The sequence below is a fragment of the Cellulomonas sp. ICMP 17802 genome (genome assembly GCF_041295535.1).
In the GTDB taxonomy this organism is placed as follows: Bacteria; Actinomycetota; Actinomycetes; order Actinomycetales; family Cellulomonadaceae; genus Cellulomonas.
The window spans coordinates 1-56,123 of the sequence record NZ_JBGFQZ010000009.1; the positions used below are offsets into that span (position 1 = coordinate 1).

Here is a 56,123-nt window from a genome sequence, read left to right on the forward strand (position 1 = left end):
GCGGCGGGCGGGACGCCCGGCGCACCCGTCACGAGCACCGGCGCGACGGGCGGCTCGGCCGCGACGACCGGGCCGGCCGGCGGGTCCGGGACCACGCCCGGCTCCCCGGCGACCGGGTCGCCCATCGTGCGCGCCACGGCCGCGCTCCAGGCGGTGCTCGGCGCGGCGACCGGGGCCCGCGCGACCCTGCCGGCGCGGAGCACCAGCGTGCCGGCGGCCTTGTCGTGCCAGCCGCGCTGGGCCGGCGACGAGTCCCAGGCCCCCGAGACGACGACGATCCACTCCCCCACGAGGCACACGAGGAAGCCCACCGCGACGACCAGCTGCCGCACGAGGATCGCGAGCAGCCCGGCGGGGCGCCCGGTGCGCGACGAGACGGTCCGGATCCCGACGACCGCGTTGCCGACGGTCGCGCCGGTGGTGGCCTCCGCGACCCACTGCCCGATCCCCACCAGCAGGCCGAGCAGTCCGGGCAGGAGCAGGGCGACGCGCGTCGCGCCCGGGTCCGCCACCGACCCAGGGAGGTTGCCGGTGGCGGCGACGACCCCGTACCCGATGCCGTAGGCGACGAGCAGGACGAGGCCGTCGATCGCGAAGGCGAGCGCACGGCTGCCGATCGACGCGACGGAGCCCGGGGCCACCGGGTACGCGGTGCTCGGTGCCGCCACCGCACGGCGCGGGACGGGCCGGCTCTCGCCGGGCGGGGGCGTCGGGGCCAGCCCCACCGGTGCCGCCGCTACCGGCGTCGGCGCGCCGGACCGAACGGGCGCGAACGGCTCGGGGGCGCCGGCCACGCGCGCGCCGCAGTCGGCGCAGAACACCGCGCCCGGCTCGAGCGGCGCGCCGCACGTGCGGCAGGTCGCCCCGTGCGCTGGTGTGCTCACTGCTGACCTCCGGGACGCGGTGCGGGTTCGCGCCGCCATGGTGCCACGGGCGGATCGGCGGACGGAGGGGCGTTCACCCGATCGTCAGGCGGCCCGGTCCACCAGTGCGTCCGCGAACGAGACGAGCGCGTCCTTCACCGGCCCGGCGGGCAGCGGCTCCAGCTCGCGCACGGCCGCCTGCGCCAGCGTGACCGCGCGCCGGCGGGTCTCGTCGACGACCGCGTGCCCGCGCAGGGCGGCCACGGCGGTCGCCAGGTCGGCGTCGCCGGACAGGTCGCCGTCGAGCAGGGCGACCACGCGGCGGTCCTCGTCGGTGCCGTCCGGTCCGGCCGCGTGGGCGCGCAGCAGCAGCGCGGGCATGGTCGGCACGCGCTCACGCAGGTCGGTGCCCGGCGTCTTGCCGGTCACGTCGCCGTCCGAGGTGAGGTCGATGACGTCGTCGGCCAGCTGGAAGGCGACGCCGATCTTCTCGCCGAACCCGGTGACCGTGGCCACCACGTCGGGCGCGCAGCCGGCGAACATCGCCCCGAACCGCGCCGAGGTCGCGATGAGCGACGCGGTCTTGTCCGCGAGCACCTGCAGGTAGTGCGACACCCGGTCGTCCTCGGGCCGCGGGCCGACCGTCTCGTGCAGCTGGCCCAGGCAGAGCCGCTCGAACGTGGCCGCCTGGATGCGCACCGCGTCGGGACCCAGGCCGGCCACGGTCGCGGACGCGCGCGCGAACAGCAGGTCGCCTGTGAGGATGGCGACCGAGTTCCCCCAGACCTCGTGCGCCGCGGGGGCACCGCGGCGCAGGGGCGCGGAGTCCATGACGTCGTCGTGGTACAGCGTGGCCAGGTGCGTGAGCTCGACGACGACCGCCGCGTCGACCACCTCGCGCCGGGACCCGTCGCCCAGCTCGGCCGCCAGCAGGGTCAGCAGGGGCCGCAGGCGCTTGCCGCCCGCGTTGACCAGGTGGCGCGACGCGTCGTCGGCCAGCGGGTCCACGTTGGTCACGGCGTCCCGCAGCCGCTCCTCGACCAGCGCGAGGCGCACGGTCAACCGGTCGGCCAGGTCAGGATCGGCCAGCGGGAAGGCCGTCATCGTAGTCACGGCACGAACCTATCCCGGCGACGCGATCCCGCCGGACAGGCGGGCGGTCACGGCAGGAACGTCGCCACGTTCGAGATGAGGTCGAGGACCGGGGAGGGCGCGACGCCGAGCCCGATCGTGAGCACCGCGCAGACCGCGATCGCGACGACCGCGAAGCCCTCCGTGCCGACGACCGTCGTGCTGACCGTCGAGCGCGCCTCGGTGACCGGCACGGCCTCGACCGCGACGGCCGTGTCCCCCACCAGCGCGAAGCCCTCCGCGGTCGGCGCCAGCGCGGCCACCCCGGCGGTCTCGTCGTCGACCCCGGCGGGCTGCGTGAAGAACATCAGCACGATGATCCGCACGTAGAAGAACACCGCCACCGAGGACGCCAGCACGCCGATGAGCGCGAGCGGCCAGGCGCCGCCCTCGACCGCCGCGGAGAACACCGAGAACTTCCCCGCGAACCCGGCCGTCAGCGGGATGCCGGCGAACGACAGCAGGAAGAGGGCGAACGTCACCGCGAGGACCGGGTGGGTGCGGCCCAGGCCGGCCCACTGCGACAGGTGCGTGGCCTCCCCGAGGATCGGGCCGTCGCCGTCGGGGCCCGCGCTGCGCTCCCGGACCAGCCACACGATGCCGAACGCCCCGACGGTCGCGGCGCCGTAGACCAGCAGGTAGAAGAGCACCGCCACGATGCCGGCCTGGTTGAGCGCGATGATGCCGGTGAGGATGAACCCGGCGTGCGCGATCGAGGAGTACCCGAGCACGCGCTTCATGTCGGTCTGCACCAGGGCGGCGACCGTGCCGACGACCATCGTGAGGATCGCGACGGTCCACAGCACCACGCCGAGGTCCCACTGCAGGCCGGGCAGCACGGTGTAGACGACCCGCAGGAGCGCGCCGAACGCGGCGACCTTGGTGCAGGCGGCCATGAACCCGGTGATCGGCGTCGGGGCGCCCTGGTAGACGTCGGGCGTCCAGGTGTGGAACGGCACCGCACCGACCTTGAACAGCAGGCCGGACAGGATGAGCACCGACCCGACGAGCAGCACGCTGTCCAGTCCGCTCGGCGTCTGCGTCGCGGTGGCGATGTCGGAGTACCGCAGCGAGCCCGAGTAGCCGTAGACCAGCGCGATGCCGAAGAGCAGCAGCGCCGAGGAGAACGCGCCGAGCAGGAAGTACTTCATCGACGCCTCCTGCGAGAGCAGGCGCCGACGACGCGCCATGCCGGTGAGCAGGTAGAGCGGGAGCGAGAGCACCTCGAGCGCGACGAACAGCGTGAGCAGGTCACCGGCGGCGGGGAAGATCAGCATGCCGCCCGTGGCGAAGAGCACCAGGGGGTAGATCTCCGTCTGCTGCACGCCCTTGCGGCGCGCGAGCTCCTCGTACTCCGAGCCCGGCACGGCGGCGGCGTTGGGCGCGAACGCGTCCTCGCCGGTCTCCGTGCGGTCGGCGATGATCAGGAGCGCGAGCAGCGCCAGCAGCGCGATGGTGGCCTGCAGCACCAGCGTGGGGCCGTCGACCAGCAGCGACCCGCCCAGCACGACGGTGCCGCCGGTGGCGTCGACGCCGCTCCACAGGGCGGCGACCGCGATGATCGCGCCGAACAGCGCGGCGACCGCGAGCGAGAGCTGCACGGTCCGCCGCACGCGGGCGGGCACGAACGCCTCGACCAGCACGCCGAGCACCGCGGCGAGCAGCACGATGACGACGGGGCTCAGCGCCGCCCAGTCGACCGTGGGTGCGACGAAGTCGGTCACGGGTTGCTCCCCTCAGTTGCGGCGGTCGGCACGTCCTGCACCCCCACCTGCTCGAGCGTCACGGACGCGGGCGGCCGGACCAGGTCGAGCGCGGGACCGGGCACGAACCCGAACACGACCATCAGGCCGAGCAGCGGGGCGACCACCCACTTCTCCCGGGTGACGGCGTCCGGCATGGCGGCCAGCTCCGGGCGCACCGGGCCGGTGAAGATGCGCTGGTACGTCCAGAGCACGTAGATCGCGGCGAGCACGACGCCGAGGGTGGCGACGATCGCGGCCGCGGGATGACGGGCGAAGGTGCCGACGATCACCAGGAACTCGCTGACGAACGTCGACAGACCGGGCAGCGACAGCGCCGAGAGGCCCGCCACCAGGAACGTCCCGGCGATCACCGGCACGACCTTCTGCAGCCCGCCGAAGTCGGCGATCTGCTGCGACCCGCGCCGGGCCACGAGGAACCCGGCGATGAGGAACAGCGCGGCCGTCGAGAGGCCGTGGTTGACCATGTAGAACGACGAGCCGGCGATCGACGTGGTGGTGAACGCGAAGATGCCGAGGACGATGAACCCGAAGTGCGAGACCGACGTGTAGGCGATGAGCCGCATGAGGTCCTTCTGCCCGATGGCGAGCAGCGCCCCGTAGAGGATCGAGACCACGGCGAGCACGATGACCACGGGCGCGGCCCAGCGGGACGCGGCGGGGAACAGCGGCAGGCAGAGCGTGAGCATCCCGAACGTGCCGACCTTGTCCAGCACGCCGACCAGCAGGGTCGACGTGCCGGCCGGGGCCTGCTCGGCCGCGTCGGGCAGCCACGTGTGCACCGGGAACATGGGCGCCTTGATGGCGAACGCCAGGAAGAACGCGGAGAACATGAGCTTCTCGGTGGTCGAGCTCAGCGTGAGCCCGGTGAGGTTGTCGGTGAGGAAGCCCTGCGGGCCGCCCGGTCCCTGCAGGTACAGGGCGATCACGGCGACCAGCATGATCAGCCCGCCGGTCAGCGAGTAGAGCAGGAACTTCACGGCCGCGTACCGCCGCTGGAGCCCGCCGAACATGCCGATCATGAAGTAGACCGGGATGAGCATGGCCTCGAACAGGACGTAGAAGAAGAACACGTCCCGCGCGGAGAACACGGCCACGATGAACGCCTCGAGCAGCAGCACGAGGGCCAGGTAGCGGCGCAGCTGGTCGGTGGCGACGGTCAGGCTGCCCTGCTCGCGCCAGGCGGCGAGCACGACGAGCGGCACGATGAGCACCGACATGAGCACGAGCGAGAGCCCGACGCCGTCGACACCGACCGCGTAGGACACCCCGAAGGCGGGGATCCAGCCGTGGACCTCGGTGAGCTGGACGGCGCCGGCGTCGGCCACGTCGAAGGCGGTCAGGGCCGCGATCCCGAGCAGCAGCTCGAGCAGGGCGACGCCGAGCGCGACGGCGCGCGTGCGGCTGGCAGGGAGCACCCACAGAGCGACCGCGCCCAGGAGGGGCACGACGATGAGGGCGGTCAGCCAGGGGAAGGAGGACGACATCGGTGGGTGCACTCCTCAGTTCTGGATGACCAGGACGACGACGGCGAGGACGACGAGCCCGAGCAGCATCGACGCGGCGTAGGACCGGACGAACCCGGTCTGCAGCCGCCGCGCGAACGCGCCCAGCAGGACCGTGGACAGCCCGACGCCGGTGACGGTGCCGTCGATGACCGTGCGGTCCGCGTACACGAGCGAGCGCGTGAGCGCCTGGCCGGGCTCGACCAGCAGGACGTCGTTGACCGAGTCCTGGTAGAGGTCGACGCGCGCGGCCTGCGTGAGCGACGTGCCCACCGGCGGGATGACGGGGACCTGCGAGATCGCGTACCGGCGCCAGGCGATGACCACGCCGACGATCACGAGGCCGAGCGTGAGGACGGTCAGCACCCAGACGGGCAGCACCGGCTCCGCGTGCTCCGGGCTGCCGAGCACCGGGGAGAGCCAGTCGACGAACCGGTTGCCCATGTTGAGGAAGAAGCCGAGGCCCACCGAGCCGATGGCCAGCACGATCATGGGCCAGGTCATGAGCTTCGGGGACTCGTGCGGGTGCTGGGCGCTGCCGTCGCGCTTGGTGGACCAGCGGCGCTCGCCCTCGAACGTCATGAAGAACAGCCGCGACATGTAGAACGCGGTGATCCCGGCCGCCAGCATGGTGATGCCGCCGAACACCCAGGCCCGCCACGGCGACCCGTCGACCGGCACGAACGCCGCCTCGATGATCTTGTCCTTGCTGAAGAACCCCGAGAACGGCGGGATGCCGATGATCGCCAGCCAGCCGGCCATGAAGGTCAGCCAGGTGATCGTCATGTACCGCGCGAGCCCGCCGAAGCGGCGCATGTTCACCTGGTCGTCCATGCCGTGCATGACCGACCCCGCGCCGAGGAACATCCCGGCCTTGAAGAAGCCGTGCGTCAGCAGGTGGAAGATCGCGAACGCGTAGCCCACCGGGCCGAGCCCGGCGGCCAGGATCATGTAGCCGATCTGCGACATGGTCGACGCGGCCAGCGCCTTCTTGATGTCGTCCTTGGCGCAACCGACGATCGCCCCGAATAGCAGGGTGATCGCGCCGACGATGACCACGACCAGCTGGGCCGTGGGCGCGGCGTCGAACAGGGGTGCCGACCGGACGATGAGGTAGACGCCGGCGGTCACCATGGTCGCGGCGTGGATGAGAGCGGACACCGGCGTCGGGCCGGCCATGGCGTCGCCGAGCCAGGACTGCAGCGGGAACTGCGCCGACTTGCCGCACGCGGCCAGCAGGAGCATGAGCCCGATCGCCGTCAGAGTGCCCTGGCTCACCGAGCCGTCGACGCCGCTGAGCACGGTGCCGAAGTCCACGGCGCCGAACGTCGCGAACATCAGGCCGAGCGCGATGATCAGGCCCACGTCGCCGATGCGGTTGGCCACGAAGGCCTTCTTGGCGGCGACCGCGTACTCGGTGTTGTGGTTCCAGAACCCGATGAGCAGGTAGGACGCCAGGCCGACGCCCTCCCAGCCGACGAAGAGCAGCAGGTAGCTGTCGGCCAGCACCAGGATGAGCATCGCCGCGACGAACAGGTTGAGGTAGGCGAAGAACCGCCGCCGGTCGACGTCGTGGTCCATGTACGCCACGGCGTAGACGTGGATCAGGGTGCCGACGAACGTCACCAGCAGCACGAACGTCATCGACAGCGGGTCGAGCCGCATGCCGGCGTCGAGGTGGAACGCGCCCGCGTCGATCCAGGTGCCCAGGTGGACGTCGAGCACGCGCGCGTCGGCGGGCTTGCCCAGCATGGTCACGAAGACGATCGCGGCCACGACGAACGAGGCGGCCGAGGCGAGCACGCCGAGCCAGTGGCCCCAGCGGTCCGACCGGCGTCCCGCCAGCAGCAGCACCGCGGCGCTCAGCAGCGGCAGGCCGACCAGCAGCGGGGCGACGAGCAGGACGCCCTCGCCCACCGTCGTCGCCGCGGGGGCGACCGTGTCCGTGGGCAGGCTCGCCACGAGAGTTGTCAGGGTGTGCACGTCCCGCCCCTCAGCTCTTCAACAGGTTGATGTCGTCGACCGAGGCCGAGCGTCGGGTGCGGAAGATCGCCACGATGATCGCCAGCCCGACGACCACCTCGGCGGCGGCGACGACCATGACGAAGAACGCCATGACCTGCCCCGTGAGGTTGCCGTGGATGCGGGAGAACGTGACCAGGGTGAGGTTCGACGCGTTGAGCATGAGCTCGACGCCCATGAACACGATGATCGCGTTGCGCCGGAGCAGGACCGTGGTCGCGCCGATCGAGAAGAGGATCGCCGAGAGCACGAGGTAGTGGGTCAGGCTCACTTGCCCTCCTCCTGTCCGATGACGCCGGCCGGACCGGTGGACGGCCCGTCCTGGCCGGTGTCCGTGACCGCGGCGCCGGGCTGGGGGGCGTTGACGGACGCCCCCGCCGGAGCGGCCTCGGGCGGGGGTGTCCCCCCGCCGCGGACCACCGACGCACCGGCGAGCACGCGCTCGGTGCGGGCCGCGAACTCCTCGGCGTCGGCCTCCTGCCCGCGGATGCGCAGCACGCGCGGCACGGAGATCTCGAGCGGCTGACCGTCCGGGCCCAGGGCCGGGACGTCCATCGCGTTGTGGCGGGCGTACACGCCCGGGGCGGGCAGCGGCGTGAGGATGGCGCCGGCGGCCACGCGGGCGTCGGCCCGCTCCCTCTGCCCGACGCGCGGCGTGAGCCGCTGCCGGTGCGTGAGCACGAGCGCGCCCAGCGCCGCGGTGACCAGCAGGGCGCCGACGACCTCGAACGCGAACACGTACTGCCCGAAGATGATGTGCGCGACGCCGGTCGGGTTCTGCGACGACAGCTCGCCGGCCAGCCCGAACACCTTGCCGTAGGTCGCGCGGCCGATCACGCCGACCAGCACCACGCCGAGCCCGACGCCCGCCAGCAGCCCGATCCAGCGCTGCCCGCGGATGGTCTCCACCAGCGAGTCGGAGGAGTCGACGCCGACCAGCATGAGCACGAAGAGGAAGAGCATCATCACGGCGCCGGTGTAGACGACCACCTGCACGACCCCGAGGAACACCGCGTCCTGCGCGACGTACAGGAACGCGAGCGAGATCATCACGACGACCACCGCGAGCGCCGCGTGCACGGCCTTCTTGGCGAACAGCAGCCCGAGGGCGGCGAGCACCATGATCGGGCCGAGGGTCCAGAACAGGACCGCCTCGGCCGTCGTCGTCTTCCCCGACTCGAGCAGGGTCGTGGCCAGCGCGCTCATCGGGTGCCCTGCTTCGACGCGGCGGCGACCGTCGCGGCCATCACCGCGGCCGTGGGACCGGGCACGTTGGCCGCGTCCAGGCCCGCGCCGCCGGGCAGCGTCGGGTCGTCGGGCCGGTGCTCCGTGACCCACGCGACCTGGGCCGGCGTGGAGCCGGTGACCTCGCCGCGGTAGTAGTCGGTGTCGGTGGTGCCCTCGACCATCGGGTGGGGCGCCTGCAGCATGCCGCTGCGCAGCGGGGCCAGGAGGTCCTGCTTCTCCCAGATCATCCCGGCGCGCGTCGGGCCCGCCAGCTCGTACTCGTTGGTCATGGTCAGCGCGCGCGTCGGGCACGCCTCGATGCACAGCCCGCAGAAGATGCAGCGCAGGTAGTTGATCTGGTAGACGCTGCCGTACCGCTCCCCCGGCGACCGCTGGTTGTCGGGGGTGTTGTCCGCGCCCTCGACGTAGATCGCGTCGGCGGGGCAGGCCCAGGCGCACAGCTCGCAGCCGATGCACTTCTCCAGGCCGTCGGCGTACCGGTTGAGCTGGTGGCGCCCGTGGTAGCGCGGCTTGGCCGGCACCTTCTCGGACGGGTACTGCTCGGTGACCGTCGGCCGGAACATGTTCGAGAGCGTCACGCCGAACCCGCCCACCGGGGCGAACAGGTCGGAGAGCGCTCCGCGGGGCTCGATGAGCGACTGGTAGCCGGCGGGCTCGGGCGTGCCGACCTCGCCCGCGGGCTTGCGCGGCGCGACGGCCTTGCCCGTGGCGGGCGGCGCGGCCTTGCGGGCCGGCGCCGGCTGTCCGGCCGCGGGCTTGCGGGCGGGGCCCTTGCCCTGCGGGGCGGGCTTGCGGGGCTCAGCCACCGTGCACCTCCTGGGTGACCTGGGGGGTCGTCGACGTCTCGTCCTCGGCCTCGGCCGCGGCTTGCGCGCGTCGCTTGCGGGGCGACGGCGGGAGCACCTGGCCGGGCAGCGGCGGCACGGGGTAGCCGCCGGCGTAGGGGTCGTACACCTGCGGGCCGGGCGGGCGCCTGGGCCCGGTCGGCTGCTTCTTCTCCGGGATGAGGAAGGAGACGATCAGCCCGACCAGCACGATGCCGGCGAGCACGAACAGGATCGAGCGCAGGTCGAGGCCGGAGAACTGCCGCACGCCCTGCACGGCGCCGACGCAGACCACCCAGATGAGCGCGGCCGGGATCAGCACCTTCCAGCCGATCTTCATGAACTGGTCGTACCGGAACCGCAGCACCGAGCCGCGGATCCACACGAAGACGAACATGAAGAACCAGAGCTTGGCCAGGAACCACAGCACGGGCCACCAGCCGTGGTTGAACATGCCGTCGTTGATGGCGGAGATCGGCCAGGGGGCGCGCCAGCCGCCGAGGAACAGCGTGGTCGCCACGGCCGAGACGTTGAGCATGTTGATGTACTCGGCGAGGAAGAACCAGGCGAACTTCATCGACGAGTACTCGGTCATGTAGCCCGACACCAGCTCGCCCTCGGCCTCGGGGAGGTCGAACGGCAGGCGGTTGGTCTCCCCGACCATCGAGATCAGGTAGATGACGAACGCGGGCAGCAGCGGCAGGAACCACCACACCGCGGTCTGCGACGTCACGATCCCCGAGGTCGACATCGACCCGGCGAGGATGAACACGCTGACCAGCGACAGGCCCATCGCGAGCTCGTAGCTGATGACCTGCGCGGTGGACCGGACCGAGCCGAGCAGCGGGTACGTCGAGCCCGAGGACCAGCCGCCGAGCACGATGCCGTACACGCCCACCGAGGCGCACGCGAGGATGTAGAGGACGGCCACGGGGAAGTCGGTGAGCTGCAGCGGCGTGAGGATGCCGAACAGGTCGACCTGCGGCCCGAACGGGATGACGGCGAACACCAGCAGCGAGCAGAACACCGCGATCATGGGCGCCACGATGTAGACGAGCTTGTCGGCCGCCTTGACCGTCATGTCCTCCTTGACCAGGAGCTTCATGGCGTCGGCGAGCGACTGCAGCAGGCCGAAGGGGCCGTGCACGTTGGGGCCGGGCCGCACCTGCATGCGGGCGACCACCTTGCGCTCGAACCAGATGGCGATGAGCACGCTGGTCAGCAGGAACACGACGATGGCGACGGCCTTGATCAGCCAGATCCACCACGTGTCGTTGCTGAAGTCCGCGGTGACCGGAGGGACGGCCTCGGTGATGAGCCTCATGCGCGGGCCTCCAGGTGGTGCGGTCCGGGCGCGAGCCGGACCAGGTCGCCGGCGTCGGCGTGCAGGGCGTCGCGGATGCCGAGACCGACCGCGTTCGTCGGCACCCACACCACGTGGTCCGGCATGTCGGTGAGGACCACGGGCAGCACGATCGTGCCCGCATCGGTGGACACGCTGAGGCTCCCGCCGTCCGACACGCCGACCGCGGCGGCGGTCCCGGCCGAGATGCGGGCGACCGCGCGCTTGGCGGTGCCCGCCAGGAACGGCTCGCCCGACTGCAGGCGACCGCCGTCGAGCAGCTGGTGCCACGTGGCGAGCACGGCGGAGCCCGGCGCGACGGCGGGGGGCTCGGCGGCGGACACGGCCGGCGCGTCCACGCGCGCACCGTCCCAGCCGCCCAGCTGGTCCAGCTCGGCGTGCACGGCGGCGAGCGTCTGCAGCCCGAGCTCGACGCCCAGGGCGTCGGCCAGCCGGTCCAGCACACGGTGGTCCGCCATCGAGTGCGAGACCAGCGCCTGCGGGAACGGGCGCGGGCGCCCCTCCCACGTGACGAACGTGCCGGGCTTCTCGGTCGGCGGCGCGACGGGCAGGACCACGTCGGCACGCTCGGTCACCTCGGAGTGCCGGACCTCGAGCGAGACCAGGAACGTGACCTTGTCGAGCGCCTCGCGGGCGATCGCCGGGTCGGGCAGGTCGGCCGGCTCGAGGCCGCCGACGACGAGCCCGCCCAGCAGGCCGGCGCGCGCGGCGGCCAGGATCTCGGACGTCGACCGGCCGGGCTCGGCGGGCAGGTGCTCGACGCCCCACGCCGCGGCGAGGTCGACGCGCGCGGCGGAGTCGGCGACCGGGCGTCCGCCGGGCAGCAGCGACGGCAGCAGGCCGGCCTCGACCGCGGACCGCTCGCCCACGCGACGCGGCACCCACGCCAGGCGGGCCCCGGTGCGCTGCGCGAGCCGCACGGCCGCGGAGAACCCGCCGGGCACGCCGGCCAGGCGCTCGCCGACGAGCACCAGCGCGCCCTCGGTGCCCAGCAGCGAGGCCGCCTCCGCCAGCGCGGAGTCGGTCCCGATGCCGTCGAGGACCTCCGCCTCGGTGCCGGGTGCGGCGGGCAGCAGGGTGCCGGACAGGCGCTGGAGCCCACGGCTCTCGAGCGCGGCGACCGACAGCACCCGCGTCTTGTGGGCGATCGCCGCGTTGCGCAGGCGCAGGAACGCGATGCCCGCCTCCTCCTCGGCCTCGAGGCCGACGAGCAGCACGGCGGGAGCGCGGTCGAGGTCGGCGAACGTGACCTCGAGCGTGCGACCGGCGACGTGGTGGCCGAGGAAGGTCTCCTCCTCGGCCGAGTGCGGGCGGGCGCGGCCGTCGACGTCGTTGGTGCCCAGGGCCACGCGGGCGAACTTGCCGTACGCGTAGGCGTCCTCGAGCGTCAGGCGGCCGCCCGGCAGCACGGCGACGCCGATCGCGGTGTCGCGCGGGTCGTCGGGAGCCTGCGCGGCGCGCAGGCCGGCCGCGGCGACGTCGAGCGCCTCGACCCAGCTGGCGGGCTCGAGCTCGCCGTCCGCGTTGCGCACGAGCGGGGTGGTGATGCGGTCGGGCGCGGACTGCCAGGTGAACGCGAACCGGTCCTTGTCGGTGATCCACTCCTGGTTCACCACCGGGTCCTCGCCGGCGAGGCGGCGCAGCACGACGCCGCGGCGGTGGTCGATGCGGATGGCCGAGCCCTGCGAGTCGTGTTCGCCGATGCCGGGCGTGGAGACCAGGTCGAACGGGCGCGACCGGAACCGGTACGCCGCGCTGGTCAGGGCGCCGACCGGGCAGATCTGCACGGTGTTGCCGGAGAAGTACGAGGCGAACGGGCGGCCCGAGGTGTCCTCGGCGGCGGCACCCAGGGGCGCCTCCCCGTCGAAGCCCAGCACGGCGGTGTCGAACGTGCCGATCTGCTGGTTGGCGCCGCGCTTCTGCAGGTCGATGAAGACGTCGCCCGCGATCTCCTCGGAGAACCGCGTGCAGCGCTGGCACAGGATGCAGCGCTCCCGGTCCAGCAGGATCTGCGTCGAGACCGCGATCGGCTTGGGGAACGTGCGCTTGACGTCGACGAACCGCGTGCTGGCGCGGCCGTTGCTCATCGCCTGGTTCTGCAGGGGGCACTCGCCGCCCTTGTCGCAGACGGGGCAGTCGAGCGGGTGGTTGATGAGCAGCAGCTCCATCACGCCGTGCTGGGCCTTGTCGGCCTCGGGCGAGGTGTGCTGCGTCTTGACCTGCATGCCGGGCGTGGCCTCGAGCGTGCAGCTGGCCTGCGGCTTGGGCATCTTGGCCAGGGCGCCGTCGCGGCCCGGTGCCCAGACCTCGACCAGGCACTGGCGGCAGGCGCCCGCCGGGGCGAGCAGGGGGTGGTCGCAGAACCGGGGGATCTGGATGCCGAGCTGCTCGGCGGCGCGGATGACCAGCGTGCCCTTGGGCACCGCGGTCTCGATGCCGTCGACGGTGAAGGTCACCAGCTCGCCCTCGGGCGCGGCGGGCGCGACCGGTGCGGCCGGGACGAGGGACGTCGTCGGCCCGGAGGACAGGATCGTCATGCGTGGACCCCCGCGAGGACGTGCTTCGGCGTGTAGGCGAACAGGCTGCTCGCCTCGGGCGGGAACAGGACGTCGGCGGGGGTGTGCGTCCCCGCCTCGAACTCCTCGCGGAAGTACTGCACGGCCGAGGTGATCGGGCTGGTGGCGCCGTCGCCGAGGGCGCAGAACGCCTTGCCGAGGATGTTGTCGCACAGGTCGAGCAGCAGGTCGATGTCGGCGTGCGTGCCCTGGCCGGCCTCGATGCGCTGCAGCACCTGCGTCAGCCAGTACGTGCCCTCGCGGCACGGCGTGCACTTGCCGCAGGACTCGTGCTTGTAGAACTCGGTCCAGCGCGTGACGGCCCGGACCACCGAGGTGGTCTCGTCGAAGATCTGCAGCGCGCGCGTGCCCAGCATCGAGCCCGCCGCGCCCACCGACTCGTAGTCCAGCGGCACGTCGAGGTGCTCGGCGGTGAAGATCGGCGTCGACGAGCCGCCGGGCGTCCAGAACTTCAGCTCGTGGCCCTCGCGGATGCCGCCCGCCATCTCCAGCAGCTCGCGCAGCGTGATGCCCAGGGGCGCCTCGTACTGCCCCGGGCGGGTCACGTGGCCCGACAGGGAGAACAGCCCGTGGCCGGTCGACCTCTCGGTGCCCATCGACTTGAACCAGTCGGAGCCGCCCACGACGATGCCCGGCACCGACGCGATCGACTCGACGTTGTTGACCACGGTCGGGCGCGCGTACAGGCCGGCGACCGCGGGGAACGGGGGCTTGAGCCGCGGCTGGCCGCGCAGGCCCTCGAGCGAGTCGAGCAGCGCCGTCTCCTCGCCGCAGATGTACGCGCCCGCGCCCGCGTGCAGCGTGATCTCCAGGTCGAACCCGGAGCCCAGGATGTCCGTGCCGAGGTAGCCGGCCGCACGGGCCTCCTCGATGGCGAGCAGCAGCCGGCGGTACACGTGCACCACCTCGCCGCGCACGTAGAGGAACGCGTGGTGGCAGCCGATGGCGTAGCTGGTGATGATCATGCCCTCGATCAGGTGCTGCGGGCTGGCCATCATCAGGGGGATGTCCTTGCAGGTCCCCGGCTCGGACTCGTCCGCGTTGACCACGAGGTAGCGGGGGCCGCCGTCGGGCGCGGGCAGGAAGCCCCACTTCATGCCCGTCGGGAAGCCCGCTCCCCCGCGGCCGCGCAGGCCGGAGTCCTTGACCATGGTGACGACGTCGGCCGCCTGCATGCCGATCGCGCGGCGCAGCCCGCGGTAGCCGCCGGCCGCCTCGTACGACGCGAGCGTCCACGAGCGGTCGGCGTCCCACGTGTCCGTGAGCACCGGGGTGAGGGTCGTCGCCATCACGACTCCTTCGCGTCGTCGGTGGACTTCTTCTTCTGCTCCGCCGCCGGGGAGACGTCGGCGGGCGTCGTGGCCGGGCGCTCGGCGCTCGACTGCTCGGCGCCCACCTTCGGCGCGTGGGAGCCGCCGGGAGCAGCGGCGGCCGAGCCGTCGGGGAACTCCGGCGCCGTCCAGCCCTCGGCGCGGGCGAGCTCGAGCCCGCGCAGCGTCGGCACACCCGCGCCGACGCCCTCGTCGGCCCGACCGTCACCGAAGCCCGCGAGCACGCGGGACATCTCCTTGAACGAGCAGACGCTGCTCGCGCCGCGCGTGGGGACCACGGGCTTGCCAGCGGCGAGGTCGTCGGCGATCTGCCGGGCGCTGTCGGGCGTCTGGTTGTCGAAGAACTCCCAGTTGACCATCACCACCGGCGCGTAGTCGCAGGCCGCGTTGCACTCGACGCGCTCGAGCGTGATGACGCCGTCGTCGGTGGTCTCGTCGTGCCCGACGCCCAGGTGGTCCGAGAGCTCCTCCCAGATCGCGTCGCCGCCCATGATCGCGCAGAGCGTGTTGGTGCAGACGCCGACCGTGTAGGTGCCGTTCGGGTGCCGCTTGTACTGCGTGTAGAACGTGGCGACCGCGGACACCTCGGCGGTGGTCAGGCCCAGGTGGGCCGCGCAGAACGCGATCCCGCGGGGGCTGACGTAGCCGTCCTCGGACTGCACCAGGTGCAGCATCGGCAGCAGCGCCGAGCGCGCCTGCGGGTAGCGGGCCACGATGACGTCCGAGTCGGCCGTGAGGCGCGCGTGCGTCTCGGCGTCGTAGCTCGTCCTGTGAGTCCGACCGGTCTCGATGCTCATCGGTCCACCCCTCCCAGCACCGGGTCGAGCGACGCGACGGCGACCACGACGTCGGCCACCTGCCCGCCCTCGCACATGATCGACGTGGCCTGCAGGTTGTTGAACGAGGGGTCCCGGAAGTGCGCGCGGTACGGGCGCGTCCCGCCGTCGGACACCAGGTGCACGCCGAGCTCGCCGCGGGGGTGCTCGACGGTCTGGAACACCTGCCCGGCCGGCACGCGGAAGCCCTCGGTGACCAGCTTGAAGTGGTGGATCAGGGCCTCCATCGAGGTACCCATGATCTCGCGGATGTGGTCGAGCGAGTTGCCCATGCCGTCGGACCCGATGGCCATCTGCGCAGGCCAGGCGATCTTCTTGTCCGCGACCATGACCGGTCCGGGGCCGATCTTCTGCAGGCGGTCCAGGGTCTGCTCGACGATCCGCATCGACTGGTAGCACTCCTCGAGCCGCAGCACGAGGCGCCCCCACGAGTCGGCCGACTGCGCGACCGGGACCTCGAAGTCGTAGGTCTCGTAGCCGCAGTACGGGTTCGCCTTGCGCACGTCGTACGGCAGGCCGGCCGACCGCAGCACCGGACCGGTGATGCCCAGGGCCATGCAGCCGGACAGGCCGAGGTAGCCCACGTCCTTGAGCCGCAGGTGCAGGATCGGGTTGGCCATCATCAGGTCTTCGAGCTGCTTGAAGTAGCCGCGGATGACCACCAGCGCCTCGCGGATCGTGTCGATCGCGCCCGGCGGGATGTCCTGCGCGACGCCGCCGGGGCGGATGTACGCGTGGTTCATGCGCAGGCCGGAGATCAGCTCGAAGATCTTGAGGATCTCCTCGCGGGCCGTGAAGCCCACGGTCATGATCGTCGTCGCGCCCAGCTCGTTGCCGCCCGTGGCCAGGCAGACCAGGTGCGACGTGATCCGGTTGAGCTCCATCATCAGCACGCGGATGACCGTCGCCCGCTCGGGGACGTCGTCCGTGATGCCCAGCAGCTTCTCGACCGCGAGGCAGTACGCCGCCTCCTGGAACAGCGGGGCCACGTAGTCCATGCGCGTGCAGAAGGTCACGCCCTGGGTCCAGGTGCGGAACTCCATGTTCTTCTCGATGCCGGTGTGCAGGTAGCCGATGCCCGCGCGGGCCTCGGTCACCGTCTCGCCGTCGATCTCGAGCATGAGCCGGAGCACGCCGTGGGTCGACGGGTGCTGCGGACCCATGTTGACGACGATCCGCTCCTCGCCGAGGCGGGCGGCCTCCTCGGCGATCTCGGACCAGTCGCCGCCGGACGCCTCGAAGGACGGGACGCCCTCGGTGTCGGAGTCCACCACGTGCGCGGTGGAGCGGGGTGTCTGGGTGGTCATCGGTACGACCTCCGCTGGTCCGGGGGCGGCACGGTGGCGCCCTTGTACTCGACCGGGATGCCCCCGAGGGGGTAGTCCTTGCGCTGCGGGTGGCCCGGCCAGTCGTCGGGCATCTCGATGCGGGCCAGACCCGGGTGACCGTCGAAGATCATCCCGAAGAAGTCGAAGGTCTCGCGCTCGTGCCAGTCGTTGGCCGGGTACACCGAGACCGTCGACGGCAGGTGCGGGTCGGCGTCCGGGACCGCGACCTCGAGCCGCAGGCGGCGCGAGTGGGTCACCGAGACCAGGTGGTAGACGGCGTGCAGCTCGCGGCCGGCGTCGTGCGGGTAGTGCACGCCCGAGACGCCGAGACTCAGCTCGAACCGCAGGTCCTGGTCGTCCCGGAGCGCCTGGGCCACCTCGACGATGTGCTCCCGCGCGACGTGCAGCGTGAGCTCCTCACGGTCCACGACCACGGACTCGACGGCGGCGGCGTAGGTCGTGCCGGACTCGTCGAGCACCTCGGTGAGGATGTCGACGACCTCGTCGAACCAGCCGCCGTACGGCCGCTCGCTCGGGCCCGGCAGCGCGATCGCGGTGACCAGTCCGCCGTACCCGGAGGTGTCGCCGGAGCCGGACGCGCCGAACATGCCGCGGCGGACGTCGACCACCTCGATCTGCGGCCGCCCCTCGGCGGGGACGTTCTGCGAGCCGGCCTCGAGCGCGGCCTCGCTGGTGGGCTGCGCGGCCGTCGTCGCGTCGCCCGGCTTCGCGGCGTCGGCGGCGTCGGTCTTCTCGTCCGTCACTTGAGCAGCCCCGTCATCTGCGACGTCGGCGTCGCGGCCAGCGCGGCGGCCTCGGCGGCGGCGGCCGCGGCCTTGCGGTTGCCGCCGAGCGGCTCGTTCTCGATCTGCTCGTGCAGCGCGAGGATCGCGTTGATGAGCATCTCGGGCCGCGGCGGGCAGCCGGGCAGGTAGATGTCGACCGGGACGATGTGGTCGACGCCCTGCACGATCGCGTAGTTGTTGAACATGCCGCCCGAGCTCGCGCAGACGCCCATCGAGAGGACCCACTTGGGCTCGGACATCTGGTCGTAGACCTGGCGGACCACGGGCGCCATCTTCTGGCTCACCCGGCCGGCGACGATCATGAGGTCGGCCTGGCGCGGGGACGCGCGGAACACCTCCATGCCGAACCGCGAGATGTCGAACCGGCTGGCGCCGGCGGCCATCATCTCGATCGCGCAGCAGGCCAGGCCGAACGTGACCGGCCACAGCGACGCCTTGCGGAAGTACCCGACCAGGTCCTCGACCGTGGTCAGCAGGAACCCGGACGGTGCCTCTTCGATGCCCATCTCAACACTCCTTCGCGGACGACGAGATCAGTCCCACTCGAACCCGCCGCGCTTCCACTCGTAGACGAACGGCACCGTGATGATCACCAGGAACCCGATCATCGCGACCAGGCCGAACAGGGCCAGGTCCGCGAAGCTCACGGCCCACGGGTAGAGGAAGACCACCTCGATGTCGAAGATGATGAAGGTCATCGCGACCAGGTAGTACTTGATGGGGAAGCGGCCGCCGCCGATGGCGTGCGGGGTGGGCTCGATGCCGCACTCGTACGCCTCGAGCTTGGCGCGGTTGTACCGCTTGGGGCCGAGGATGACGCTCGAGCCCACGCCGCCGAGGGCGAGCACGGCGGCGATGCCCATGAGGAAGAGCAGCGGGACGTACGGGTTGCTCATCGCGCGTCACTCCACTTCGTTGTGGTGGCCTTGCGGCCGGCGGGGTTCATGCTGCGGGGGCGATCCGGGCCAGGCCGGCGATCACCCGGTCCACCAGGTCACCGCCCCTCGGCTCGTAGCAGTCGGACAGGAGCTTGAGAACGAACTTCATCACGAGCGGTCGCGGCAGACCGTACCGCGTGCACACCCGCATGACCTCCGGGTGCTCGATCAGCCGGACGAAGACGCGGCCCAGCGTGTAGTAGCCGCCGAGGTCGTCCTTCATGCGGCCCTGGTACGTGGCGAACGCGCGCTCGCGGCCCGCGGCCGTGCCGCGCGCGAGTCCCTGCGCGATGGCGTCGGCCGCGACCCGGCCCGCCTGGAGCCCGTACGCGATGCCCTCGCCGTTGAACGGGCTGATCATCCCGGCCGAGTCGCCCGCGAGCATGAGGCCGTTGCCGTACAGCGGACCGCGGTTGAACCCCATGGGCAGGGCCGCGCCCTTGACGGGTCCCACCTGGTTGTCGGGCGTGAACTCCCACTCGGCGGGCACGTGGCGCATCCAGGTGGCGAACAGCTTCTTGTAGTCGACCTTGGTGGGCGCCGCCGTCGAGGCCACCGAGCCGAGCCCGACGTTCGCGGTGCCGTCGCCCAGCGAGAAGATCCAGCCGTACCCGGGCATCAGGTTGTCGTCGTCGTCCCGGAGCTCGAGGTGGCTCTCCATCCACGGGTCGTCGTGGCGCGGCGTCCGGAAGTAGGTGCGCACCGCGACCCCCATGGGGCGGTCCATGCGCTTCTCCAGGCCGATCCCCGTGGCCAGCCGCGCGGACACCCCGTCGGCCGCGATGACCACCGGCGCGCGGTAGGTGACGGTCTCGCCGTCGAGCTTGGCGTGCACGCCGACCACCCGGCCCGAGCGCTCGTCGCGCACCGGTCCCGTGACGGTGGTGCGCTCCTGCAGCTTGGCGCCCGCGGCGCGCGCGTGGTCCGCGAGCGTGTGGTCGAGCGACGTGCGCGCCTTGGCCAGGCCGTACGACGGGTAGCTCGACAGCTCCGGCCACGCGAGCTCGAGGCGGTGCCCTCCGCCGATCACGCGCAGGCCCACGTTGCGGATCCAGCCGTCCTGCTCGCGGATCGGCAGCCCCATGCGCACCAGCTCGGCCACCGCCCGGGGGGTCAGGCCGTCCCCGCAGACCTTGTCGCGGGGGAACTCCGCCTTCTCGAGCAGCAGCACGTCCAGGCCCGCGGAGGCGCAGTGGAACGCGGCGGCGGACCCGGCTGGGCCCGCGCCGACGACGATGACGTCCGCGTCATCCATCGCTGCTACCACCACTCGTGACCCCACTTGTGACGACGTTCACGTACTGCTCCGGCGAGTGTAACCAGCACCCCTGGGGCTGTCTGCGAAGGCTTGGCTTACTTCTCGGGAGGGGGTGAAGAACGCGGCCTGATCTGCCGGTTGACCACCGACGAGAACCCGGGACGGGCGGGCGGTCGAGCACCGGGCAGGCCCATTCTTCACCCGTGCGGCCGTGTCCGGTCGAGCGGCCGGGAACCTGCGGCTCAGTCCTCGGCGCGGCGGGACCGGCGACGGGCCGCCAGGAGCAGGATGCCGACGCCGACCGCGGCGAACGAGGCCCCCACGGCACCGGCGACGTCGGCGCCCGTGTGGGCGAGGCCGCCGCCGGACGTCGGACGCCCGTGGGGGGTGGCGCGTGCTGCCGCACTCGTCGGAGCGGCCGCCGGCGGAGCGACGACCGGGGCGCCGACGGCCTGGACGAGGGTCACGGAGTCGAGCACGGTGGCGGCGCTGACGCTGCTGGCCACGTGCGACGACGCGGCGAACGTCACGACGAGCGGGATGCGCAGGGTGGCACCGGGGGCGAGCTCGGGGCCCTGCCAGCTGGTGCCGCCCGCGACGGCCACGCCGTCGATGGTGAGGGACAGGTCGCCCGCGAGGGTGCCCGGGACGGCACCCAGGTCGTCGGAGACCTCCAGCCCGACCCGCGCGCGGTCGCCGGACTCGTTGCGCACCCAGAGCGCCGACGAGATGACGTCCCCCGGCACCACGACGCTGGGCGACCCGAACAGTGCGCCCGGCAGCGTCGCCGCCCAGGTCACCCCGTCGGTCGAGAGCGCGAGCGGGTCGGCGGCCCGGGCAGCTGCGGCGGGCAGCACGGTCAGGACGGCGGCGAGCACACCGATCCCGGCCAGCAGGCCGCGCCGGGCGCCCCTCACCGGGACCGCCTGCTCGCCAGGACGACACCGACGGCCAGGCCGACCAGCACCACGGCGACCGCCACCGCTCCCGGCGCCACCCGGACCTCGGACCGGTCGGCGACGCGCTCGATCGCGACGGTCGGGAGCGCCACCGGGGCGGCAGCCGTCTCGACGACGACGTCCGACCCCTCCGTCTCGCCGATCCGCCGACGCCGGAGCCGGTCACGCGCGCCCGTCCCGACGAGCACGAGGCCGTAGAGGATCAGGGCCGCGGCGACCGACTTGAGCAACCACCCCGGCCGGTTGATCCCGACCCAGGTGTTCAGGTAGCCGAGGTACGGCACGTGGTACGCGACCACGCCGCGGACCTGGACCGCGCGCACGGCCGGGTCGATGGCGTTGTTGGCGTCCCCGCGCGTGAGGAACTGACGCTCGCCGTCCGAGCGGAAGCCGATGCCGACCACCCGGTGCGTGACGACCTCGGGCTGGTTCGAGTGGATCTGGTAGGTCACCACGTCGCCGATCGCGATGTCGTCGGTCGAGACCGGACGCGTCACGACGAGGGTCCCCGGCGGCATCGTCGGGTTCATGCTGCCGGTCAGCACCGTGAACGGCGTGGCGCGCATCGCCAGCGGGACGACGATCATCACGAGCGCGAGCAGGACGACGGTCGCGAGGGCCGCGCCGGACACGACGTCGAGCACGGCCCGCCGCAGGCCGAGGCGCTCGTCGGCCGGGGCCGGGGCGCTCTCGTCGGAGATCGTCGTCACGTCGTCACCCCGCTCCGCACGAGAGCTCGTAGTAGGTCCAGACGAAGAACGTCTTGCGGGTCGCCGTCACGGCGACGGCGCCGATCGGCGCCGACGTCCACGACGTCTGAGCGAAGTCCGCCACCGTCATCACCCGGATCGAATAGGTGGTGGTCGCGGAGGGCGCGAGGTCGGTGTTGAGGACGGCGGTGGTCAGGGGTGACGCTGCGTCGGCGACGTACTTGTCCTTGACCGTGCTGTCGGACCCGGTCAGCCGAACCACGTAGCGGCGGGTCGAGCCGGCCGGCATCGTCCCCGTCGCGGCGTTCCACGACACGTCGACCCGGTTGTTGTACAGGCCCCAGACGTCGTTCGTCGCCTGCGGCACGCAAGTGACCGTGCCGGTCGGCTGCGGCACGACGACGGTCGACGCCGTCACCGAGGCGAGCGTCGAGGTGACCTGCCACCAGGCCCACGCGCCGCCGGACCCCACGAGCACGAGCGCGGCGACCGTGGCGAGGACCACGGCCGTCCGGCCGCGCCACCGGGCAGCGCGAGCACCCGACCGGACGAGCACGGGGCTCACCGGGTCCGGCTGTCGCGACGACTCGGTCACGCTCGCTCCCCTGCGTCGGATGGTCACTTCGTGGACTGGTTCTGCGCCTTCACCGTGATCGCCACGGCCGGCGTGACCGACTGCGCGGAGCTCGGCGCGGTGGCGGCCAGGGTGGCCGTCACGCAGACGTAGACCGTCGACCCGGCGGGCTGGGTCGCGCTCCACGCGTCGGCGGGGATGGCCGTGGCTCCGCAGGTCCCCGGAGCCCCGGTCGTGCTCGTGTACGTGATGGCCAGGCCCGGCATCGTCTCCGCGCCCGTGACGGACGGCAGCATGTACTGCCACCGCCCGTTGCCCGAGTGGGTCAGCTTGGCGATGCCCGAGCGGGTGGTCCCCGGCAGCAGCCCGGAGAGCGTCGGCGCCGTCGTCCACGTCGCGCTCAGGCCCATCGTCCCCGCGCGAAGCGTGGCCGCCGAGCCCAGGGTGATCGTGCGCGACCACGCGCCGTAGGCCGCGGAGCTCCCGACGAGCAGGAGCGCCGCGGCCACGGCGACGGTGAGGCGGACGCGCATGACCGGGGTCGGTCAGGGAATCTGGGTGACGGTGATCGTGGCGTCAGCCAGCGAGACGTTGCCGGTCTGGAACGTGGTCCCGGTGGTCGAGCTCGGGAACGTGATCGTGTACGTCACGGTGAAGGTGAACGTGGTCGACGCGTTGCTGCCGCCGGTGCTCACCGTGAAGTTGGTGCCGTTGGCCACCACGGTGGCCGGAGCCGTCGGGGCGGTGTTGGTGAAGGTCGAGGCGACCGTCAGCGGGCTGCCGGTACCCAGGGCCCCGCCGCTGAGGACGACGTCCGCCTTCAGGTGGTTGCCCTTGGCCGCCACCGTGAACGTGCGGGTGACCGAGACGACGTCGCCCGGGACGATGACGTCCGTGGCCGGCGCGAACGCCGTGGCGTCGGCCCACTTCCAGCTGGCGGCGCCGGTCGGCGTCGCCGTCAGGGAGCCCGACGTGATGCTCGCGTTGGTCCCCAGGGTCGTCGACGTGTTCCAGTACGCCATGGTCCCCGCGCCGCCCAGCAGCAGCGCCACACCGGCGCCTACCGCGATGGCGCCCTTCGTTGTCTTTCGCATGTCCGTGCCTCCCGTAGCCGTGGCCGGCTACACCACCGGCGTGGAAAGCCTCGGGACCTGGACCGACGTCCATTAACCAGACGGGCCGTCTTCGCCCGGAGTCGGAGAGTCATGAGGGGGCTTCCACCCAGCACTTTTCGGAGTCCGCGGCACGGACGAACCACAATCCGGCAGATCGCCCTACGGCCGAACGGGTGATCGGCTCACTAGGCCGATCGGGTGCCCCGGTGGAGGGCGACGATGCCGCCCGAGAGGTTGCGGTAGGCCACCTGGCCCCAGCCGGCGTGCTTGATGAGCAGGCCCAGGGCGTGCTGGTCGGGCCACTCGCGGATCGACTCGGCGAGGTACACGTACGCGTCCGGCTCCTTGGACACCGCGCGCGCGACCGGTGGAAGGGCGCGCATGAGGTAGTTCTGGTACACCACCCGGAACGGCGCGAAGGTGGGCCGGGAGAACTCGCAGACCACGAGCCGCCCGCCCGGCTTGGTCACCCGCAGCAGCTCGTCGAGGGCCGCCGGCACGTCGCTGACGTTGCGCAGCCCGAACGACATCGTCACCGCGTCGAACGACTCGTCGGCGAACGGCAGGTGCAGCGCGTCGCCGGCGACGAACGCGAGGTCCGGCCGGCGCCGCTTGCCCACGTCGAGCATGCCGACGGAGAGGTCGCACGCGACGACCCGCACGCCGGCGTCCGCCATCGGCTCGGACGACGTGCCGGTGCCGGCCGCGAGGTCGAGGACCGTCTCCCCCGGCTGGGCGTCGAGCGCCTTGAGGGTCGCCTTGCGCCACGCCCGGTCCTGGCCGAGCGAGATGACGTCGTTGGTCCGGTCGTACCGGTGGGCCACGGCGTCGAACATGGCGGCGACGTCCTGGGGGTCCTTGTCGAGGGAGGCGCGGGACATGTGTCCATCGTCGCAGGTCCGGAGCGCCCCTACGACAGGGCGGACCCGTCCGCCAGGCATACGCTGGCATCGATGAGCACGCAGACCTCCGCCCCCGCGGACGCGGTCCCGCACCCGCTCGTGGTCCGCACGGTCGCGCTGGACGCGCTCGGCGGGACCACGAGCCCTGCGGGCGCGGACCCTGTGGGCCTTTCCGACCCCCTCGACCTGCTCGGCCTCCTGCCGTCGCAGGCCCCGCTCGCGTGGGTGCGCCGCGGCGACGGCCTGGTCGCGTGGGGCGAGACGCTCCGCATCGAGGTGCGCGGCGCCGACCGGTTCGCCGACGCCGAGCGCGCCTGGAACGCCGTGCTCGCGCGCGCGATCGTCCGCGACGAGGTGCAGGCGCCCGGGACCGGACCCGTGGCCTTCGGCTCCTTCGCGTTCGACGACGACTCCCCGGCCGGAGGCGTGATCGTCGTGCCGCGCGTCGTGGTCGGTCGGCGCGCCGGCCGCACCTGGCTCACCACGATCACCACGGGCGCCCGCCTGCGCGCGGCGCCGCAGCTCGCGGACGTGGTCGGCCCGCGCGTGCCGCCGGTCGAACCCGGCGAGGTCGTCTACACCGACGGCGCCGTGAGCGCCGACGGGTGGCGCGACGTGGTCGCTGCCGGCATCGCCGCCATCCGGGCGGGCGACGTCGAGAAGGTGGTCCTGGCGCGGGACGTGCACGCGCGGACCGAGCACCCGCTCGACGTGCGGTGGGCCCTCGAGCGGCTGGCCACCGAGTACCCCTCCTGCTGGACGTTCAGCGTCGACGGCCTCCTGGGTGCCACGCCCGAGCTGCTGGTCCGCTCCGAGAAGGGCCTGGTCACCTCCCGGGTCCTGGCGGGGACCATCCGGCGCACGGGCGACGACGCGGCCGACATGGCCCGCGCCGCGATCCTGGCGCACTCGTCCAAGGACCTGGAGGAGCACGAGTACGCGGTGACCTCCGTGGCGCACGCGCTCGAGCCGTTCTGCTCCTCCACCAACGTGCCGGACGTGCCGTTCGTCCTGCACCTGCCCAACGTGCTGCACCTGGCCTCGGACGTCACGGGCGTGCTCACCGCGCCCAGCGGCGACGCGGCCCACCCGTCCTCGCTCGCGCTGGCCGCCGCGCTGCACCCGACGGCAGCCGTGTGCGGCACACCGACCACCGCGGCGCGCGAGCTCATCCGGTCCATCGAGGGCATGGACCGCGCGCGGTACGCCGGCCCCGTGGGCTGGCTCGGCGCGGACGGCGACGGCGAGTGGGGCATCGCCCTGCGGTCCGCCCAGGTCGACGCGGCCGACCCGCGCAGCGTCCGGCTGTTCGCCGGCTGCGGCGTCGTGGCCGCCTCCGACCCGCCCGCCGAGCTGGCGGAGTCCGAGGCCAAGCTGGTCCCGATGCGGTACGCACTCGGCCGGGACGCCGGCGGTAGCTGACGTCCCGGCCGAGTGGCCGTGTCCCTGACCGCAGGGGAGGCGGTGGGACGGCGTGCGGTCCGGGGGGAAGGACCGCGGGGTGCGGGCTGGGTCAGCCCTGGTTCTGCGGGTCCTGCTGCTGTTGCTGCTGCTGCTGGAACCACTGCCACAGCTGGTCGGGGCTCAGCCCGTCCGGGACGCCCGACCCGGAGCTGTCCGGCGCCTGCTGCTGGCCCTGCTGGTCGCCGCCCTGCTGGCCGTCCTGCTGGCCGTTCTGCTGGTCGGACGAGCCGTTGGTGGAGGCCGTCTCCTTGCGGACCGCGAGCGTGACGTCGACGTCGGACGCCTTGCCGTCCCGGACGATCGTCAGCGTGACCTTGGTGCCGGACGGGAGCGCCCGCACGTAGGCGGTGAGCGACTCGGCGCCGCCGACGGCCTTGCCGTCGATCGCGACGATCGTGTCCTTCGCCTGCAGCTTCGCGCTGGCGGCCGGCGAGCCGTCGCTCACGGACTGCACCACCGCGCCGCGGCGCGTGACGCCGTCGGCCGTGGCCGTGCCGTCGGACAGGGTCACCCCGAGGAACGCGTGCTCGGCGGTCCCGTCGGAGATGAGCTGCGCGGCGATGTTCTTCACCAGGTCGACCGGGATGGCGAAGCCGAGGCCGATCGAGCCCGACTCGCTGGAGAGCGTGGCGATCGACGAGTTGATGCCGATGACGTGGCCCTGGGCGTCGAACAGCGGGCCGCCCGAGTTGCCGGGGTTCACGGCCGCGTCGATCTGGATCGCGTTGGTGACCGTCGCCTCGCCGGTGTTCTCGCCCGAGGTCGAGACCGGGCGGTCGACCGCGGAGACGATGCCGGTGGTGACCGTGTTGGCCAGGCCGAGCGGGTTGCCGACGGCCATCACGGGCTGGCCGACGAGGACCTTGGCCGAGTCGCCGAGCGCGGCCGGCTTGAGGTCCTTGGGGGCGTCGGTGAGCTTGATGACCGCGAGGTCGGTGGTGGCGTCGGTGCCGACGATCGTGGCCTTGAAGATGCGGCCGTCGGTCAGCGTGACCTCCACGCTGCTCGGGTCCGCGCCGGCGACGACGTGGTTGTTGGTGACGATGTGGCCGGCGTCGTCGATGATCACGCCCGAGCCCTCGGCGCCGGAACCGTTGCCGGTGCTCACCTGGATGGCGACCACCGACTGCTGGACCGCCTTGGCGACGGCCTCCCAGTCCGGGTTGTCGTTCGTGGAGCCCGAGACCGGCACGGTGTCGTTGGTGGCCTGGCCGACGGTGGCCAGCGACGCCGGGCGGTTGCCGCTCGCGTCGTCGTCCGACAGCGAGTGCGTGAGCCCGGCGGTGGCGACGGCGGCGAGGATCGCGGCCGCGGCCGCGGCGCCCGTGACCGGCAGCCACAGGCTGCGCTTGCGGGGCGCGGTGACGGTCGCCTGCGGGGCCGGCGGTGCGGCGTACGCCGCAGCGGGCTGGTAGGCAACCTGCTGCGGCGCCGCCGGGTCCTGGGCGGCGGCGCGCTGCGCGGCCTCCCACTGGGCGCGACGGACCGCCTCGAACTGGTCCATCTGCGCGGCGTGCTGCTGGGCGGCCTGCTGCGCTGCGGCCCGCTGAGCGGCCTCGTACGCGGCGCGCTGGTCCGCCGGGGCGGCGGGGTGCGGCGGCGTGAACGGGTTGGTCGGGTGCGCCGCCGTCGGGGGGACGGGCAGCGGCTGGGTGTGCGGGACCGGCAGCGGCTGCGTCGCGTGGACGGGCGGCAGCGGCTGGGTCGGGTGCGTCTGGGGGTTCTGGTCGGCGGCGGGCGTCTGGTCGCTCGCGCCGTTCTCCGGGGTGGTCGTCATCGGTGGTGCCCTCCTTGGTCGTGGACCATCACACCCGGTGGCGCTGGAGGGACCCTTCGCGGAACCTGGGAATTCGCTGCGAGTTTCGGATGGATCGGTCAGGAGGGCAGCGCGGCGTCGACCGCGGCGGCCACCTCGTCGGCGATCCGCTCGCTCAGGGCGCGCCGCCCGGCCCGGTCGACCCGGACCTCCACGACGCTCAGGCCCGGGCCGGGTGCGGCCAGCGCGGGCAGCAGCCCGTCGACGTCGCTCACCCGCGTGTGGCGCACGCCGTAGCCGGCGCACAGCGCGGCGAGGTCGGCCCCGTGGGGCGTCGCGAAGACCCGCTCGAACACGTCGGCGCGCGCCGGCTCGCCCGGCTCGAGGGTGGCGAAGATCGACCCGCCGTCGTCGTTGGCCACGATCAGCTGCAGGTGCACCGCCGGCTCGAGCGGCCCGCGCAGCAGCCCGCCGACGTCGTGCAGGAAGGTCAGGTCGCCCAGCAGCGCGCGCACGCGGCGGTCCGGCAGGCCGAGCGCGACGCCGACCGCGGTGGACACCGTGCCGTCGATGCCCGCGAGGCCGCGGTTGGCCAGCACCAGCGGCGGGGCGTCCCAGCGCGCGACGAGGTCGAGGTCGCGGACCGGGTTGGACGAGCCGACGACGAGCACGTCGTCGGCCGCGCTCACCTGCGCGACCACCCGCGCCAGCGCCGGGCCCGTCACGCGGGTTCCGCTGCGCGACCGGCGGCCGGAGTCGAGTCCGTCGAGCACCCCGTCGACCGCCTCGGCCGCCGCCGCATCGGCCGCGCGCCACGCGTCGAGCCAGCCCGCCGGCGCGGACATCCGGCCCTGGCGCATCCGCGCGGGCGCCTCGAGCAGCACGTCGCTCGCGTTGCGGGCCGCGTCGGGCCAGTCGGCGCCACGGCCGGCGACGACCACGACCTCGACGTCCTCGCGACCGAGCAGCCGCTGCACCGGCCGGGACAGGGTGGGGCGGCCGAGCACGACCACCCGACGGACCGCCCCGCCGAGCCGCGGGTGGGCGAGCAGCAGCCGGTAGGCGGAGATCGCGTGGGAGCCGCCGCGCGCGCCGGAGGACGGCTCGGCCAGCAGCGGCCAGCCGTTCGCCTCCGCCAGCCGGCGCGCGCCGGGGCCGGCACCGTCGCCGGCGACGAGCACCGTGGGCACGGCGCCGCGCCGGGCGGGCGTCGTGGAGGGTTCGGTGACCGCCGGGACGGGTCCGGTCGCGGGCCGCGCCTGCACGTGGGTCAGGCCGGCGGTCGACGGCTCGGGCCACGGGGCGTCGCCGGGCACCAGCGGCTCGCGGAACGCGAGGTTGAGGTGCACGGGCCCGGGATCGCCGGTGCGCGCCCCGGTCGCGGCGGCCACCGCCCGCGCGACCGTGCGGCGCAGGCCGCGCGACTCGTCCGGCAGGCCGACCGGCGCGGGCACGTCGACGGCCAGGCGCACCGCGCCCGCGAAGATGCCCACCTGGTCGGTGGTCTGGTTGGCGCCGGTGCCGCGCAGCTCGTGCGGGCGGTCGGCGGTGAGCAGGAGGAGCGGCAGGCCGCTGTGGTGCGCCTCGAGCACCGCGGGGTGCAGGTTGGCCACGGCCGTGCCCGAGGTGGTGACCACGGCCACGGGCCGGGCCGGCCGCGGGGGTTCGCCGTGGGTCGAGGCCTTCACCAGGCCGAGGGCCAGGAACGCGGCCGCCCGCTCGTCCACCCGCACGTGCAGCCGCAGAACCGGGGCGCCGGCCGGCCGGTCGCCGTCGGGACGCGCGGCGTCGGCGAGCGCGTAGGCCAGCGGCGCCGAGCGCGAGCCCGGCGCGAGCACCACGTCCTCGACGCCGAGGGCCGCGAGCGCCTGCACGAGCACGCGGGCCGCCGTCGTCGCCGGGTCGGGAGCGAGGGCGGGCGGCGGCGTCACGCCCGCCATCATGCCCGAGGCACGACGGCCGCGACGCGCGCACGCCATCGTGCGGCGAGCTCGGCGGAGCCCGCCGCCGACGCGAGCAGGGCGGGGTCCGGCTCCGGGCGGCGGACGTCGAGCGCGCCGTCGACCGGCAGGAACGGGTCGGTCACCAGGTCGGCCGTGAACAGCTGCGCGGTCGCCAGCCCGCACGCGTAGGGCAGCTCGGGCAGCGCGGCGGCCAGGGCGATCCCCGCGGCCAGCCCGACCGACGACTCGAGCGCCGACGAGACGACGACGGGCAGCCCGATCCGCTCGGCCAGCTCGAGGCACGCGCGCACGCCCCCGAGCGGCTGGACCTTGAGCACCACCACGTCGGCGGCGTGCGCCCGGGCGACCGCGAGCGGGTCCTGCGCGCGGCGGATCGACTCGTCGGCCGCGATCGGCACCGACGTGCGGCGACGCAGCGCGGCAAGGCCGTCGACGCCCGGCACCGGCTGCTCCGCGTACTCCAGACCGCCCGCGGCCCGGTCGAGCGCGGCCAGACGGGTCACCGCGGTGTCGACGTCCCACGCGGCGTTGGCGTCGACGCGGATGGCGCCGCCCGGGCCGAGCGCGTCGCGGACGGCCTCGAGGCGGGCGACCTCGTCCGCGAGCGACTGCCCGGGCTCGGCCACCTTGACCTTGGCAGTGCGGCAGCCGCCGGACCCGAGCACGATCGCGTGGGCGGTCGCGGCGTCGACCGCGGGCACGGTGACGTTGACCGGGACCCGCGCCCGCACCGGCTCCGGCCAGCCCTCGTCGGCGGCCTCGCGCGCCGCACGCCACCAGGCCGCGGACTCGTCGGCGTCGTAGTCCCAGAACGGGCTGAACTCGCCCCAGCCCGCGTCGCCGCGCAGCAGCACGCCGTCCCGGACGGTCAGCCCGCGGAACCGGGTCCGCAGCGGCAGCGACCAGACGTGCAGGTCAACGGGGGTTCCGGGCACGCCGCCAGCCTACGTCCGGCTCCTGGGCCCCCACGCCTCGACGAGCAGGTCCACGGCCGTCGGCCGCACGGGCCGCCGCTCGGTCAGCGCGGTGACCACCGCCCCGTCGACCAGCGCGATGGTCACGGGCGCCGACGTCGGCGCACCGACCCGGGCGACCAGCTCCCCGACGACGTCGTCCATCACCGCACGGCCCGCGGCGAACGCGCTCGCGAGCGGGACGTTCCGGCCGGCACCGAGCAGGTGCTCGTAGTGGCTGCGCACCTCGTCGTCGTCGCCGGGCGGCAGGACCGCGTCCACCAGCACGCGGGCGGCGGCGTCGAGGTCGTCCACCCCGGCCGTGCCGGCCAGGACCGCCCGGGCGTGGTCCGCCCACGCCTCGGCCAGCGCGGCGCCCGCGGCGGCCGCGAGCTCGTCGAGCGACCCGAAGTAGTAGGTGGTCGCCGACACCGACGCCCCCGCCTCGTGCGCGACCCGCCGGTGCGTGAGGGCGCCCGGCCCCTCGCGCAGCATGAGCGCCGCGGCCGCCCGGGCGAGGTCGGCCCGGCGGCGGGCGCCCTTGCCGCGGGCACCGGGCTGCGTCATGCGTGCCCCCCGCCGGACAGGTTGAGCCCGACCACGCCGGCGACGATGAGCACGAGCGAGACGATCTTCAGCACGGACATGGTCTCGTGGAACAGGACGACGGCGAGCACCGCGGTGAGCGCCGCGCCGATGCCGACCCACACGCCGTACGCGACGCCGACCGGGAGCGACTTCAGCGCCCAGCTCAGGCCGGCGAGCGACCCGACGGCGAAGACGGCGAACGCGATGCTGGGGCCGAGCCGGCTGAACCCGTCGGACGCCTTGAGGCTCAGGGCCCAGCCGGCCTCGAGCATGCCGGACACGATGAGGACGATCCAGGCCATGGTGGTGCACCACTCTCGGGGATCCCGTGCGCGCCGGGTGGCAGTCCCCGCCGTCGCGCGCACGTTCTGGTACAAGCGTACCAGAATTGTCCGACGCCACTAGGCTGCGGCCGTGACCTCCGAGCTGCCGGCCCCCGTCTCGGACACGTTCGACCCGACGCGCTGGCGCACGGTCGACGGGTTCGAGGACCTCACCGACCTGACCTACCACCGCGGGCACGCCCGCCCGTCCGCCGAGCAGGAGGCCACCGGCGCCGTCGCGCGCGACCTGCCCGTGGTCCGCGTCGCGTTCGACCGGCCCGAGGTCCGCAACGCGTTCCGCCCGCACACGGTCGACGAGCTGTACCGCGTGCTCGACCACGCGCGCACCACCTCGGACGTCGGCACCGTGCTGCTCACCGGCAACGGGCCGAGCCCGAAGGACGGCGTCTGGGCCTTCTGCTCCGGCGGCGACCAGCGCATCCGCGGCCGCTCGGGCTACCAGTACGCCTCCGGGGAGACCGCGCAGGACGTGGACCCGGCGCGGGCCGGACGCCTGCACATCCTCGAGGTCCAGCGCCTGATCCGGACGATGCCCAAGGTGGTCGTCGCGCTGGTCAACGGCTGGGCGGCGGGCGGCGGGCACTCCCTGCACGTCGTCGCGGACCTGAGCATCGCCAGCCGGGAGCACGCGCGGTTCATGCAGACCGACGCCAACGTGGGCTCGTTCGACGGCGGCTACGGCTCGGCGCTGCTGGCCCGGCAGGTCGGCCAGAAGCGCGCCCGCGAGATCTTCTTCCTGGCCCGCGAGTACTCCGCCGAGCAGGCGCTCGCGTGGGGCGCGGTCAACGACGTGGTCGACCACGCGCAGATCGAGGAGGCCGGGCTCGAGTACGCCCGGATCATCGCGACCAAGTCCCCGCAGGCCGTGCGGATGCTGAAGTTCGCGTTCAACCTGGCCGACGACGGCCTGGCCGGGCAGCAGGTGTTCGCGGGCGAGGCGACGCGGCTGGCGTACATGACGGACGAGGCCGTCGAGGGGCGCGACGCGTTCCTCGAGCGGCGCGAGCCCGACTGGTCGGGCTTCCCGTACGCCTACTAGCTGCCGGCCATCGCCCAGCCGGCGAGGTCGACGACCGCGCCGATCACGCCCGCCGCGCCGACCAGCAGCGCGACGAGGACCAGGGCGGAGACGACGACCGCGCCGAGCGAGCGGGTGTCGTGCTCGGTGGCGTCATGGTGCGTGAGAGTGGCCATGCGTCGAGCCTCGTCGCCACCCGCCCGGGCGCGCATCGGTCGACGGGACCCCGCGGGTGCCGCCCAGGGGTGGCCCACCGGCCCGCGGATGTCATCCCGTGGTCGGACAACCGATGCGGTCAGCCGATCGTCAGGGACCCGCTGCCGGCCGGCACGAGCTCGACCCACGTGGTGCCGGGCGCCAGGTCGGCGGGCTTGCCGTCCAGCGTGAACAGCCGCATGGGCGCGTCCTGGGACTCCTTCTGCCACCGCACGGGCACCGTCTTGCCCCCGGTGGCGGCGACGCCCTCCCCGCTGCCGATCAGCGTGTAGGTGGGCACGGGCGCCCCGCCCTGGGCGCCGAACCCCGTGTTCGGGTGGTCGGCGGTGATCGACACGACGTTCACCGCGGAGAGGCGGGCGCCGCTGCGCGCCGTCGCCGGCACGGCACCCTCGGACCGCAGCCACGTCCCGCTCGCCGCGTCCCAGGTCCAGCTCGGGCTCGACGCGGACGAGAGCCGGAACGTGAGGCTGGTCGCGGGCGACCCGGAGACCACCGCCGTCGCGCGGTCGGCGCTGCGCGCGAAGGTGAACTGCTCGCCCGGCGGCGCCTGGTGGTCCGCGTCGGCGATGCCCCACCACGTGGCCGGCGTGCCGTAGACGTTGTGCGGCGCCGCGCGGTCCTTGGTGCGGTACATGCCGGGGGCGCCCGCGTCGTGGCTGATCATCTGCACGCCGCTGGCGGCGACCAGGTCGAGGATGCCCTGCTGGCCGCCCGAGAACGCCAGGAGCCCGTGCATGGGCGCCAGGATCACGGGGTCCATGGGCCGCACCGACCGGATCGGTCCGACCTCGGCCGGCACCTGGGAGTGGAACACCGCGATGAACCGCGACACGTCGAACTCGACGATCGTCTCCCACACCACGTCCGCCTGGTCGAGCCCGGTCTGCGGGCGCGCCACGGCGGTGTTCTCGATCTTCACCGCGAGCGAGGGCCGCGCGACGGGCTCCCCCGCCACGCCGGTGAGCGGCCACACGGGAACGGCGTCCGGCGCCGGGGCGGCCCCCTTGTCGGGCTCGATCGTCGGGCCGTGGGTGACGGGGGCGGGCGTCTCGACCGGGGGCGGCGCGTCGGGGCTGCACGCCGCGAGCAGGAGCACCAGCCCCGCGAGCACCGCCGGGACCGCGGTCCGCCGCCGTCGTCGCACGAGCGTCATCGCCCCTCCCCCGGACTCGCCGTCACACGGACAGGTTGCCACGTCGGCAGGTGCGCGCCGGGGACCACCGGCCCCGCGCGGCGCCGGTCAGCCGGCGGTGACCGCGCCGGACGCCTGCGGCACCAGCTCGACCCAGGTGGTGCCCGGGGCGAGCGTGATCGCGGTGCCGTCGGCCGCCGTCAGCGCGAGCGGAGCGTCCTGCGCGGACTTGGACCACGTGGCCGGGACGGTCTTGCCGCCCGTCGACACGGTGGCCGCGCCCGAGCCGTCGAGCAGCGTCTCGGGCACCGGGTTGCCGGCGGGGTCCTTGGTGCCGGAGTCCCGCAGCTGCACCATGACGGTCACCACGTTCGTGGCCGCCAGGCGCGCGCCGGACCGGACGGTGGCCGGCGTGGACCCCTCGGAGCGCAGGAACGTCGAGCTGCCGGCGTCCCACGTCCACGTCGGGTGCGAGTACCCGGACATCCGCACGGAGAGCGTCGAGACCGGGCTGCCCGAGACCAGGGCCGTGGCCTGCGCGGCGTCGCGCGCGAACGAGAACTGGGTGGGCGGGGCCGCCTGGTGCGCGCCGTCGGCGGCGCCCCAGAACGTCGCCGGGGTGCCGTACACGTTGTGCGGGGCGGGGCCGACGCCCTTCTTGCGGTAGAAGCCCGCGGCGCCCTGGTCCTGGCTCAGGATCTGCAGCCCGGAGCTCTTCAGCGCCTGCACGAACGCCGTCTGGCCCCCGGAGAAGGCGATGAGCCCGCGCAGCGGTGCGGCAATGGCGGGGTCCATGGGACGGACCGAGCGGATCGGGCCCACCTCGTCGGGCACCTGCGAGTGGTAGACGGCGACGAAGCGCGTGATGCCGCCCTCGACCACCTCCTCCCACACCACGTCCGCCTGGTCCAGACCGGTCTGCGGGCGGGCGTCGGCGGAGTTCTCGATCTTGATCGCGAGCGCGGGGCGCACGGGCACGTCGCCGGCGGCCACCCCGGTCAACGGCCACCGCGGCTGCACGACGGGCGCCGGTGGTGCTGCCTTCGCCGCCTCGATCACGGGCGCCTTCGTCACGGCGGCGGCCGGCGTCGGGTCGGCCGCCGGCGCACCGCTGCACGCCGCGAGCAGCAGGGCGACACCGGTCGCCAGCGTCGCGAGACGCGCGGGCCGGGCCGCGCGCGGCCGGGTGGAGAGGGCGGTGAGGACAGACGACACGATGCTCCTTCGGGTGTGAACCGCGCGACACTCTACGGGCTGGAGACCGGGGTCCCGGGCGGGCGCGCCCCGCGGCGGACCTACTCTGGTGCGGTGATCCGGCCGCTGCATGATGTCCCCGCGCGGCCCGCCGACCTCCTCCCGGCCCTCGCGGCCGCCCTCGACGGCACCGGCCCCGCGGTGCGCCCCGGGGCTTCGGGACCGTCGTCCGCGGTGGCCGACGACGTCGCCGTCGTGGTCCGGACCTCCGGCTCGACGGGCGAGCCCCGCGCGGTCCTGCTGTCCGCCACGGCGCTGCGTGCCTCGGCGGCGGCCACCCACGCACGGCTCGCCGGCCCCGGGCGCTGGGTGCTCGCGCTGCCCACCGAGCACGTCGCCGGCCTCCAGGTGCTCGTGCGGTCGGTGCTCGCCGGGACCACGCCCGTGACGCTCGACCCCGGCCCGTTCCGCGCCCCCGCGTTCGTGGCGGCCGCGTCGGCGCTGCCGGCCGACGGCCCCCGCTACACCTCCCTGGTGCCGACGCAGCTGGTCCGGCTCCTCGAGGACCCGGCGGCCACGCGCGCCCTGACCACGTTCGACGCGGTGCTGCTCGGTGGCGCCGCGGCGTCGCCCGACCTGCTGGCCCGCGCCCGCGCGACCGGCGTGCCCGTGGTCACCACCTACGGCATGTCGGAGACGTGCGGGGGCTGCGTGTACGACGGCCGCCCGCTCGACGGGGTCCGGGTCGCGCTCGACGACGACGGCCGCATCCTGCTGGCCGGACCCGTGCTCGCCGACGGCTACCTCGGGCGCCCGGACCTCGACGCCGACGCGTTCGTGCAGGTGGACGGGGTCCGGCACCTGCGCACGACGGACCTCGGCGAGTGGTCCTCCGGCGTGCTCACGGTGCTCGGGCGCGCCGACGACGTGCTGGTCACGGGCGGCGCCAAGGTGCCCCCCGGGCCGGTCGAGTCGGTGCTCGCCGGGCTGCCCGGCGTGGGCGAGGTCTGCGTCGTCGGGGTGCCCGACGCGGAGTGGGGCGAGGCGGTCGTCGCGGTCGTCGTGCCCCGCCCCGGGGAGCCCCCGCCGACGCTCGACGACGCCCGCCGCGCGGTGACCGACCGGCTGGGCGCCGCCCACGCGCCGCGCCACCTCGTGGTCACGGACTCGCTCCCGGTGCGCGGGCCGGGCAAGATCGACCGTCGGGCGACGGCACGGCTCGCCGCCCGCTCCCTCGAGAGGACCTCCACGTGACGACTGCCAGCGACTGGGTGCAGGGCGCGCGACCGCGCACGCTGCCTGCGGCGGCTGCCCCCGTGCTCGTCGGCACCGGCGCCGCGGCCCAGCTGGGCGAGGCGAACCTCGGCCGGGCCGCGCTCGCGCTCGGCGTCGCGCTCGCCCTCCAGGTGGGCGTCAACTACGCGAACGACTACTCCGACGGCATCCGCGGCACGGACGTCGACCGGGTGGGCCCCCTGCGGCTGACCGCGTCCGGCACCGCGAGCCCCGGCACCGTCAAGGGGGCCGCGTTCGCCGCGTTCGGCGTCGCCGCGCTGCTCGGGCTCGCGCTGGTCGCCCTCTCCGGCCAGTGGTGGCTGCTCGCGGTCGGCGCGCTCGCCATCGCCGCCGCCTGGGGCTACACGGGCGGCAAGCGGCCCTACGGGTACCGCGGCCTGGGCGAGGTCGGCGTGTTCGTGTTCTTCGGGCTGGTCGCGGTGCTCGGCACCACCTACACGCAGGCCGACGAGCTCTCGTGGCCCGCCTGGGTGGGCGCGGTCGCGGTCGGCATGCTGGCGTGCGCCCTGCTCATGGCCAACAACCTGCGGGACGTGCCCACCGACGCCCTCGTCGGCAAGCGCACGCTCGCCGTGCGGCTCGGGGAGCGCCGGTCCCGCCAGGTGTACGCCGCGCTCGTGGTCCTGCCCGTGCTGCTCGGCGGCGTGGTGTGCGCGTTCGCGTCCCCGTGGGCGCTGCTCGTGCTGCTGCTGCTCGCCCCGGCCGTGGTCCTCGCCGTCACGGTGCTGCTGGGCGCGCGCGGCAAGGCGCTGGTGCCGGTGCTCGCCGGCACCGGGATGCTCGAGCTCGGGTTCGGCGTGCTGCTCGGGCTGGGCCTGGCCCTCTAGGCCCCGTCGTCGCGGGCGGCCTCGTCGGCGGCGTCCTCGAGGTCCGCGTCCTCCTGCGCCCGCTTGCCCAGCACCGGCCGGTCGCCGGCCCGGCGGCGGCGCTCGGCGCGCTCGGCCAGCTGGCGGGCCGCGGCGTCGCGCGGGCCGCTGAGCAGCACGTACGAGAGGCCCCATGCGAGGAACGCGGCGACGATCGCGACCAGCCACGAGCGCAGGCCGGCCCACCACAGCAGGCCGAGGCAGACGGCGAAGAGCGCGAGGCGCAGGAGCGAGTAGACGACGAAAGGCACGGTCCCAGGGTAGGCCGCTGCGCGCGTGCGCCCGTTCCGCGACCGGCGTCTAGTCTGGCGAGGTGAGGAACCTGGCCGTGCTGCTGCTCATCGGCGTGACCGTCTACTGCGTCATCGACATCGTGCGCAGCACCCGCGACGAGCGGCTCGGCGTGCACCCGGCCCTCTGGGTCCTGCTCGTGCTCCTGGTCCCCCTGTTCGGGTCCCTGGCCTGGCTGTCCGTCCGCTGGTCGCGCCGCACCGCAGCGGCCGGGCCCTCGGCCGGCCCGAGCGGCACCGCCCGGCGCCGCCGCGCCACGGGGCCCGACGACGACCCCGACTTCCTGCGCGGGCTCGACGAGGACCGGCGGCGCACCGACCCTGGGGAGACCCCGCCGGTGCCCTGACCCGGGAGGGCTACATCCCCGAGTACGAGTGCTTCCCGGAGACGACCAGGTTGACCACCGTGAAGTTCATGAGCACGACCGCGTAGCCGACGAACACGAAGTACGCGGCGCGGCGCCCGCTCCAGCCGCGGGTGGTGCGGGCGTGCAGGTAGGCGGCGTAGGTCACCCACGCGACGAACGTGCCGACCTCCTTGGGGTCCCAGCCCCAGTACCGGCCCCAGGCGTGCTCGGCCCAGATGGCGCCGCCGATGAGCGTGAAGGTCCACAGGACGAAGCCGATGGCGTTGAGCCGGAAGGCCATGGCCTCGAGCTCGCGGGAGCTGGGCACCTGCTCGAGCCAGCCGAACCGCGGCCCGGCCACGAGGCGGCGGAACCCGTCGGACCGGCGCGGGGCGGTCGCGCCGCCGGACGCGAGCGGTGCCCCGACCGTGACGGCGGGGGCGTCGACGGCGGCGAGCTCGTCCTCGCGGTAGCTGCGCAGGATCTGCAGCGCCGAGGCGGCGAACGCCACGGTGAAGATGCCGGTCGCGGTGATGGCGACGCCCACGTGCAGGATCAGCCAGTAGCTCTGCAGGGCGGGCTGCACCTGGTCGGCCTGGATGTAGAAGACGTTGAGCGCGAGCACCAGGGCCAGCACCGCGATGCCCATCACGAGCACGCCGACGAAGGCGATCACGCGGCGACGCTGCACGACCGTGAGGACGAGGACGGCGACGAAGGTGCCGACGATCGTGAACTCGTACATGTTCGCGGTGGGCCAGCGGCCGGCGGCGACCCCGCGCAGCACGATGCCGGCGAACAGCATGACGAGGCCGAGAAGCGTGGTCGACCGGGCGATGCCCTCGGCGCGGACGGACCGGCCGGGTGCGCTCTGCGCCTCGGAGCCCGCGACCGCGGTGGCCGGACGCATGCCGGACGACGCCGCGCCCGCGAGGACCGCCTCGGGCACCCGCTTCTGGGCGCGCTCGGCGATGCGCGCGAGGTCCACGCTGTACGCGATCAGGGCGATGGTGAACGCGGTCGCGGCACCCCAGACGAGCAAGGTGCTCAGGTCACCGGTGGTCATGGCGTGCCCTCTCCTGCGGGGTGGCCGCCGGAGGCGGCCGGAGGTCGGTCTTCCGTGCGGGCGAGCGTCTCCGCGAGCACCCGGTCGAGCTCGGGCTGGAGTCCGACGTCGTCGCCGCGGGCCAGCCCGGCCGCGGTGACCACTGTACGGCGGTCGGGCCCGTCGGCATCCCCCGCGTCGCCCGGGGCGAACCGGAGCCAGACGCGCCGGCGCGGGGCGAACAGCGAGGTGGCGAGCCCGGCGAAGGCGAGCAGCGCGAACACCAGCACGAACACGAGCGCCGGGTCGTGCCGCAGGTCGAGCGCCACGTACCGGGGCAGCCCGTTGAACGTCAGGGTGCCCAGCCCGTCGGGCAGGTCGACGGTCTCGCCGGGGCGCACGTAGAGCGTGATGACCTTGCCGTCGGCGTCGACCGTCTGGGTCAGCCGGGCCTCGTCCAGCTGGTAGACGTTCTGCGGCACCCCGGTGTCCAGCCCGAGGTTGCCCTTCCACACCGACAGGACGAGCAGGGGGTCGTTCGGCTGCGGGTCCACGGACCGGTAGAGGTCGTCGCCCACCTTCTGCGCGGTGGGCAGCAGGTAGCCGATGATGCCGATCTGCTCCTGGTCGCCCGAGACGTCGGGGACCTTGAGCACGCCGCGGGACGTGTACACGTTGTCCTGCGGCAGGAAGGGCGTGGGACCGGAGAAGGCGACCTGGCCCGCGGCGTCGTGCACGGTGATGTCGGGCGCGTAGCCGTTGCCCTGCAGGTACACCTTGGCGCCGCCGGCGTCGAGCGGGTGGTTGACCTTGATGGTCGTCGCCTCCGGCGCCTCGCCCGGGTTGGTCAGGGTGACGTGCGCGGTGAAGTCGCGGGACTGGAGGGTGTCGGGGTCGAACCGGGCCTCGAAGTCGTCGAGCCGCAGCGTGAACGGCACCAGGCTGGTGGGCGAGTAGGCGGTGCCCTGCTCGAACGTGTCGTAGTCGACCTGCGCGTTGGCGAACCCGCGCCCCTGCACGACGATCGCCTGCCCGCGGTAGTGCAGCACCTGCCCCGTGGCCACCGAGATGAGCAGCCCGACGAGCGCCAGGTGGAAGACGAGGTTGCCGGTCTCGCGCAGGTACCCGCGCTCCCCGGCGACCGACCACGTGCCGCCGCCCTCGTCGCGGGTGTCCACCCGGTAGGTGGGCACGAACGGGAGCCAGCGCCAGCCGCGGCGCAGCACGGCGGCGGCGTCCTGTGCGGCCTCCGACGGCGACGCGCCGACCGAGCCGGCGGCCTGCGCGGGGAACCGCCCGAACCGGCGGGGCGCACGCGGCGGGCGGCCGCGGACCCCGGCCAGGTGCACCTTGGTGCGCGGCAGGATGCAGCCGACCAGCGAGACGAACAGGAGCAGGTAGATCGCCGAGAACCAGACCGACGAGTAGACGTTGAAGAACCCGAACCGGTCGAGCCACGGGCCGAGGGTCGCGTGGTCGGTCAGGTACGTCGCGACCTTGTCGGGGTTCTGCGCGCGCTGCGGCCAGACCGTGCCCGGGACGGCGGCGACGGCCAGCAGCATGAGCAGCAGCAGCGCCACCCGCATGCTGGTGAGCTGCCGCCAGGCCCAGCGGCACCAGCCGACGAACCCGAGGGTCGGCAGCGTGGGCGGCGTGCTGGTGGGGGCCTCGGTCGGCTCGAGGAAGACGTCGGAGAGGCCCTCGGGGCGGTGGGTGGTCACGTCACACCACCGGCACGAACGGGTCGCCGCCGACGAGGACGCCCTGCAGCCACGACGACCAGGTGCCCCACACGCCCGTGACCAGCGCGATCCCGAGGATCACGAGCAGGCCGCCGCCGATCCGCATGATGGCGAGGCGGTGGCGGCGCAGGAAGCCGAGCATCGTGGCGCTGCTCTCGAGGCCCAGCGCGACCAGCAGGAACGGCAGCCCGAGGCCGAGGCAGAACGCGACGGCCAGCAGCGCGCCGCGCCCGGCCGAGCCGCCGTCGAGCGAGAGCGTGAGGATCGCGGCGAGCGTGGGTCCGATGCACGGCACCCAGCCGAGCCCGAACGTCACGCCCAGCAGCGGGGCGCCCCACAGGCCGGCGCGCGGCGCGAGGTGCACCCGCTTCTCGTTCTGCAGGAACGGGATCAGGCCCAGGAACCCCAGGCCGAGCACGATGACGACGACCCCGAGCACCCGGGTGATCGGGTCCTGGTACTCCACGAGCACCCCGCCCAGCGAGCCGGCGAGCGCGGCGAGCGCGACGAACACCGCGGTGAACCCGGCAACGAACAGCGCCACGCCGAGCAGCACGCGGCTCCGCGCGGGGGCGGTGCGCACGAGCGTGGTCCCGGGGGCCGGCGACCCGAGGCGGTCGGCCGTCCCGGTCATGCCGCCGAGGTAGCCGACGTACGCGGGGACCAGCGGCAGCACGCACGGTGACGCGAACGAGACGAGCCCGGCGATCACGGCCACCGGGATCGCCAGCAGCAGCGAGCCGGAGGTGACGGCCCGGCCGAAGGCGTCGCCGGCGTCGGCGAGCATCACGGCGTCGGCGCGGGCTCGGCGAGGAGCCCGTCGATCATGGAGCGCAGGGTGGACGGGTCGGCCAGCCCGAGGATGCGCCCGGCGACCTTGCCGGAGCGGTCGAGCACGACCGTCGTCGGCACCGCGTTGACCGGGACGGTGCCCTGCAGGGCGGCGATCGCGGTGCCGTCGGTGTCGGCCAGGCTGGGGTACGGCACCGAGAACTGGCGCTCGAACGCCTGCGCGGTGCCGGCGTCGTCGGTGCGGTTGATGCCGAGCACCTGGACCCCGTCGGCGGCGTAGTCGGTGGACAGGGCGGCGAGGTCGGGGGCCTCGGCGCGGCACGGCGGGCAGTTGGCGTACCAGGTGTTGAGGACGACCACGTCGCCCCGCCAGTCGGCCACGTCGCGCGCGGTGCCCTCGAAGTCGGTGCCGGACAGCTCCAGCGGGCCGGTGCGGTCGCCCGAGGCCCACGTCGTCGTGCTGCCGTCGCCGGACTGGTAGCCCTGGTCGGCGACGTCGTCGGGGTTCGCCTGCGTGCCGGGCGCGCAGCCGGCGAGCAGGAGCAGGGCGAGGGTCCCCGCCGCGAGGACGCGTCGGCGCACGTCAGGCCCCCGCGACCGAGGAGACGCCGGGCAGCAGCGCGCCGGCGGGCTCGCTGTAGCCGATGCCGACGAGCGTGTCGCCGTCGAAGCGCAGGCTGGTGAGCGAGGCCACCGAGCACTGCCGCTTGCGGGGGTCGTGCCACAGGTGCCGGTTCTCCAGCGAGAGCCGCGTGACCCACACGGGCAGCTGGTGGCTGACCAGCACGGCCTCGTGGCCGCGCGCCAGCTCGCGCGCGGACGCGACGGCGGCGAGCATGCGGTCCGCCTGCTCCGCGTACGCCTCGCCCCAGGACGGGCGGAAGGGGTTGCGCAGGTAGGGCCAGTGCTCGGGGTGGCGCAGGGAGCCGTCGCCCACGCCGAACGTCTTGCCCTCGAAGTGGTTGCCCGCCTCGATGAGCCGCTCGTCGGTGCCGATCTCGACGCCGAACGCGGCGGCGATGGGCGTCGCGGTCTCCTGCGCGCGCTGCAGCGGGGAGGAGACGACGGCGACGACGTCGCGACGCGGGCCGCCGGAGACGCCCGCCAGGTGCTGGGCGACCATGTCTGCCATGGCCCGCCCGCGCTCCGAGAGCCGGTAGCCGGGCAGCCGTCCGTAGAGCACGCCGTCGGGGTTGTGCACCTCGCCGTGCCGCATCAGGTGGATCGTGGTCGCGACCATGGGCTCAGTGTCGCAAACACTCCTGTGCGCTCAGCACTCGGAAGCGACTCCCTCGACGTGACACGCACCACCCGTGAGGTGCACGCGGACCGCCTCCATAGCCTCGCCGAGGGCCGCGAACTGCTCTTCGGTCAGCACGTCGACCAGGTGGTCCCGCACGGACTGCACGTGCTTGGGCGCCGCCGCGACGAGGACCTCCCAGCCCTTGTCGGTCATCGTGGCGTTCACCCCGCGCGCGTCCTCGACGCAGGGCAGGCGCACCACGAGGCCCTGCTCCTCCATGCGACGGATGGTGTGCGTGAGCCGGCTGCGGGAGTGCGCGATGTTGTCGGCCAGCTGCGCCATGCGCAGGGTGCGGTCGGGGGTCTCCGACAGCCGCACCAGCACCTCGTACTCGTGCGTGGACAGGCCGGTGTCCCGCTCGAGCTCGTGCTCCAGGGCGGCGAACAGCCGTGCGGCTCCCCCGCGGAACGCGCGCCAGTGCGTCTGCTGCTCCTCGGTGAGCCACTCCACGGTGGTGGATGTGTCGGTCGTCACAACGGCCCCTCCGTCCTCTGGTCTGGGGTTGCGGGTCTGCGCTGAGTGTAGTACAACTTTGAACTAACAGTTTGGTTGATGGTTCAACAACCACGGAGGATCCCCATGAGCACCGCCACCACCGTTCTTCCCGCCGGCCTCACCACGGGCACCTGGGCGGTCGACGCCTCGCACACCGAGGCCGCGTTCACCGTCCGTCACGCCGGCATCTCGAAGGTCCGCGGCACCGTCGCGGTCACCGAGGGCACCGTCGTCGTCGGCGAGGACCTGGCGAGCACGTCGGTCTCCGTGACGCTCGACCCCGCGTCCGTCTCCACCGGCGACGCCAACCGCGACGGCCACCTCAAGAGCGGCGACTTCTTCGACGTGGAGAAGTTCGGCCAGTGGACGTTCGTCTCGACCGAGGTCCGCGAGGCCGGCAAGAGCTACGTCATCGCCGGTGACCTCACCATCCACGGCGTCACGCAGCCCGTCGAGCTCGAGACCGAGTTCAACGGCACCGCGGTGGACCCGTTCGGCAACACGCGCGCCGGCTTCGAGGCCAGCGTGACGATCTCCCGCAAGGACTTCGGCCTGACCTGGAACGCGGCCCTCGAGGCCGGCGGCGTCCTGGTGTCCGACAAGGTCGTCATCGCGCTCGACGTCTCGGTCATCAAGGGCTGACGCAGCACGCACCGCACGCACGGCCGGGTCCAGCACGGGCCCGGCCGTCGTCATGCTCAGGCCCCGGTCCCGGTGCGGCGGCGGTCGTGGAACGCGAGGATCTGCAGCTCGGACGCCACGTCCACCGCCCGCAGGTCCACGTGCGCCGGCACGCGCAGCGACCGCGGCGCGAACGTGAGGATGCCGACGACGCCGGCCGCCACGAGGGCGTCGCACACCTCCTGCGCGCCGGCCGCCGGGGTGGCGATGATGCCGATGGTCGCGTCGGTGCTGCTCACCAGCGCCGCCAGCTCCTCGGGCGGCCGCACCACGAGCCCCGCCACGGCGGTCCCCACCACGCCGGGGTCGGCGTCCACCAGGCCCACCACCGCGAAGCCGCGCTCGGCGAACACCGAGTAGTTGGCCAGCGCGTGGCCGAGGTTCCCGATGCCGACGATGACGACGCGCCGCTGCGTGGTCAGGCCGAGCACGACGGCGATCTGCTCGGACAGGTGCTGGACGTCGTACCCGACGCCGCGCCGGCCGTACGAACCGAGGAACGACAGGTCCTTGCGCAGCTGCGCCGAGGTCACGCCGGCGCCCGCCGCGAGCTCCTCGGAGGACGTGGTGACCACGTCGTCCGCGGTCAGCGCGTGCAGCACGCGCAGGTAGCCGGGCAGCCTGGCCACGGTCGCCGCCGGGACGTCCCGGCTGCGGGCGCGCGCCGGCGCACCGGGTTCCGCCGCCCTGGCGTGCGCCCGGGGTCCCGTCCGCTGCGTGTCCACATCGACTCCCGCGCCCGCCCCGTCGGACCCGGTCGCCCGGGCCCTGCTGGTCAGGTTAGGGGTCGGGGACGCGCCGCGGTAAGGGTTCGGCGCAGTCGGTCCGCGTCGATCCGCCAGTACCCCTGCCGGACCCCGTCGACCTCGACCACGGGCACCAGCTCGCCCAGCTCGTCGACCAGGTCGCGGCCGGGTTCCGTCGCCGTGTCGATGTCGATCTCGGCCCACTCGGCGCCCGTCTCGGCGGACACCGTCCGCACCACCTCGCGCGCCTCGTCGCACAGGTGGCAGCCCGCCCTGCCGTAGAGCACCACCCGAGTGTTCACCGTCATGGCACCAGGTTCTCACTGCAGGGACGCGGCGTTGGCCGATGCCGCCTCACGAGCGTCGTTACAGTGGCGAGGTGCGTCAGGCGTCCGGGAACCCGCCCGCCCCCGCTCCCGTGCTGCGGGACCCGGGGTCCGGTCCGGACGGCCCGGGCGTGGGGGCGTTCTTCGACGTCGACAACACGATCATCCGCGGCGCCAGTGCGTTCCACCTGGCCGTGGGCCTGTACCGGCGCGGCTTCTTCCGCAAGCGGGACCTGGTCGAGTTCGGCCTGCACCAGTTCCGGTACCTGACGTTCGGCGAGAACAAGGAGCAGATCGACGAGGTGCGCAGCCGGGCCCTGTCGATCATGACCGGGCACTCGGTGGCGGAGGTCACCGCCATCGCGGAGGACATCTACGACGAGGTGCTCTGCCTGCGCATCTACCCGGGCACCCAGCGGCTGCTCGACGAGCACATCGCCGCGGGCCACTCGGTCTGGCTGGTCACCGCCACGCCCGTGGAGATCGGCTCGCTCATCGCCCGCCGCCTGGGGGCCACCGGCGCGCTGGGCACCATCGCGGAGCACGAGGACGGCTTCTACACGGGCCGGCTCGTCGGCGACATGCTGCACGGCCAGGCGAAGGCCGACGCCGTGCGCGCCCTGGCCGAGCGCGAGGGGATCGACCTGGCCGGGTCGTACGCGTACGGCGACTCGACCAACGACGTCGCGATCCTGTCCGAGGTCGGCTTCCCGTGCGCCATCAACCCGGACCGCCGCCTGCGCCACTACGCCGCCGAGGTGGGCTGGCCCGTGCGCGAGTTCCGCAACCGCCGCCGCAACGCGCGGCGGGGCACCACCGTGGCCAGCCTGGCCGGGCTCGCGTGGGCCGGCGGCCTGGTCACGCGCGCGGTCCTGCGGTCCTGGCGCGGCACCCACGACGGAGAGGACGTCCTGTGAGCACCCTGGAGGCGACGGTCCGTCCGGCCGCGCACACCGACCTCGACCGGCTCGCCGCGCTCGCTGCCCTGACCTTCCCGCTGGCCTGCCCGCCCGGGTCGACCGCGCAGGACCAGCAGGCGTTCATCGACGCCCACCTGTCGACCGAGCGGTTCGCCGAGTACCTCGAGGACCCCCGCCGCACCGTGCTGGTGGCGGAGGACGGCGGCCTGGTCGGCTACACCATGCTCGTCGCGGGCGAGCCGGCCGACGACGACGTCCGCGCCGCCCTGCACCTGCGACCCACGATCGAGCTGTCCAAGTGCTACGTGCACCCGGACCACCACGGGGTCGGCGTCGCGCACGCGCTGATGACCGCGTCGCTGGAGGCGGCCCGCGACCGCGGCGCGCAGGGGATCTGGCTCGGCGTCAACCAGCAGAACGCCCGGGCGCAGGCGTTCTACGTGCGGTCCGGCTTCGCCATCGTGGGCACCAAGCACTTCACCGTCGGCACGCGCGTCGAGGACGACTACGTGCTGGAACGGCCGCTCTAGCCGTCCTGCTCGGCGCGCGTGGTCGCCACCGGCCACCCCTCGTCGTCCCAGGCCAGCCGCCGGATCTCGAGCCGGAAGTCGCCGCCCGCCGCTGCGTCGTAGTAGTGGAACGCGAGGTACCCGCGCGACACCGACTGCCCGCCCGGTCCCACCATGTCGCCGGTCGACGTGAGCAGCTGCTCGCCGCCGTCCAGGGTCATCTCGCTACCGGACCGGTCGACGTACGGGCCCGCGATCTCCCGCGAGCGCCCGACCGCGATGTTGTAGGTGGAGTCGGTGCCCTGGCAGCACGCGTCGCGCGAGACGAACAGGAAGTACCAGCCGCCGTGCCGCACGAGGTACGGCGCCTCGATCGCGTTCGGCGGGGAGGTGCGGCTGGCGATCGTCACCGGCGACGCCCCCTCGACCGGCTTGCCCGACGGCCACGTGAGCTCGACCAGCTGGATGCCGCCCCAGAACGAGCCGAACGCCATCCACGGCGTGCCGTCGGCGTCCTCGACCACGCCTGGGTCGATCGCGTTGAAGTTCGTCTCCCCCGGCTCAGACGCGACGACCTCGCCCTGGTCGACCCACGCGTAGTCGGGGTCGTCGGGGTCGAGCGTGGTGTTCGTCGTGAGGCCGATGACGCTCGCGTTGGAACCGAACGTGGATGCCGCGTAGTAGAGGTAGAACGTGCCGTCGTGCTCGATCACCTCGGGCGCCCAGAAGTTCGAGACGCCGGGCACGGCCTCGTACACCCACTCGGGCCGGGTCGCGGCGTCCCAGACCGTGCCGACCAGCTCCCAGGTCAGCCCGTCGTCGGTCGACCGCCGGATCTGCGGGGCGCCCAGGCCCTCGCGGACGTCGCCCGTCGAGAACACGTACCAGGGCTCGCCCGGTGCGCCGGCGACGAGCGCGGGGTCGTGCGTGTGGAGGTCCCCGCTGAGGGACAGTGCCGTCGCGGCGGGCGCAGGCTCCGGCCACAGGGCGGCGGCCGAGCCGGCCACACCGACCAGGGCGAGGCCGACCACGCCCGCCACGACGGCTCGGCGCACGGCGGTCAGACCCCCAGCCGGACGACGTTCCAGGACACCGGCGGCACCTCGACGGTGACCCGGCCGTCCCGCACGACCGCGGACGCGTTGGCCCGCGGCGCCACCGAGAAGTCGTCGTCGGCCGTGGCCGACCAGGTGTGGTCGGGGTTGGCCAGCGTGCTCGCCTCGACCACCCGCAGGCCGGGCAGGGCGCGCGCGTCGACCTCGAGCGTGACGGTCTCGGTGAGCGACCGGTTGACTGCGAACAGCGCGACCGCACCCGTCTCGGGGTCCCGCGTCGCCACGGCGTCGACCAGCGAGGCGTCCCCGTACTTCGCGGTCTCGTACGTCGGCGACTCGACCGCCACCTGCAGCACGTCGCCCACGGCGTAGCGGGAGGCCTGCGCGAAGGGGTGGAAGATCGTCTGCTTCCAGGACCGGCCGCCCGGCTCGGTCATGATCGGCGCGATCACGTTGACCAGCTGGGCCAGCGACGCCGAGTGCACGCGGTCGGTGTGCCGCAGCAGGGAGATGAGCAGGTTGCCGACGACGACGGCGTCGGCCACGTTGTACCGGTCCTCGAGCAGCACGGGCGCGACCGGCCAGTCGTGCCCGGTGGGCGGCTGCGACTCGGCGCGGTGCTGGTACCAGACGTTCCACTCGTCGAACGAGATGTGGATCCGCTTGTCCAGCTTCTTGTGCGCCCGGACCGCATCGGCGGTGGCGCTCACGGACTCGACGAAGTGGTCCATGTCCACGGCGGACGCCAGGAACGAGCCGAGGTCGCCGTCCTCCTCCCAGTAGTACGCGTGGGCGGAGATGAGGTCGACCTGCTCGTACGCCTCGGTGAGCACGATCCGCTCCCACTCCCCGAACGTCGGGATGCCGACGCCCGACGAGCCGCAGGCGACCAGCTCGAGGTCGGGGTCGACCATGCGCATGGCGCGGCCGGTCTCGGCGGCAAGGCGTCCGTACTCGTACGCGGTCTTGTGGCCGATCTGCCACGGGCCGTCCATCTCGTTGCCCAGGCACCACATGCGCACGTCGTACGGGTCCGGCGCCCCGTTGGCGCGGCGCTGGTCGGACAGCCGCGTGCCGCCGCGGACGTTGCAGTACTCCAGCAGGTCGACCGCCTCCTGCACGCCGCGCGTGCCCAGGTTGACGGCCATCATGGGCTCGACCTCGGCCAGCGCCGACCAGCGCATGAACTCGTCGACGCCGACCGTGTTGGGCTCGGTCGAGTGCCACGCGAGGTCCAGCCGGCTGGGGCGCTGGTCGAGGGGGCCGACCCCGTCCTCCCAGCGGTAGCCCGAGACGAAGTTGCCGCCCGGGTAGCGCACGGTGCTGACGCCCAGCTCGCGGGTCAGCTCCAGCACGTCCTTGCGGAAGCCGTCCGCGTCGGCCGTCGGGTGCGCCGGGTCGTGGATGCCGGTGTAGACGCAGCGGCCCAGGTGCTCGACGAACGAGCCGAACGTGCGCCGGCGGACCGGACCGACCCGGAAGGCCGGGTCGAGGGTGAGTCGGACGGGGATCATGAGGTCTCCTGGTTCGGTCGGTTCTCTTGGCGGTCCAGTGCGGTCCAGCGGACCCCGTGGGACGGGACGTCGACGACGAGCGCCCCCTCGGGTTCCCAGGTCGTCGGGTGCAGGTCGGGCTCGGCGCCCGGGTCCCACAGGTCGCGGGCGGTCCAGGCGCCCCACGCCGCGGCGTGGCCGACCAGCGAGGACAGCGGCAGCGAGATCGTCCGCGCCCGCGGTCCGGTCCAGAAGGCCGCGACGTAGGTGGTCGTCCCCTCCGCCGCGGTCCACACGATCAGCTCGCCGTCGTCCAGCGGCTCACGGACGATCTCCCGGCCGTCCGTCGCGGCGCGCAGCACATGCCCGACCGCGGGGGTGGCCAGCAGGTCGAGGGTGGCCGGGTCGGAGGTCGGCAGGTCGCCGCCGACCATCAGCGGCGAGCGGGCCATGACCCAGAGCGTGAGGATCGTGCGCTGCTCGTCGGGGGTGAGCCGGCTGTGCCGGGCCTCCCCGCGCTCGGCGCGCAGGCCGATGCGCCCGAGCGGCAGCATGTCGGCGTCGGCCCACCCGCCCGGCCGCTGCAGCGGCGCCCACCGGGCCAGGCGCGCGAACTGGGCGTGCACGTCCTCCCAGCGGTCCCAGAGGTCGTCGGAGATGCGCCACATCTGGGCGTGCTCGCGCAGGTGGTCCACCTGCGCGGTGGACAGGTGGGTGCCGGGCGACAGCGAGAGCACGACGTCCCGGCCGGACCGCTCGATCGCCCGGGCCCACGCCTCGATCGCGTCGGGGTGGTACGGCGCCAGCATGTCGTCGACCTTGAGGAAGTCCACGCCCCAGCCGGCCAGCTGCGCGACCAGCCCGTCCAGGTAGGCCTGCGCGGCCGGGTGGTCGTGGTCGAGCCCGTAGTTGTCGGCGTTCCACGGGCAGACCGAGCTCGTGTCGGCCGCGTCGCGGGCGGTCCAGGCGGTGCCCTCGACGGGGAGGTCGCGCTCGACCGCGAGCCGCGGGATCCCCCGCATCAGGTGCACGCCGAACCGCAGGCCCAGCGCGTGCACCTCGTCGGCCAGCGGGGCGAAGCCGCGGCCACCCGCCGCCGAGGGGAACCGGTTCTCGGCCGGGAGCTGGCGGCCGAAGCGGTCGAGGACCAGCGACGAGCCGTCGTTGTAGCCGTGCGCGCGGGCCGCGGGGTCGTGCCAGTCGATGTCGACCACGACCGTGTCCCACCCGTGCGGCAGCAGGCGCTCGGCCAGCACGCGGGCGTTCGCCAGGACCTCGTCCTGCGTCACGGTCGTCCCGTAGCTGTCCCAGCTGTTCCACCCCATGGGCGGCGTCTGCGCGTGGCGCGACATCGTCAGGCCCCTTCGCCGTCGGCTTCTACATCGTTGTAGACGCATCATGCACGGCCGGTCAGGAGACGTCAACCGACCGTTATGCGTTCGTGGCTTGACCTCGCGCCGACTCTCGTGCCATCTTCTACATCGTTGTAGATCAACGTTGTAGAAGCAACGTGGATCAGGCGGAATGAGGTCAACGACGACCCTGACGGACCGGCCCCCGGTCCCGACGCGACCGTGACCTCGCACATCCTCGGGATATGGGAGGCAGGACGATGAAGAGGAACAGGCTCATCGCCGGCGCCTTGTGCGCGGCGGTCGCCGGAGCGCTCACGCTCACGGCGTGCAGCAGCGGCGACGGCGGCTCGGGCGACGGCGGCGACAAGCAGATCACGTTCATGTTCCGCGGCGGCGCGGACGAGAAGGCGGCGTACGAGGCGGCCATCGCCAAGTACACGGCCGACACCGGCGTCAAGGTGAAGGTCATCGTGACCGACGCCGACCAGTACGCCACCAAGCTCCAGGCGGCCGTGGCCGGCAACAACGTGCCCGACGTGTTCTACATCGAGCAGGCCAGCCTGCAGTCGTACGTGAGCTCGGGCGTGCTCATGGACATCACGGACGAGGTGGCGGCCAGCGGCATCGACCTGGACAACCTGTGGCCCTACGGCGTCGACTCCTACCGCTTCGACGGCACGCTCCAGGGCACCCCGGACGGCAAGCTCTACGGCCTGCCCAAGGACGTCGGTCCGTTCTCGTTCGGCTACAACAAGACGATGCTCGAGGCCGCGGGGATCCCGCTGCCCGACAAGGACACCCCGCTGACGTGGGACCAGTTCGTCGACATCAGCAAGCAGCTGACCAAGGACACCGACGGCGACGGCGCGATCGACCAGTGGGGCACGGGGCTCAACGTCCAGTGGAACCTGCAGTCGATGGTGTGGAGCAACGGCGGCGACTGGACCAACGCGGACCGCACCAAGGTCACCGTGGACACCCCGGAGTTCGCCGCGGCGCTGCAGCGGTTCGCGGACCTCACCAACGTGGACAAGGTCACCCCGTCGGCCTCCGACGCCGCGACGCTCGACACCTACCAGCGGTGGATGGCCGGCCAGATCGGCTTCTTCCCCGTCGGGCCGTGGGACGTCAGCACCTACAACAAGCTCGACTTCGACTACGACCTCATCCCCTGGCCCGCCGGCGACACCGGTGAGTCCGCGACGTGGGTGGGCTCGCTGGGCATCGGCGTCTCCAACACGAGCAAGCTGCCCGACGACGCGGTCAAGCTGGTGACCTACCTGTCGGCCGACCCGACCGCGCAGCAGACGCTCGTCGACGCCGGGGTGCAGATCCCGAACCTGGTCGACATGGCCGGCACCTGGGCCGCGGCGACCGACTCCACCCCGGCCAACCGCCAGGAGTTCCTGGACATCGTGCAGGACTACGGCCGGGCCATGCCCGCCGCCTTCACGTACGGCGCCGAGTGGTACGACGAGCTCTGGACCAACATCCAGCCGGTGCTCGACGGCAAGCAGACCGCCGCCGACTACCTGGCCGAGGAGCAGCCGAAGATGCAGAAGCTGCTCGACGAGTCCAACGCCAACGCCGAGCAGGCCGCGGCCGGCAGCTAGCCGCACGCCTCCTCACCTGCCGACCCGATCCCGCCGCCCGGGCACGCCCCCGGGCGGCGGGATCCCCCGGAAAGGACCGCGACATGACCGCGACCATCGAGTCGACGTCGACCGGCTCGGGCCTGACGTCCGAGCAGCGCGCGAAGCAGGCCACCCGGCGCCTGCACCGCGCGGAGCACCGCTGGGCGCTCGCGTTCGTCGCGGCCCCGATCCTCGGGTTCCTGCTGTTCACGCTCTACCCCATCGGCTTCGCGGTCTACGCGTCGCTGACCAGCTGGAACGGCCTGGGCCCCATGACGTTCGTCGGGCTCGACAACTACGTGACCCTGTTCGGCGACGAGTACTTCCGCCAGGCGCTGTTCAACACGTTCTTCTACATGATCGGCATCCCGATCGGCCTGGCGCTCTCGCTGCTGCTCGCGCTGGCGCTCAACCGCCGGATCCCCGGGCGGACCGCGTTCCGCACCATCTACTACGTGCCGGTCATCTCCTCGCTGGCCGCCATCGCGATCGTGTGGCAGTTCGCCTACAACGGCGACTTCGGCCTCATCAACCAGGTGCTCGCGTGGTTCGGCATCGACGGACCCGACTGGCTGCAGAACACCGCGACCGTCAAGCCGGCCATCATCATCATGGCCATCTGGAAGGGCCTGGGGTACTCGATGCTGCTGTACCTGGCGGCCATCCAGGGGGTGCCCGCCTCGCTGCACGAGGCCGCCGCGCTCGACGGCGCCAACGCGTTCCAGCGGTTCCGGAACATCACGCTGCCGATGGTCCGCCCCGTGACCTTCTTCCTGGTGGTCACCAACATCATCGCCGGCTCGCAGATCTTCACGGAGATCAACATCATGACGCCCGCCGGCGGCCCCGAGTTCAGCTCCGCCTCGGTGGTCTGGTACATCGTCCGCAAGGCGTTCAAGTACCAGCAGATGGGGTACGCGACGGCGATGTCGATCGTCCTCGGGCTGCTCGTCTTCGTCATCACCTTCATCCAGTTCCGCCTCAACCGGCGCAACAGCTTCAGCATCGACTGAGGTCGATCGAGGAAGAAACGGAACGCAACCATGGCCACGACCCTGATGACGCCCCCGACGACGTCCGTCACGCCCCCCGAGAAGAACCGCCGCAGCGCCAGCTCCCAGAACCGCCTCGGCAACGTCGCGGTGTTCGCGCTGCTGGCCGCCGGCTCGCTGGTGATGCTGGCTCCGCTGCTGTGGATGCTCACCACCGCGCTCAAGACCAAGGTGCAGGTGTTCGCCCTGCCGCCCGTCTGGATCCCGGACCCGCCGCAGTGGGACACGTTCGTGCGCATGTGGACCGAGGCGCCGATCCTCTCGGGCTTCAAGAACAGCCTGATCGTCGCGCTCACCGTGACGGTGGTCGGCTCGGTCACCTCGGCGCTGGCCGCGTTCGCGCTGGCCAAGCTGCGCCTGCCCTACAAGAACGCGATCTTCCTCGTCCTGCTCTCGGGCCTGATGGTGCCCTACCCGACGATCATGATCCCGCAGTTCGTGATGTTCTCGCGGCTGCACTGGGTGGACACCCTGCTGCCGCTGATCGTGCCCCTGCTGTTCGGGAACATCATCATGATCTTCTTCCTGCGGCAGTACCTGTCCAGCGTGCCGGACTCCATGATCGAGGCCGCCAAGATCGACGGGGCGTCCTACCTGCAGATCTTCCGCGTGATGATCATGCCGATGATCCGGCCGGCGATCGCCGCCCAGTTCATCCTCTGGTTCATGGCGATCTGGAACGACTACCTGGCGCCGATCCTGTACCTGAACACCCCCGAGAAGCAGACGCTGCAGGTGGTGATCGCGAACCTCAACGTGGAGTTCGCCACGCAGCGGGACTACCCGCTGATCATGGCCGCGTCGTTCGTCGCCCTGCTGCCGATCCTCGTCGTCTTCCTCGTCTTCCAGCGGCAGATCATCGAGTCCGTCGCCCTCACCGGCTCGAAGGGCTGACCCGATGCTCCCCGACACGGCCCTCTGGGGCGGCCGCCACGCGCACGACCCGACCGCGGTGCGCGACGACGACGGCACGTACTGGCTGTTCTCCACGGACGCGTGGGCCGACGGCCCGGTCCGCGCCGGCGTCCAGGTGCGCCGCTCGGCCGACCTGGTGACGTGGGAGTTCCACGGCTGGGCGCTCGACGGGGTGCCGGCGGACGGCGCCGAGTGGTCCGGAGCCCCCGGGCTCTGGGCGCCCGAGGTGGTCCGGGCCGGCGACGAGTGGCGGATGTACTGGTCGGCGTCGACCTTCGGCTCGCGCACCTCCGCCATCGGGCTCGCCGTGGCCGCGCACCCCGCGGGGCCGTGGGAGGACCGCGGGCTCGTGGTGACCAGCCGGCACGACGAGGACGGCCCCAACGCGATCGACGCGACCGTGGTGGTCGACGACGAGGACCGGCACTGGCTGGTGTACGGCTCGTTCTTCGGCGGCATCCACGCGCTCGAGCTCGACCCGGCCACCGGCCTGGCCCGCGGCGCCGCGCCCGGGGTGCTGCTGGCCCGCCGGGCCCGCAGCGTCGAGGGCGCCGTGGAGGGCGCCTACGTCCTGCACCGGCCCGGCGGCGGCTTCGCGCTCGTGGTGTCGTACGACTCGCTCTTCTCGACGTACCACGTCCGGGTCGGCGTGGCCGAGGCCGTCACCGGCCCCTACCTCGACCGGGCGGGCCACGACCTGCGCGACCTCGACGGCGACCCCGCGCTGGTGGGCACCGTGGTGCTCGCGGGCCACCAGCTGGCCGGCGGCCGGGCGTGGCTCGCGCCGGGGCACGCCTCCGTGCTCACCGAGCCGGGCCACCAGGTGCTGGTGCACCACGTGCGCGACGGCGACGACCCGACCCGGCACGAGGTGCAGGTCCGCCGCCTGGTGTGGACGGCCGACGGCTGGCCGGTCGTCTCGCCGCAGCCCTGGGCCGGCGAGCTCGAGCAGGACGACACCTCCACGTGGCCCACCGACCCCGCGGCGCTCGCGGGCACGTGGGAGCTGGTGACGTTCGACCGGGCGTCCGCCGGCACGCTGACCCCGTCGCGGACCGTCGAGCTGGACGACGCCTTCCTGGCGGCGGCGCGGTCGCTCGGCGCCGGCCGGTTCTCCTGGCCGGGCCTCGAGCTGGTCGCGTTCCCCTCGGTCGACGCCGTGCGGGGCACCCGCACGCTCTCGTTCTCCGGCCTCGACGCGGACGGCAACGCGACCCTGGGCACGCGGGTGGCGGCCCGGTGAGCGCCGTCGGCACCCCGGCGCGCGACGACCTCGCGGTCGGCGGCTGGGCCGGTCGCGTCATGGCGTTCCTGCGGGTGGGCACGCAGCTGGTCGGCGTCAACCTGCTCATGGTGCTCGGCACGCTGGCGGGCGCCGTGCTGCTGGGGCTCTACCCCGCGCTGTCGGCGGGCGGCTCGCTGCTGGCGCGCCTGGCGTCCGGCCAGGCCTCGGAGCACCTCTGGCGCGAGTTCTGGGCGGCCTACCGCGCCGACCTGCGCCGGCTCAACGTGCTCGGCGCTCCGGTGACCGTCGGTGCCGTGCTGCTGGGCCTCGACGCGGCTGCCCTGCTCGCGGCACCCTCGGGCCCGGCGCGCGCCGCCCTCACCGTGGCGGTCGTCGGCCTGGCCGCGTACCTCCTCGTCGCGCTGGCCACGCTCGTGCCGGTGGCCCGGCGCTATCCCGCGAGCGCCGCACGGACGTGGCGGTTCGTCGCGCTCGCGCCGCTGCTCTCGCCCCTCACGAGCGTGGGCGTCCTGGCCACCCTGGTGCTCGTCGCGGTGCTGGTGAGCCGCGTCACCGTGCTGGTCCCGCTGGCGGGCCTGAGCCTGCCGCTGCTGGCGACGGGCTGGCTGGTGGACCAGCGGCTGACCGCGCTCGACCAGCGGCTGGCGGGGACCGACGCCGCCTGAGCCGCCCTCAGTCCGGCGGGGCCTGCTCGCCCAGGGTCGACTCGCGGACGATGATCTCGAAGTCCGTGATGACCTGCACGAACGGCCGTCCAGGCTCGTCCTCGTCGATGCGGGCGAGCAGCAGGTCGACCGCGGTCGCGGCGATCTGCTCGCGGCCCGGCGCCACCGTGGTCAGGGTCGGGGACGAGTACGCGGTCTCCTCGATGTCGTCGAAGCCGATCACCGCGATCTGTCCCGGCACGTCGATCCGGCGCGCGTGCAGCGCGTGCAGGGCGCCCAGCGCGAGGGCGTCGTTGAGCCCGAAGACGGCGTCGATCTCGACACCCGAGTCCAGCAGCCGGTTCATGGTCTCGGCGCCGGTGGCCCGGTGCCACAGGCCCGCCTCGCCCACGAGCGCCGGGTCCACCGGCAGGCCGGCCTCGGCGAGCGCCTGCTCGTAGCCCTGCACGCGCAGCGCGGCCGAGCCCACGGTCTCGCCCTCGTGCGCACCGATCACCGCGATGCGTCGCCGCCCGAGGTCCAGCAGGTGCTGCGTGGCCGCGCGGGCCGCCTCGACGTTGTTCATGGTCACGTGGTCCGCGGGCCCGCCGAAGATGCGCTCGCCCAGCAGCACCATGGGGTAGTCGACCCGCAGGACGTCGGCGTCCTGCGGCCCCAGCTCCAGCG

Annotated in this window: 57 protein-coding genes (1 of these 57 running past the window's edge); 13 read left to right on the forward strand and 44 right to left on the reverse strand. The window is 73.5% G+C overall.

The genetic code is table 11. The annotated features are described in order from the left end of the window. From AB5970_RS09460 to AB5970_RS09570, 23 genes are all read right to left on the reverse strand, one after another. Nucleotides 1–884, reverse strand: an 884-nt coding sequence (locus AB5970_RS09460) for an RDD family protein (RefSeq protein ID WP_370503683.1), incomplete at its 3' end; no start/stop codon positions are given. Between the two features lie 84 nt (nt 885–968). Then, entirely contained in the window at nt 969–1,967 is a 999-nt protein-coding gene (locus AB5970_RS09465; RefSeq protein ID WP_370503790.1) for a polyprenyl synthetase family protein, read from the reverse strand. A gap of 56 nt (nt 1,968–2,023) precedes the next feature. Further along, the gene (gene nuoN, locus AB5970_RS09470) at nt 2,024–3,718 is read right to left on the reverse strand and encodes an NADH-quinone oxidoreductase subunit NuoN (RefSeq protein ID WP_370503684.1); all 1,695 of its coding nucleotides are present in this window, start codon (nt 3,716–3,718) and stop codon (nt 2,024–2,026) included. After that, nucleotides 3,715–5,244, reverse strand: a complete 1,530-nt coding sequence (locus AB5970_RS09475) for an NADH-quinone oxidoreductase subunit M (protein WP_370503685.1) — start codon at nt 5,242–5,244, stop codon at nt 3,715–3,717. The genes nuoN and AB5970_RS09475 overlap by 4 nt, the downstream gene beginning before the upstream one ends. Before the next feature lie 15 nt (nt 5,245–5,259). Further along, nucleotides 5,260–7,245 (reverse strand): NADH-quinone oxidoreductase subunit L, encoded by a 1,986-nt coding sequence (gene nuoL, locus AB5970_RS09480; RefSeq protein WP_370503686.1) that lies wholly within the window; start codon nt 7,243–7,245, stop codon nt 5,260–5,262. A gap of 10 nt (nt 7,246–7,255) precedes the next feature. Then, a complete protein-coding gene (nuoK, locus tag AB5970_RS09485; RefSeq protein ID WP_370503687.1) occupies nt 7,256–7,555 on the reverse strand; it encodes an NADH-quinone oxidoreductase subunit NuoK in 300 nt (99 codons plus the stop codon). Then, nucleotides 7,552–8,490 carry an NADH-quinone oxidoreductase subunit J gene (locus AB5970_RS09490; protein ID WP_370503688.1) on the reverse strand — a complete coding sequence of 313 codons (939 nt, stop codon included), beginning with the start codon at nt 8,488–8,490 and terminating at the stop codon, nt 7,552–7,554. Before AB5970_RS09490 ends, nuoK begins: the two co-directional genes overlap by 4 nt. Further along, nucleotides 8,487–9,338: an NADH-quinone oxidoreductase subunit NuoI gene (gene nuoI, locus AB5970_RS09495; RefSeq protein WP_370503689.1), complete on the reverse strand. Its 852-nt coding sequence runs from the start codon at nt 9,336–9,338 to the stop codon at nt 8,487–8,489. The genes AB5970_RS09490 and nuoI overlap by 4 nt, the downstream gene beginning before the upstream one ends. Next, on the reverse strand, nt 9,331–10,680 hold the full coding sequence (nuoH, locus tag AB5970_RS09500) for an NADH-quinone oxidoreductase subunit NuoH (RefSeq protein ID WP_370503690.1): 1,350 nt from the start codon (nt 10,678–10,680) through the stop codon (nt 9,331–9,333). Before nuoH ends, nuoI begins: the two co-directional genes overlap by 8 nt. Further along, on the reverse strand, nt 10,677–13,256 hold the full coding sequence (locus AB5970_RS09505) for an NADH-quinone oxidoreductase subunit G (RefSeq protein ID WP_370503691.1): 2,580 nt from the start codon (nt 13,254–13,256) through the stop codon (nt 10,677–10,679). Before AB5970_RS09505 ends, nuoH begins: the two co-directional genes overlap by 4 nt. Continuing rightward, on the reverse strand, nt 13,253–14,584 hold the full coding sequence (gene nuoF / locus AB5970_RS09510; RefSeq protein WP_370503692.1) for an NADH-quinone oxidoreductase subunit NuoF: 1,332 nt from the start codon (nt 14,582–14,584) through the stop codon (nt 13,253–13,255). Before nuoF ends, AB5970_RS09505 begins: the two co-directional genes overlap by 4 nt. Beyond that, nucleotides 14,584–15,423: an NADH-quinone oxidoreductase subunit NuoE gene (gene nuoE / locus AB5970_RS09515; RefSeq protein ID WP_370503693.1), complete on the reverse strand. Its 840-nt coding sequence runs from the start codon at nt 15,421–15,423 to the stop codon at nt 14,584–14,586. The genes nuoF and nuoE overlap by 1 nt, the downstream gene beginning before the upstream one ends. Beyond that, nucleotides 15,420–16,769, reverse strand: coding sequence for an NADH-quinone oxidoreductase subunit D (locus AB5970_RS09520; RefSeq protein ID WP_370503694.1), 1,350 nt, complete (start codon nt 16,767–16,769; stop codon nt 15,420–15,422). Before AB5970_RS09520 ends, nuoE begins: the two co-directional genes overlap by 4 nt. Next, a complete protein-coding gene (locus tag AB5970_RS09525) occupies nt 16,766–17,554 on the reverse strand; it encodes an NADH-quinone oxidoreductase subunit C (protein WP_370503695.1) in 789 nt (262 codons plus the stop codon). Before AB5970_RS09525 ends, AB5970_RS09520 begins: the two co-directional genes overlap by 4 nt. Further along, nucleotides 17,551–18,102, reverse strand: a complete 552-nt coding sequence (locus AB5970_RS09530; protein WP_370503696.1) for a NuoB/complex I 20 kDa subunit family protein — start codon at nt 18,100–18,102, stop codon at nt 17,551–17,553. Before AB5970_RS09530 ends, AB5970_RS09525 begins: the two co-directional genes overlap by 4 nt. Before the next feature lie 27 nt (nt 18,103–18,129). Next, complete coding sequence (locus AB5970_RS09535) at nt 18,130–18,492, reverse strand: NADH-quinone oxidoreductase subunit A (protein ID WP_370503697.1); 363 nt, start codon at nt 18,490–18,492, stop codon at nt 18,130–18,132. A gap of 46 nt (nt 18,493–18,538) precedes the next feature. Next, the gene (locus AB5970_RS09540; protein ID WP_370503698.1) at nt 18,539–19,789 is read right to left on the reverse strand and encodes a geranylgeranyl reductase family protein; all 1,251 of its coding nucleotides are present in this window, start codon (nt 19,787–19,789) and stop codon (nt 18,539–18,541) included. Nucleotides 19,790–20,034: 245 nt separating this feature from the next. Then, on the reverse strand, nt 20,035–20,709 hold the full coding sequence (locus AB5970_RS09545; protein ID WP_370503699.1) for a hypothetical protein: 675 nt from the start codon (nt 20,707–20,709) through the stop codon (nt 20,035–20,037). Next, nucleotides 20,706–21,461 carry a signal peptidase I gene (locus AB5970_RS09550; protein ID WP_370503700.1) on the reverse strand — a complete coding sequence of 252 codons (756 nt, stop codon included), beginning with the start codon at nt 21,459–21,461 and terminating at the stop codon, nt 20,706–20,708. The genes AB5970_RS09545 and AB5970_RS09550 overlap by 4 nt, the downstream gene beginning before the upstream one ends. Nucleotides 21,462–21,465: 4 nt before the next feature. Further along, nucleotides 21,466–22,056, reverse strand: a complete 591-nt coding sequence (locus AB5970_RS09555; RefSeq protein WP_370503701.1) for a hypothetical protein — start codon at nt 22,054–22,056, stop codon at nt 21,466–21,468. A 23-nt stretch (nt 22,057–22,079) separates the two neighbouring features. Further along, the gene (locus AB5970_RS09560; RefSeq protein ID WP_370503702.1) at nt 22,080–22,568 is read right to left on the reverse strand and encodes a hypothetical protein; all 489 of its coding nucleotides are present in this window, start codon (nt 22,566–22,568) and stop codon (nt 22,080–22,082) included. Nucleotides 22,569–22,580: 12 nt separating this feature from the next. Further along, a complete protein-coding gene (locus AB5970_RS09565) occupies nt 22,581–23,129 on the reverse strand; it encodes an alternate-type signal peptide domain-containing protein (RefSeq protein ID WP_370503703.1) in 549 nt (182 codons plus the stop codon). 206 nt (nt 23,130–23,335) lie between these two features. Then, nucleotides 23,336–24,031, reverse strand: coding sequence for a demethylmenaquinone methyltransferase (locus AB5970_RS09570; protein WP_370503704.1), 696 nt, complete (start codon nt 24,029–24,031; stop codon nt 23,336–23,338). A 72-nt stretch (nt 24,032–24,103) separates the two neighbouring features. Here AB5970_RS09570 and AB5970_RS09575 point away from each other — a divergent pair, with 72 nt between their 5' ends. Continuing rightward, the gene (locus AB5970_RS09575) at nt 24,104–25,474 is read left to right on the forward strand and encodes an isochorismate synthase (RefSeq protein WP_370503705.1); all 1,371 of its coding nucleotides are present in this window, start codon (nt 24,104–24,106) and stop codon (nt 25,472–25,474) included. 91 nt (nt 25,475–25,565) lie between these two features. Here AB5970_RS09575 and AB5970_RS09580 read toward each other — a convergent pair whose 3' ends face one another. The 5 genes from AB5970_RS09580 to AB5970_RS09600 form a co-directional block, all read right to left on the reverse strand. Continuing rightward, entirely contained in the window at nt 25,566–27,293 is a 1,728-nt protein-coding gene (locus AB5970_RS09580) for a trypsin-like peptidase domain-containing protein (protein WP_370503706.1), read from the reverse strand. 98 nt (nt 27,294–27,391) lie between these two features. Next, nucleotides 27,392–29,215: a 2-succinyl-5-enolpyruvyl-6-hydroxy-3-cyclohexene-1-carboxylic-acid synthase gene (gene menD / locus AB5970_RS09585; protein ID WP_370503707.1), complete on the reverse strand. Its 1,824-nt coding sequence runs from the start codon at nt 29,213–29,215 to the stop codon at nt 27,392–27,394. Beyond that, complete coding sequence (locus AB5970_RS09590) at nt 29,212–30,171, reverse strand: o-succinylbenzoate synthase (RefSeq protein WP_370503708.1); 960 nt, start codon at nt 30,169–30,171, stop codon at nt 29,212–29,214. Before AB5970_RS09590 ends, menD begins: the two co-directional genes overlap by 4 nt. A gap of 9 nt (nt 30,172–30,180) precedes the next feature. Then, nucleotides 30,181–30,756, reverse strand: coding sequence for a TetR/AcrR family transcriptional regulator (locus AB5970_RS09595; protein WP_370503709.1), 576 nt, complete (start codon nt 30,754–30,756; stop codon nt 30,181–30,183). Next, complete coding sequence (locus AB5970_RS09600) at nt 30,753–31,079, reverse strand: DMT family transporter (RefSeq protein ID WP_370503710.1); 327 nt, start codon at nt 31,077–31,079, stop codon at nt 30,753–30,755. Before AB5970_RS09600 ends, AB5970_RS09595 begins: the two co-directional genes overlap by 4 nt. Nucleotides 31,080–31,191: 112 nt before the next feature. Between AB5970_RS09600 and AB5970_RS09605 the strand changes: the two genes are divergently transcribed. Continuing rightward, nucleotides 31,192–32,160: a 1,4-dihydroxy-2-naphthoyl-CoA synthase gene (locus tag AB5970_RS09605; protein ID WP_370503711.1), complete on the forward strand. Its 969-nt coding sequence runs from the start codon at nt 31,192–31,194 to the stop codon at nt 32,158–32,160. Here AB5970_RS09605 and AB5970_RS09610 read toward each other — a convergent pair. From AB5970_RS09610 to AB5970_RS09620, 3 genes are all read right to left on the reverse strand, one after another. After that, nucleotides 32,157–32,315: a hypothetical protein gene (locus AB5970_RS09610; protein WP_370503712.1), complete on the reverse strand. Its 159-nt coding sequence runs from the start codon at nt 32,313–32,315 to the stop codon at nt 32,157–32,159. The two genes, AB5970_RS09605 and AB5970_RS09610, sit on opposite strands and share 4 nt — an antisense overlap. A 119-nt stretch (nt 32,316–32,434) precedes the next feature. Next, nucleotides 32,435–33,511, reverse strand: coding sequence for a DUF3048 domain-containing protein (locus tag AB5970_RS09615; protein ID WP_370503713.1), 1,077 nt, complete (start codon nt 33,509–33,511; stop codon nt 32,435–32,437). 87 nt (nt 33,512–33,598) lie between these two features. Then, nucleotides 33,599–34,705, reverse strand: coding sequence for a DUF3048 domain-containing protein (locus tag AB5970_RS09620; RefSeq protein WP_370503714.1), 1,107 nt, complete (start codon nt 34,703–34,705; stop codon nt 33,599–33,601). Nucleotides 34,706–34,798: 93 nt separating this feature from the next. On the opposite strand from AB5970_RS09620, the gene menE reads away from it, so the two are divergent. Then, a complete protein-coding gene (gene menE, locus AB5970_RS09625; RefSeq protein WP_370503715.1) occupies nt 34,799–35,938 on the forward strand; it encodes an o-succinylbenzoate--CoA ligase in 1,140 nt (379 codons plus the stop codon). Then, nucleotides 35,935–36,807, forward strand: coding sequence for a 1,4-dihydroxy-2-naphthoate polyprenyltransferase (locus AB5970_RS09630; protein ID WP_370503716.1), 873 nt, complete (start codon nt 35,935–35,937; stop codon nt 36,805–36,807). The genes menE and AB5970_RS09630 overlap by 4 nt, the downstream gene beginning before the upstream one ends. On the opposite strand, the gene AB5970_RS09635 is transcribed toward AB5970_RS09630, so the two are convergent. Further along, nucleotides 36,804–37,097: a DUF4229 domain-containing protein gene (locus AB5970_RS09635; RefSeq protein ID WP_370503717.1), complete on the reverse strand. Its 294-nt coding sequence runs from the start codon at nt 37,095–37,097 to the stop codon at nt 36,804–36,806. The genes AB5970_RS09630 and AB5970_RS09635 overlap by 4 nt on opposite strands. Before the next feature lie 62 nt (nt 37,098–37,159). Here AB5970_RS09635 and AB5970_RS09640 point away from each other — a divergent pair, with 62 nt between their 5' ends. Further along, on the forward strand, nt 37,160–37,483 hold the full coding sequence (locus AB5970_RS09640; RefSeq protein ID WP_370503718.1) for a PLDc N-terminal domain-containing protein: 324 nt from the start codon (nt 37,160–37,162) through the stop codon (nt 37,481–37,483). Nucleotides 37,484–37,493: 10 nt separating this feature from the next. Here AB5970_RS09640 and ccsB read toward each other — a convergent pair whose 3' ends face one another. Genes ccsB through AB5970_RS09670 form a run of 6 tightly spaced genes read right to left on the reverse strand, consistent with a single transcriptional unit; the run spans nt 37,494 to nt 42,839 of the window. Further along, the gene (gene ccsB, locus AB5970_RS09645; protein ID WP_370503719.1) at nt 37,494–38,549 is read right to left on the reverse strand and encodes a c-type cytochrome biogenesis protein CcsB; all 1,056 of its coding nucleotides are present in this window, start codon (nt 38,547–38,549) and stop codon (nt 37,494–37,496) included. Then, nucleotides 38,546–40,249 carry a cytochrome c biogenesis protein ResB gene (gene resB / locus AB5970_RS09650; RefSeq protein WP_370503720.1) on the reverse strand — a complete coding sequence of 568 codons (1,704 nt, stop codon included), beginning with the start codon at nt 40,247–40,249 and terminating at the stop codon, nt 38,546–38,548. Before resB ends, ccsB begins: the two co-directional genes overlap by 4 nt. Before the next feature lies 1 nt (nt 40,250). Next, nucleotides 40,251–41,057 (reverse strand): cytochrome c biogenesis CcdA family protein, encoded by an 807-nt coding sequence (locus AB5970_RS09655; RefSeq protein WP_370503721.1) that lies wholly within the window; start codon nt 41,055–41,057, stop codon nt 40,251–40,253. Next, nucleotides 41,057–41,644: a TlpA family protein disulfide reductase gene (locus tag AB5970_RS09660; RefSeq protein WP_370503722.1), complete on the reverse strand. Its 588-nt coding sequence runs from the start codon at nt 41,642–41,644 to the stop codon at nt 41,057–41,059. The genes AB5970_RS09655 and AB5970_RS09660 overlap by 1 nt, the downstream gene beginning before the upstream one ends. 1 nt (nt 41,645) lies before the next feature. Next, a complete protein-coding gene (locus tag AB5970_RS09665; protein ID WP_370503723.1) occupies nt 41,646–42,302 on the reverse strand; it encodes a histidine phosphatase family protein in 657 nt (218 codons plus the stop codon). A 30-nt stretch (nt 42,303–42,332) separates the two neighbouring features. Then, complete coding sequence (locus tag AB5970_RS09670) at nt 42,333–42,839, reverse strand: MarR family winged helix-turn-helix transcriptional regulator (protein WP_370503724.1); 507 nt, start codon at nt 42,837–42,839, stop codon at nt 42,333–42,335. Between the two features lie 105 nt (nt 42,840–42,944). Between AB5970_RS09670 and AB5970_RS09675 the strand changes: the two genes are divergently transcribed. Then, nucleotides 42,945–43,502, forward strand: a complete 558-nt coding sequence (locus tag AB5970_RS09675; protein ID WP_370503725.1) for a YceI family protein — start codon at nt 42,945–42,947, stop codon at nt 43,500–43,502. Nucleotides 43,503–43,558: 56 nt separating this feature from the next. Here the strand turns inward: AB5970_RS09675 and AB5970_RS09680 are convergent, their stop codons facing one another. Beyond that, the gene (locus AB5970_RS09680) at nt 43,559–44,266 is read right to left on the reverse strand and encodes a redox-sensing transcriptional repressor Rex (protein ID WP_370503726.1); all 708 of its coding nucleotides are present in this window, start codon (nt 44,264–44,266) and stop codon (nt 43,559–43,561) included. A 50-nt stretch (nt 44,267–44,316) separates the two neighbouring features. After that, a complete protein-coding gene (locus AB5970_RS09685) occupies nt 44,317–44,595 on the reverse strand; it encodes a glutaredoxin family protein (RefSeq protein WP_370503727.1) in 279 nt (92 codons plus the stop codon). 110 nt (nt 44,596–44,705) lie between these two features. Here AB5970_RS09685 and AB5970_RS09690 point away from each other — a divergent pair, with 110 nt between their 5' ends. Next, entirely contained in the window at nt 44,706–45,530 is an 825-nt protein-coding gene (locus AB5970_RS09690; protein WP_370503791.1) for an HAD family hydrolase, read from the forward strand. A 5-nt stretch (nt 45,531–45,535) separates the two neighbouring features. Then, entirely contained in the window at nt 45,536–46,063 is a 528-nt protein-coding gene (locus AB5970_RS09695) for a GNAT family N-acetyltransferase (protein ID WP_370503792.1), read from the forward strand. Here AB5970_RS09695 and AB5970_RS09700 read toward each other — a convergent pair. The 3 genes from AB5970_RS09700 to AB5970_RS09710 are packed head-to-tail and all read right to left on the reverse strand — an operon-like array spanning nt 46,060 to nt 49,942. Next, complete coding sequence (locus AB5970_RS09700) at nt 46,060–47,097, reverse strand: arabinan endo-1,5-alpha-L-arabinosidase (protein ID WP_370503728.1); 1,038 nt, start codon at nt 47,095–47,097, stop codon at nt 46,060–46,062. The two genes, AB5970_RS09695 and AB5970_RS09700, sit on opposite strands and share 4 nt — an antisense overlap. A gap of 5 nt (nt 47,098–47,102) precedes the next feature. After that, nucleotides 47,103–48,611: an alpha-N-arabinofuranosidase gene (locus AB5970_RS09705; protein WP_370503729.1), complete on the reverse strand. Its 1,509-nt coding sequence runs from the start codon at nt 48,609–48,611 to the stop codon at nt 47,103–47,105. Then, a complete protein-coding gene (locus AB5970_RS09710) occupies nt 48,608–49,942 on the reverse strand; it encodes an alpha-galactosidase (RefSeq protein WP_370503730.1) in 1,335 nt (444 codons plus the stop codon). The genes AB5970_RS09705 and AB5970_RS09710 overlap by 4 nt, the downstream gene beginning before the upstream one ends. A 260-nt stretch (nt 49,943–50,202) precedes the next feature. On the opposite strand from AB5970_RS09710, the gene AB5970_RS09715 reads away from it, so the two are divergent. The 5 genes from AB5970_RS09715 (at nt 50,203) to AB5970_RS09735 (ending at nt 55,457) form a co-directional block, all read left to right on the forward strand. Then, on the forward strand, nt 50,203–51,558 hold the full coding sequence (locus AB5970_RS09715; RefSeq protein ID WP_370503731.1) for an ABC transporter substrate-binding protein: 1,356 nt from the start codon (nt 50,203–50,205) through the stop codon (nt 51,556–51,558). An 83-nt stretch (nt 51,559–51,641) separates the two neighbouring features. After that, nucleotides 51,642–52,592 (forward strand): carbohydrate ABC transporter permease, encoded by a 951-nt coding sequence (locus AB5970_RS09720; protein ID WP_370503732.1) that lies wholly within the window; start codon nt 51,642–51,644, stop codon nt 52,590–52,592. Nucleotides 52,593–52,622: 30 nt separating this feature from the next. Further along, nucleotides 52,623–53,525, forward strand: coding sequence for a carbohydrate ABC transporter permease (locus AB5970_RS09725; RefSeq protein WP_370503733.1), 903 nt, complete (start codon nt 52,623–52,625; stop codon nt 53,523–53,525). Between the two features lie 4 nt (nt 53,526–53,529). Then, nucleotides 53,530–54,789, forward strand: a complete 1,260-nt coding sequence (locus tag AB5970_RS09730) for an arabinan endo-1,5-alpha-L-arabinosidase (protein WP_370503734.1) — start codon at nt 53,530–53,532, stop codon at nt 54,787–54,789. After that, a complete protein-coding gene (locus AB5970_RS09735) occupies nt 54,786–55,457 on the forward strand; it encodes a YesL family protein (protein WP_370503735.1) in 672 nt (223 codons plus the stop codon). Before AB5970_RS09730 ends, AB5970_RS09735 begins: the two co-directional genes overlap by 4 nt. 7 nt (nt 55,458–55,464) lie before the next feature. Here AB5970_RS09735 and AB5970_RS09740 read toward each other — a convergent pair whose 3' ends face one another. Beyond that, a protein-coding gene (locus AB5970_RS09740; protein WP_370503736.1) for a LacI family DNA-binding transcriptional regulator crosses the window boundary here: on the reverse strand, nt 55,465–56,123 show its 3' portion. Its footprint extends 391 nt past the window's final position; 659 of the gene's 1,050 nt are visible here — the last part of the coding sequence; its start codon lies off the right edge, out of view; it ends in the stop codon at nt 55,465–55,467.

What these genes read in the sequence shown, in the direction of transcription:
- AB5970_RS09575 (WP_370503705.1), top strand. Translation starts at nt 24,104, where the DNA reads ATGAGCACGCAGACCTCCGCCCCCGCGGACGCGGTCCCGCACCCGCTC.
- AB5970_RS09490 (WP_370503688.1), bottom strand. Translation starts at nt 8,490, where the DNA reads ATGAGCGCGCTGGCCACGACCCTGCTCGAGTCGGGGAAGACGACGACG.
- nuoE (WP_370503693.1), bottom strand. Translation starts at nt 15,423, where the DNA reads ATGAGCATCGAGACCGGTCGGACTCACAGGACGAGCTACGACGCCGAG.
- AB5970_RS09655 (WP_370503721.1), bottom strand. Translation starts at nt 41,057, where the DNA reads ATGCTCGCCGACGCCGGCGACGCCTTCGGCCGGGCCGTCACCTCCGGC.
- AB5970_RS09520 (WP_370503694.1), bottom strand. Translation starts at nt 16,769, where the DNA reads ATGACCACCCAGACACCCCGCTCCACCGCGCACGTGGTGGACTCCGAC.
- AB5970_RS09705 (WP_370503729.1), bottom strand. Translation starts at nt 48,611, where the DNA reads ATGATCCCCGTCCGACTCACCCTCGACCCGGCCTTCCGGGTCGGTCCG.
- AB5970_RS09570 (WP_370503704.1), bottom strand. Translation starts at nt 24,031, where the DNA reads ATGTCCCGCGCCTCCCTCGACAAGGACCCCCAGGACGTCGCCGCCATG.
- AB5970_RS09720 (WP_370503732.1), top strand. Translation starts at nt 51,642, where the DNA reads ATGACCGCGACCATCGAGTCGACGTCGACCGGCTCGGGCCTGACGTCC.
- AB5970_RS09665 (WP_370503723.1), bottom strand. Translation starts at nt 42,302, where the DNA reads ATGGTCGCGACCACGATCCACCTGATGCGGCACGGCGAGGTGCACAAC.
- AB5970_RS09465 (WP_370503790.1), bottom strand. Translation starts at nt 1,967, where the DNA reads ATGACGGCCTTCCCGCTGGCCGATCCTGACCTGGCCGACCGGTTGACC.
- AB5970_RS09540 (WP_370503698.1), bottom strand. Translation starts at nt 19,789, where the DNA reads ATGGATGACGCGGACGTCATCGTCGTCGGCGCGGGCCCAGCCGGGTCC.
- AB5970_RS09685 (WP_370503727.1), bottom strand. Translation starts at nt 44,595, where the DNA reads ATGACGGTGAACACTCGGGTGGTGCTCTACGGCAGGGCGGGCTGCCAC.
- menD (WP_370503707.1), bottom strand. Translation starts at nt 29,215, where the DNA reads ATGATGGCGGGCGTGACGCCGCCGCCCGCCCTCGCTCCCGACCCGGCG.
- AB5970_RS09725 (WP_370503733.1), top strand. Translation starts at nt 52,623, where the DNA reads ATGGCCACGACCCTGATGACGCCCCCGACGACGTCCGTCACGCCCCCC.
- nuoF (WP_370503692.1), bottom strand. Translation starts at nt 14,584, where the DNA reads ATGGCGACGACCCTCACCCCGGTGCTCACGGACACGTGGGACGCCGAC.
- AB5970_RS09535 (WP_370503697.1), bottom strand. Translation starts at nt 18,492, where the DNA reads ATGAGCAACCCGTACGTCCCGCTGCTCTTCCTCATGGGCATCGCCGCC.
- ccsB (WP_370503719.1), bottom strand. Translation starts at nt 38,549, where the DNA reads ATGACCACCGGTGACCTGAGCACCTTGCTCGTCTGGGGTGCCGCGACC.
- AB5970_RS09580 (WP_370503706.1), bottom strand. Translation starts at nt 27,293, where the DNA reads ATGACGACCACCCCGGAGAACGGCGCGAGCGACCAGACGCCCGCCGCC.
- AB5970_RS09610 (WP_370503712.1), bottom strand. Translation starts at nt 32,315, where the DNA reads ATGGCCACTCTCACGCACCATGACGCCACCGAGCACGACACCCGCTCG.
- AB5970_RS09565 (WP_370503703.1), bottom strand. Translation starts at nt 23,129, where the DNA reads ATGCGAAAGACAACGAAGGGCGCCATCGCGGTAGGCGCCGGTGTGGCG.
- AB5970_RS09475 (WP_370503685.1), bottom strand. Translation starts at nt 5,244, where the DNA reads ATGTCGTCCTCCTTCCCCTGGCTGACCGCCCTCATCGTCGTGCCCCTC.
- AB5970_RS09530 (WP_370503696.1), bottom strand. Translation starts at nt 18,102, where the DNA reads ATGGGCATCGAAGAGGCACCGTCCGGGTTCCTGCTGACCACGGTCGAG.
- AB5970_RS09715 (WP_370503731.1), top strand. Translation starts at nt 50,203, where the DNA reads ATGAAGAGGAACAGGCTCATCGCCGGCGCCTTGTGCGCGGCGGTCGCC.
- nuoH (WP_370503690.1), bottom strand. Translation starts at nt 10,680, where the DNA reads ATGAGGCTCATCACCGAGGCCGTCCCTCCGGTCACCGCGGACTTCAGC.
- AB5970_RS09730 (WP_370503734.1), top strand. Translation starts at nt 53,530, where the DNA reads ATGCTCCCCGACACGGCCCTCTGGGGCGGCCGCCACGCGCACGACCCG.
- AB5970_RS09595 (WP_370503709.1), bottom strand. Translation starts at nt 30,756, where the DNA reads ATGACGCAGCCCGGTGCCCGCGGCAAGGGCGCCCGCCGCCGGGCCGAC.
- AB5970_RS09600 (WP_370503710.1), bottom strand. Translation starts at nt 31,079, where the DNA reads ATGGCCTGGATCGTCCTCATCGTGTCCGGCATGCTCGAGGCCGGCTGG.
- AB5970_RS09615 (WP_370503713.1), bottom strand. Translation starts at nt 33,511, where the DNA reads ATGACGCTCGTGCGACGACGGCGGCGGACCGCGGTCCCGGCGGTGCTC.
- AB5970_RS09675 (WP_370503725.1), top strand. Translation starts at nt 42,945, where the DNA reads ATGAGCACCGCCACCACCGTTCTTCCCGCCGGCCTCACCACGGGCACC.
- AB5970_RS09560 (WP_370503702.1), bottom strand. Translation starts at nt 22,568, where the DNA reads ATGCGCGTCCGCCTCACCGTCGCCGTGGCCGCGGCGCTCCTGCTCGTC.
- AB5970_RS09505 (WP_370503691.1), bottom strand. Translation starts at nt 13,256, where the DNA reads ATGACGATCCTGTCCTCCGGGCCGACGACGTCCCTCGTCCCGGCCGCA.
- AB5970_RS09710 (WP_370503730.1), bottom strand. Translation starts at nt 49,942, where the DNA reads ATGTCGCGCCACGCGCAGACGCCGCCCATGGGGTGGAACAGCTGGGAC.